This window comes from Sporolactobacillus pectinivorans (assembly GCF_002802965.1).
GTDB classification, from domain to species: Bacteria; Bacillota; Bacilli; order Bacillales; family Sporolactobacillaceae; genus Sporolactobacillus; species Sporolactobacillus pectinivorans.
Genome location: NZ_NXGA01000001.1, coordinates 57,672 through 115,342 on the forward strand (window position 1 = coordinate 57,672; position 57,671 = coordinate 115,342).

General features: G+C 46.0%; 55 protein-coding genes, 1 tRNA gene, 2 pseudogenes, 3 riboswitches and 1 other annotated feature (1 of these 62 only partly in view). Of the genes and pseudogenes, 13 read left to right on the plus strand and 45 right to left on the minus strand.

Going from position 1 to position 57,671, the window contains the following annotated elements; translation table 11 throughout:
• The 5 genes in view from COP04_RS00290 to argC are tightly spaced (at most 28 nt apart) and all read right to left on the minus strand, a layout consistent with a single transcriptional unit that may run on beyond the window.
• A protein-coding gene (locus COP04_RS00290; RefSeq protein ID WP_100489463.1) for a carbamoyl phosphate synthase small subunit crosses the window boundary here: on the minus strand, nucleotides 1–324 show its start. 765 nt of this gene lie to the left of the window's left edge; only the first 324 of its 1,089 coding nucleotides appear in the window; it begins with the start codon at nucleotides 322–324; its stop codon lies beyond the left edge, outside the window.
• A gap of 17 nt (nucleotides 325–341) precedes the next feature.
• Nucleotides 342–1,538: an aspartate aminotransferase family protein gene (locus tag COP04_RS00295; protein WP_100486094.1), complete on the minus strand. Its 1,197-nt coding sequence runs from the start codon at nucleotides 1,536–1,538 to the stop codon at nucleotides 342–344.
• A complete protein-coding gene (gene argB / locus COP04_RS00300; protein WP_100486095.1) occupies nucleotides 1,531–2,334 on the minus strand; it encodes an acetylglutamate kinase in 804 nt (267 codons plus the stop codon). The genes COP04_RS00295 and argB overlap by 8 nt, the downstream gene beginning before the upstream one ends.
• 28 nt (nucleotides 2,335–2,362) lie before the next feature.
• Complete coding sequence (gene argJ / locus COP04_RS00305) at nucleotides 2,363–3,589, minus strand: bifunctional ornithine acetyltransferase/N-acetylglutamate synthase (protein WP_100486097.1); 1,227 nt, start codon at nucleotides 3,587–3,589, stop codon at nucleotides 2,363–2,365.
• A 14-nt stretch (nucleotides 3,590–3,603) separates the two neighbouring features.
• Complete coding sequence (gene argC, locus COP04_RS00310; RefSeq protein WP_100489464.1) at nucleotides 3,604–4,641, minus strand: N-acetyl-gamma-glutamyl-phosphate reductase; 1,038 nt, start codon at nucleotides 4,639–4,641, stop codon at nucleotides 3,604–3,606.
• Between the two features lie 151 nt (nucleotides 4,642–4,792).
• Nucleotides 4,793–5,018, minus strand: a binding site (T-box leader).
• A 333-nt stretch (nucleotides 5,019–5,351) separates the two neighbouring features.
• Between argC and COP04_RS00320 the strand changes: the two genes are divergently transcribed.
• The 3 genes from COP04_RS00320 to COP04_RS00330 all read left to right on the plus strand — a co-directional run bounded on the left by COP04_RS00320 (nucleotide 5,352) and on the right by COP04_RS00330 (nucleotide 8,225).
• Nucleotides 5,352–6,167, plus strand: a complete 816-nt coding sequence (locus COP04_RS00320; RefSeq protein ID WP_100489465.1) for an undecaprenyl-diphosphate phosphatase — start codon at nucleotides 5,352–5,354, stop codon at nucleotides 6,165–6,167.
• A 356-nt stretch (nucleotides 6,168–6,523) separates the two neighbouring features.
• The gene (locus tag COP04_RS00325) at nucleotides 6,524–7,339 is read left to right on the plus strand and encodes an undecaprenyl-diphosphate phosphatase (RefSeq protein ID WP_100486101.1); all 816 of its coding nucleotides are present in this window, start codon (nucleotides 6,524–6,526) and stop codon (nucleotides 7,337–7,339) included.
• A 295-nt stretch (nucleotides 7,340–7,634) separates the two neighbouring features.
• Nucleotides 7,635–8,225 (plus strand): LOG family protein, encoded by a 591-nt coding sequence (locus COP04_RS00330; protein ID WP_193437438.1) that lies wholly within the window; start codon nucleotides 7,635–7,637, stop codon nucleotides 8,223–8,225.
• A gap of 77 nt (nucleotides 8,226–8,302) precedes the next feature.
• Here COP04_RS00330 and COP04_RS00335 read toward each other — a convergent pair whose 3' ends face one another.
• The 3 genes from COP04_RS00335 to COP04_RS00345 all read right to left on the minus strand — a co-directional run bounded on the left by COP04_RS00335 (nucleotide 8,303) and on the right by COP04_RS00345 (nucleotide 12,977).
• The gene (locus tag COP04_RS00335; protein WP_100486105.1) at nucleotides 8,303–10,228 is read right to left on the minus strand and encodes an SH3 domain-containing protein; all 1,926 of its coding nucleotides are present in this window, start codon (nucleotides 10,226–10,228) and stop codon (nucleotides 8,303–8,305) included.
• Nucleotides 10,229–10,574: 346 nt separating this feature from the next.
• A riboswitch (cyclic di-GMP riboswitch) is annotated at nucleotides 10,575–10,661 on the minus strand.
• A 179-nt stretch (nucleotides 10,662–10,840) separates the two neighbouring features.
• Entirely contained in the window at nucleotides 10,841–11,671 is an 831-nt protein-coding gene (locus COP04_RS00340) for a C39 family peptidase (RefSeq protein WP_100486107.1), read from the minus strand.
• Between the two features lie 364 nt (nucleotides 11,672–12,035).
• A complete protein-coding gene (locus tag COP04_RS00345; protein WP_100486109.1) occupies nucleotides 12,036–12,977 on the minus strand; it encodes a ketopantoate reductase family protein in 942 nt (313 codons plus the stop codon).
• 295 nt (nucleotides 12,978–13,272) lie between these two features.
• Between COP04_RS00345 and rnhA the strand changes: the two genes are divergently transcribed.
• Nucleotides 13,273–13,731 carry a ribonuclease HI gene (gene rnhA, locus COP04_RS00350; RefSeq protein WP_100486111.1) on the plus strand — a complete coding sequence of 153 codons (459 nt, stop codon included), beginning with the start codon at nucleotides 13,273–13,275 and terminating at the stop codon, nucleotides 13,729–13,731.
• Between the two features lie 47 nt (nucleotides 13,732–13,778).
• Here the strand turns inward: rnhA and nrdG are convergent, their stop codons facing one another.
• From nrdG to COP04_RS00370, 4 genes and pseudogenes are all read right to left on the minus strand, one after another.
• A complete protein-coding gene (gene nrdG / locus COP04_RS00355) occupies nucleotides 13,779–14,282 on the minus strand; it encodes an anaerobic ribonucleoside-triphosphate reductase activating protein (RefSeq protein WP_100486113.1) in 504 nt (167 codons plus the stop codon).
• Nucleotides 14,283–14,349: 67 nt separating this feature from the next.
• Nucleotides 14,350–16,194 (minus strand): annotated as a pseudogene (gene nrdD, locus COP04_RS00360) (anaerobic ribonucleoside-triphosphate reductase); the annotation flags it as partial.
• Nucleotides 16,195–17,002: 808 nt separating this feature from the next.
• Entirely contained in the window at nucleotides 17,003–17,851 is an 849-nt protein-coding gene (locus COP04_RS00365; RefSeq protein ID WP_100486117.1) for a Cof-type HAD-IIB family hydrolase, read from the minus strand.
• A 143-nt stretch (nucleotides 17,852–17,994) separates the two neighbouring features.
• Nucleotides 17,995–19,281, minus strand: a complete 1,287-nt coding sequence (locus tag COP04_RS00370; RefSeq protein ID WP_100489466.1) for an aspartate aminotransferase family protein — start codon at nucleotides 19,279–19,281, stop codon at nucleotides 17,995–17,997.
• 182 nt (nucleotides 19,282–19,463) lie between these two features.
• Here COP04_RS00370 and COP04_RS00375 point away from each other — a divergent pair, with 182 nt between their 5' ends.
• Nucleotides 19,464–20,387, plus strand: a complete 924-nt coding sequence (locus COP04_RS00375) for a LysR family transcriptional regulator (RefSeq protein ID WP_162297061.1) — start codon at nucleotides 19,464–19,466, stop codon at nucleotides 20,385–20,387.
• Here COP04_RS00375 and COP04_RS00380 read toward each other — a convergent pair.
• From COP04_RS00380 to COP04_RS00400, 5 genes are all read right to left on the minus strand, one after another.
• Nucleotides 20,382–21,107, minus strand: a complete 726-nt coding sequence (locus COP04_RS00380) for an amino acid ABC transporter ATP-binding protein (protein WP_100486120.1) — start codon at nucleotides 21,105–21,107, stop codon at nucleotides 20,382–20,384. The genes COP04_RS00375 and COP04_RS00380 overlap by 6 nt on opposite strands.
• Nucleotides 21,094–21,774 carry an amino acid ABC transporter permease gene (locus tag COP04_RS00385; protein WP_100486122.1) on the minus strand — a complete coding sequence of 227 codons (681 nt, stop codon included), beginning with the start codon at nucleotides 21,772–21,774 and terminating at the stop codon, nucleotides 21,094–21,096. The genes COP04_RS00380 and COP04_RS00385 overlap by 14 nt, the downstream gene beginning before the upstream one ends.
• Before the next feature lie 35 nt (nucleotides 21,775–21,809).
• Nucleotides 21,810–22,580: a transporter substrate-binding domain-containing protein gene (locus tag COP04_RS00390; protein ID WP_100486124.1), complete on the minus strand. Its 771-nt coding sequence runs from the start codon at nucleotides 22,578–22,580 to the stop codon at nucleotides 21,810–21,812.
• 76 nt (nucleotides 22,581–22,656) lie between these two features.
• Complete coding sequence (locus tag COP04_RS00395; RefSeq protein ID WP_100486126.1) at nucleotides 22,657–24,318, minus strand: M20/M25/M40 family metallo-hydrolase; 1,662 nt, start codon at nucleotides 24,316–24,318, stop codon at nucleotides 22,657–22,659.
• A 14-nt stretch (nucleotides 24,319–24,332) separates the two neighbouring features.
• Nucleotides 24,333–25,334, minus strand: a complete 1,002-nt coding sequence (locus COP04_RS00400; RefSeq protein WP_100486128.1) for a dimethylarginine dimethylaminohydrolase family protein — start codon at nucleotides 25,332–25,334, stop codon at nucleotides 24,333–24,335.
• Nucleotides 25,335–25,716: 382 nt separating this feature from the next.
• Nucleotides 25,717–25,817: riboswitch (purine riboswitch) on the plus strand.
• A 47-nt stretch (nucleotides 25,818–25,864) separates the two neighbouring features.
• Between COP04_RS00400 and COP04_RS00405 the strand changes: the two genes are divergently transcribed.
• Complete coding sequence (locus tag COP04_RS00405; RefSeq protein WP_100486130.1) at nucleotides 25,865–27,202, plus strand: 5'-deoxyadenosine deaminase; 1,338 nt, start codon at nucleotides 25,865–25,867, stop codon at nucleotides 27,200–27,202.
• Nucleotides 27,203–27,410: 208 nt separating this feature from the next.
• Nucleotides 27,411–28,040: a superoxide dismutase gene (locus COP04_RS00410; protein ID WP_100486132.1), complete on the plus strand. Its 630-nt coding sequence runs from the start codon at nucleotides 27,411–27,413 to the stop codon at nucleotides 28,038–28,040.
• 28 nt (nucleotides 28,041–28,068) lie between these two features.
• On the opposite strand, the gene COP04_RS00415 is transcribed toward COP04_RS00410, so the two are convergent.
• A complete protein-coding gene (locus COP04_RS00415) occupies nucleotides 28,069–28,707 on the minus strand; it encodes a helix-turn-helix transcriptional regulator (RefSeq protein ID WP_100486134.1) in 639 nt (212 codons plus the stop codon).
• Between the two features lie 103 nt (nucleotides 28,708–28,810).
• Here COP04_RS00415 and COP04_RS00420 point away from each other — a divergent pair, with 103 nt between their 5' ends.
• Entirely contained in the window at nucleotides 28,811–29,062 is a 252-nt protein-coding gene (locus COP04_RS00420; RefSeq protein WP_100486136.1) for a YuzB family protein, read from the plus strand.
• Nucleotides 29,063–29,208: 146 nt separating this feature from the next.
• Here the strand turns inward: COP04_RS00420 and COP04_RS00425 are convergent, their stop codons facing one another.
• The 14 genes and pseudogenes from COP04_RS00425 to COP04_RS00495 form a co-directional block, all read right to left on the minus strand.
• Complete coding sequence (locus COP04_RS00425; protein WP_100486138.1) at nucleotides 29,209–30,261, minus strand: lactonase family protein; 1,053 nt, start codon at nucleotides 30,259–30,261, stop codon at nucleotides 29,209–29,211.
• Nucleotides 30,262–30,288: 27 nt separating this feature from the next.
• Nucleotides 30,289–31,137 carry a hypothetical protein gene (locus COP04_RS00430; RefSeq protein ID WP_100486140.1) on the minus strand — a complete coding sequence of 283 codons (849 nt, stop codon included), beginning with the start codon at nucleotides 31,135–31,137 and terminating at the stop codon, nucleotides 30,289–30,291.
• A gap of 3 nt (nucleotides 31,138–31,140) precedes the next feature.
• The gene (nfsA, locus tag COP04_RS00435) at nucleotides 31,141–31,887 is read right to left on the minus strand and encodes an oxygen-insensitive NADPH nitroreductase (RefSeq protein WP_100486142.1); all 747 of its coding nucleotides are present in this window, start codon (nucleotides 31,885–31,887) and stop codon (nucleotides 31,141–31,143) included.
• 137 nt (nucleotides 31,888–32,024) lie between these two features.
• Complete coding sequence (locus COP04_RS00440) at nucleotides 32,025–32,954, minus strand: manganese-dependent inorganic pyrophosphatase (protein ID WP_100486144.1); 930 nt, start codon at nucleotides 32,952–32,954, stop codon at nucleotides 32,025–32,027.
• Between the two features lie 117 nt (nucleotides 32,955–33,071).
• Complete coding sequence (gene psiE, locus COP04_RS00445) at nucleotides 33,072–33,479, minus strand: phosphate-starvation-inducible protein PsiE (protein ID WP_100486146.1); 408 nt, start codon at nucleotides 33,477–33,479, stop codon at nucleotides 33,072–33,074.
• 127 nt (nucleotides 33,480–33,606) lie between these two features.
• A complete protein-coding gene (locus tag COP04_RS00450; RefSeq protein ID WP_100486148.1) occupies nucleotides 33,607–33,996 on the minus strand; it encodes a DUF2178 domain-containing protein in 390 nt (129 codons plus the stop codon).
• Nucleotides 33,989–34,207 carry a helix-turn-helix transcriptional regulator gene (locus COP04_RS00455; protein WP_239984714.1) on the minus strand — a complete coding sequence of 73 codons (219 nt, stop codon included), beginning with the start codon at nucleotides 34,205–34,207 and terminating at the stop codon, nucleotides 33,989–33,991. The genes COP04_RS00450 and COP04_RS00455 overlap by 8 nt, the downstream gene beginning before the upstream one ends.
• Before the next feature lie 181 nt (nucleotides 34,208–34,388).
• The gene (locus tag COP04_RS00460; RefSeq protein WP_100489468.1) at nucleotides 34,389–35,051 is read right to left on the minus strand and encodes a methionine ABC transporter permease; all 663 of its coding nucleotides are present in this window, start codon (nucleotides 35,049–35,051) and stop codon (nucleotides 34,389–34,391) included.
• 1 nt (nucleotide 35,052) lies between these two features.
• A complete protein-coding gene (locus COP04_RS00465; RefSeq protein ID WP_100486150.1) occupies nucleotides 35,053–36,066 on the minus strand; it encodes a methionine ABC transporter ATP-binding protein in 1,014 nt (337 codons plus the stop codon).
• Nucleotides 36,067–36,078: 12 nt separating this feature from the next.
• The gene (locus COP04_RS00470) at nucleotides 36,079–36,897 is read right to left on the minus strand and encodes a MetQ/NlpA family ABC transporter substrate-binding protein (protein WP_100486152.1); all 819 of its coding nucleotides are present in this window, start codon (nucleotides 36,895–36,897) and stop codon (nucleotides 36,079–36,081) included.
• Nucleotides 36,898–37,019: 122 nt separating this feature from the next.
• Nucleotides 37,020–37,134, minus strand: a riboswitch (SAM riboswitch).
• A 589-nt stretch (nucleotides 37,135–37,723) separates the two neighbouring features.
• Nucleotides 37,724–38,137: pseudogene (locus COP04_RS00480) on the minus strand (transposase zinc-binding domain-containing protein); the annotation flags it as partial.
• Nucleotides 38,138–38,228: 91 nt separating this feature from the next.
• Nucleotides 38,229–39,233, minus strand: a complete 1,005-nt coding sequence (gene galE, locus COP04_RS00485; RefSeq protein WP_100486158.1) for a UDP-glucose 4-epimerase GalE — start codon at nucleotides 39,231–39,233, stop codon at nucleotides 38,229–38,231.
• A 131-nt stretch (nucleotides 39,234–39,364) separates the two neighbouring features.
• The gene (locus COP04_RS00490) at nucleotides 39,365–40,891 is read right to left on the minus strand and encodes a Ppx/GppA family phosphatase (RefSeq protein WP_239984938.1); all 1,527 of its coding nucleotides are present in this window, start codon (nucleotides 40,889–40,891) and stop codon (nucleotides 39,365–39,367) included.
• Nucleotides 40,892–41,021: 130 nt separating this feature from the next.
• Complete coding sequence (locus COP04_RS00495) at nucleotides 41,022–41,849, minus strand: polyphosphate kinase 2 family protein (protein WP_100486162.1); 828 nt, start codon at nucleotides 41,847–41,849, stop codon at nucleotides 41,022–41,024.
• A 296-nt stretch (nucleotides 41,850–42,145) separates the two neighbouring features.
• Between COP04_RS00495 and COP04_RS00500 the strand changes: the two genes are divergently transcribed.
• Nucleotides 42,146–42,343, plus strand: coding sequence for a hypothetical protein (locus tag COP04_RS00500; protein ID WP_100486164.1), 198 nt, complete (start codon nucleotides 42,146–42,148; stop codon nucleotides 42,341–42,343).
• A 66-nt stretch (nucleotides 42,344–42,409) separates the two neighbouring features.
• Here COP04_RS00500 and COP04_RS00505 read toward each other — a convergent pair whose 3' ends face one another.
• Nucleotides 42,410–43,765, minus strand: coding sequence for a PFL family protein (locus tag COP04_RS00505; protein ID WP_100486166.1), 1,356 nt, complete (start codon nucleotides 43,763–43,765; stop codon nucleotides 42,410–42,412).
• Nucleotides 43,766–43,787: 22 nt separating this feature from the next.
• Nucleotides 43,788–44,057: an ACT domain-containing protein gene (locus COP04_RS00510; protein ID WP_100486168.1), complete on the minus strand. Its 270-nt coding sequence runs from the start codon at nucleotides 44,055–44,057 to the stop codon at nucleotides 43,788–43,790.
• A gap of 130 nt (nucleotides 44,058–44,187) precedes the next feature.
• Here COP04_RS00510 and COP04_RS00515 point away from each other — a divergent pair.
• A tRNA-Gly gene (locus COP04_RS00515) sits at nucleotides 44,188–44,258 on the plus strand.
• 60 nt (nucleotides 44,259–44,318) lie between these two features.
• Here the strand turns inward: COP04_RS00515 and COP04_RS00520 are convergent.
• From COP04_RS00520 to COP04_RS00540, 5 genes are all read right to left on the minus strand, one after another.
• Nucleotides 44,319–44,915, minus strand: a complete 597-nt coding sequence (locus COP04_RS00520; protein WP_100486170.1) for a histidine phosphatase family protein — start codon at nucleotides 44,913–44,915, stop codon at nucleotides 44,319–44,321.
• Nucleotides 44,916–45,118: 203 nt separating this feature from the next.
• Nucleotides 45,119–46,084 (minus strand): ABC transporter permease, encoded by a 966-nt coding sequence (locus COP04_RS00525; RefSeq protein ID WP_100486172.1) that lies wholly within the window; start codon nucleotides 46,082–46,084, stop codon nucleotides 45,119–45,121.
• On the minus strand, nucleotides 46,081–47,118 hold the full coding sequence (locus tag COP04_RS00530; RefSeq protein ID WP_193437439.1) for an ABC transporter permease: 1,038 nt from the start codon (nucleotides 47,116–47,118) through the stop codon (nucleotides 46,081–46,083). The genes COP04_RS00525 and COP04_RS00530 overlap by 4 nt, the downstream gene beginning before the upstream one ends.
• Nucleotides 47,119–47,144: 26 nt before the next feature.
• Nucleotides 47,145–48,668 (minus strand): ABC transporter ATP-binding protein, encoded by a 1,524-nt coding sequence (locus tag COP04_RS00535; RefSeq protein ID WP_100486176.1) that lies wholly within the window; start codon nucleotides 48,666–48,668, stop codon nucleotides 47,145–47,147.
• A gap of 206 nt (nucleotides 48,669–48,874) precedes the next feature.
• The gene (locus COP04_RS00540) at nucleotides 48,875–49,960 is read right to left on the minus strand and encodes a BMP family lipoprotein (RefSeq protein ID WP_100486178.1); all 1,086 of its coding nucleotides are present in this window, start codon (nucleotides 49,958–49,960) and stop codon (nucleotides 48,875–48,877) included.
• 399 nt (nucleotides 49,961–50,359) lie between these two features.
• Between COP04_RS00540 and COP04_RS00545 the strand changes: the two genes are divergently transcribed.
• Nucleotides 50,360–50,719, plus strand: coding sequence for a Lin0512 family protein (locus tag COP04_RS00545; RefSeq protein WP_100486180.1), 360 nt, complete (start codon nucleotides 50,360–50,362; stop codon nucleotides 50,717–50,719).
• A 175-nt stretch (nucleotides 50,720–50,894) separates the two neighbouring features.
• Nucleotides 50,895–51,035, plus strand: coding sequence for a hypothetical protein (locus COP04_RS19280; RefSeq protein WP_157800105.1), 141 nt, complete (start codon nucleotides 50,895–50,897; stop codon nucleotides 51,033–51,035).
• Between the two features lie 38 nt (nucleotides 51,036–51,073).
• On the opposite strand, the gene COP04_RS00550 is transcribed toward COP04_RS19280, so the two are convergent.
• The 3 genes from COP04_RS00550 to COP04_RS00560 are packed head-to-tail and all read right to left on the minus strand — an operon-like array spanning nucleotide 51,074 to nucleotide 52,776.
• Nucleotides 51,074–51,469 (minus strand): spore germination protein GerW family protein, encoded by a 396-nt coding sequence (locus COP04_RS00550; RefSeq protein ID WP_204988001.1) that lies wholly within the window; start codon nucleotides 51,467–51,469, stop codon nucleotides 51,074–51,076.
• Between the two features lie 30 nt (nucleotides 51,470–51,499).
• Nucleotides 51,500–52,438 (minus strand): nucleoside hydrolase, encoded by a 939-nt coding sequence (locus COP04_RS00555; RefSeq protein WP_100486182.1) that lies wholly within the window; start codon nucleotides 52,436–52,438, stop codon nucleotides 51,500–51,502.
• Entirely contained in the window at nucleotides 52,435–52,776 is a 342-nt protein-coding gene (locus COP04_RS00560; protein WP_100486184.1) for a MazG nucleotide pyrophosphohydrolase domain-containing protein, read from the minus strand. Before COP04_RS00560 ends, COP04_RS00555 begins: the two co-directional genes overlap by 4 nt.
• A gap of 235 nt (nucleotides 52,777–53,011) precedes the next feature.
• Here COP04_RS00560 and COP04_RS00565 point away from each other — a divergent pair, with 235 nt between their 5' ends.
• A complete protein-coding gene (locus COP04_RS00565; protein ID WP_100486186.1) occupies nucleotides 53,012–54,217 on the plus strand; it encodes an MFS transporter in 1,206 nt (401 codons plus the stop codon).
• A 43-nt stretch (nucleotides 54,218–54,260) separates the two neighbouring features.
• Here the strand turns inward: COP04_RS00565 and COP04_RS00570 are convergent, their stop codons facing one another.
• From COP04_RS00570 to COP04_RS00580, 3 genes are all read right to left on the minus strand, one after another.
• Nucleotides 54,261–54,848, minus strand: a complete 588-nt coding sequence (locus tag COP04_RS00570) for an NAD(P)H-dependent oxidoreductase (RefSeq protein WP_100486188.1) — start codon at nucleotides 54,846–54,848, stop codon at nucleotides 54,261–54,263.
• A gap of 57 nt (nucleotides 54,849–54,905) precedes the next feature.
• Nucleotides 54,906–55,619, minus strand: a complete 714-nt coding sequence (locus tag COP04_RS00575; RefSeq protein ID WP_100486190.1) for a YwaF family protein — start codon at nucleotides 55,617–55,619, stop codon at nucleotides 54,906–54,908.
• Between the two features lie 198 nt (nucleotides 55,620–55,817).
• Nucleotides 55,818–57,260, minus strand: coding sequence for an MDR family MFS transporter (locus tag COP04_RS00580; protein ID WP_100486192.1), 1,443 nt, complete (start codon nucleotides 57,258–57,260; stop codon nucleotides 55,818–55,820).
• Nucleotides 57,261–57,671 lie beyond the last annotated feature (411 nt).

Sequence of the window (57,671 nt, forward strand, 5' to 3'; positions counted from 1 at the left end):
TCCCGGGATACCTGATTCTTTCAGCCACTGATCCACCGTTTGAACCGACTTATAGTGGCTTGGTGTCTGGCAGAGGTTGCTGAAAATGGCGCCCTGCATCTGAATTTTCTCATGTTCACTGTCGGCGGTATTGATTCCATAGTTGCCAATCAGCGGGTAACAGAATGTCATGAGCTGTCCGGCGTAAGAGGGGTCGGTCATGATTTCCTGGTAGCCGGTCATGCTTGTATTAAAGACAACTTCGCCCATCACCGGCTCTTGCCTGCCCACATAAACTCCAGGAAAAAGTTCACCCGATTCCAGAATCAGATAGCCTTTTTTCATCATCATCGCCCCCCTTTTTAATGTTGGTTCAAAACCCCATTCATTGCTTTAATAAATTGGTCAATTTCAGATTCGTTTACGATAAGCGGCGGTAAAATGCGCAATACATTTTTGCCTGCTGTCAGGATAAGTACGCTATACTGCTCCCTCAGCTGATTCACAACTTCAATCGCCGGAAAAGCCGTCTCAACACCGATTAAAAGCCCCTTTCCGCGGACATCTTTGATCAAATCAGGATATTTTGCCTTCAGTTCAATCAGCTTACTGTTCAGATATTCGGCATTTTTCACACACTGATCCAGCACATGCTGTTTTTTAAAAGCTTCGAGCGTTGCTACTCCTGCCGTTGTCGCAAATGGATTACCACCAAAGGTCGATCCATGAGTGCCCGGTGTCAAAACCTGTGAAACCTGTTTTTTCGCCATAAATGCTCCGATCGGTATCCCGGACCCAAGCGCTTTGGCTGCAGTTACTACGTCTGGTTCAATGCCGTATTGCTGATAGGCAAACAGCGTGCCGGTGCGTCCGATGCCTGTCTGTACCTCATCCACCATCAGCAGCATCCCTTTTTCATGGCACACTTCTGCCAGTGCTGTGACCCAGTTCTGATCTGCCGGGATGACACCGCCTTCCCCCTGCACCATTTCAAGCATGACAGCGATGCAGTCATCATCTTCCTGTAAAGCCTGAATCGCTTCGTCACTGTTATAAGGAAGGTAGCGGAATCCCGGCATCAGCGGCCCAAACCCATCCTGAAGTTTTTCCTGAGCGGTAGCCGTCAGTGTAGCCATCGTCCGTCCGTGGAACGAATGATTAAAGGTTACAATATGTCCGTTCTCTTTGCCCTTGATCAGATGTGCATAGCGCCGGGCCAGCTTGATCGCTCCTTCATTCGCTTCCGCACCGCTGTTACAGAAGAAGACCTGATCACAGCATGTCAATTCTGTCAGCATCCCGGCCAACTTTTCCTGAGAAGCAATATGGAAAAGGTTTGAACAGTGCCAGAGTGTATCCAGCTGTTTCTTCAGCACCTCTTCGACAGCATCCGGGACATGGCCCAGAGCGCATACAGCAATTCCCGAGGTGAAATCCAAATATTTTTTACCGGTATCATCCCAAACGTAACAGCCTTTTCCTTTTACAATCGTCACTGGAAAGCGGCCGTATGCAGACATGATCGGAGCAATTTTTTCTGCAGATTCTGTATTAAGCATGGAGAGCCTCCTGTTCAAGAAATATTCGGGTACCGACCTGAGCACCCTTTGTATAATCAATCAGGCATTCCGGGTTCATTCCGTTAACAATGACGACTTCTGGGACACGCCGCCTGAGGCTGTCCACCGCCGCCAATACTTTAGGTATCATGCCGCCGCTGATTTTTTTATTTTCAATCAAGCTGGCAATCTCCTGGTCGGAAACTTGGGCCAGCGTCTGCATTTTACCATCTTGCTCGACTAGAATTCCCGGAACATCACTGATAAAGCATAGTCTTCCATTCAGCGCAGAAGCGATGGCAGCGGCCGCCTGATCCGCGTTGATATTGTAATGCTGTCCCTTCCGATCCATTGAGATCGGCGAAATGACAGGAATATAACCTTTATTACAGAGACTGGTGACAATTTTCGGATCAACGGATGCGATAGCGCCTACGAAGCCCAGATCCGGATCGGCAGAGGGCGCCGCCATAAACAGATGGCCGTCAACACCGCTCAGGCCAACCGCTTTCCCGCCTGCTCCGCAGATACTTGCGACCAGTTGCTTGTTCATTGTGCCGCTCAATACCGTCTCCACGACTTCCAGCACTTCCTTCGTCGTTACCCGAAGCCCGTTGTGGAAAGAGGTCTGTATTTGAAGTTTTTCAAGCATCTGCGATATGGCAGGCCCGCCGCCGTGTACAATAATCGGTTTCCAAGTGCCCTCAGCCTGGATTGTCTGAATACTTTTGTAAAATGCAGCAGTCAGTTTATCAAAAACAGATCCACCGCATTTTATAACCAGATAATGATTCATTTTTCCCCTCCTGCAAATTCAAAAAGTTTCATGAGCGATAAGAGGCATTAATCTTTACGTAATTATAAGTAAGGTCACAGCCCCAGGCCACTGCCTCGCCATTTCCTTCGCCGAGATCCGCGTGGATGACGATCGTGCCCTGATCCAAATAGGCTTTAGCTTCTTCCTCATCGAATGCAACCGGTACTCCGTCTGCGAAAAGTGTTATATCACCGAGTCCCATGGTCACTTTGTCGGGGTCAAATTTTTCGCCGCTGTACCCCATCGCACAGACGACGCGGCCCCAGTTGGCGTCACTGCCAAATATTGCCGTCTTGACAAGGCTGGAACCGATAATGGATTTGCTGATCATTTCTGCCGAATGTTCATCTTTCGCGCCGGTCACCTGAACTTCAATCAGTTTGGTTGCCCCTTCTCCATCGCCGGCAATAAACTTGGCCAGTCCCTGGCAAACTTCCTTCAGACCGGCAAGAAAAGTCGGCCAGCCCGGATGGTTTGCAGTGAGTGTTTTATTTTTCGCCATTCCGTTAGCCATTACCAGTACCATATCGTTGGTGCTGGTATCGCCATCTACAGTAATCCGGTTGAATGTGCGATCTGTTACCGTTTTAAGTGCGGCATGCAAATCTCCCGGTTCAATAGCGGCATCCGTTGTCACAAATGCAAGCATTGTCGCCATGTTTGGCCGGATCATGCCCGATCCCTTACATGCGCCGCCGATGGTTACCATTTCCCCATCAATTTCAAATTGAACAGCCAAGTGTTTTGTATGTGTGTCCGTTGTCAGAATAGCTTCTTCAAAAGGTGACTCAGCTTTCTGCAAAGAAATTTTATTGATTCCCTTTTCCATTTTGTCCATCGGCAGTTGAAGTCCAATCACACCTGTAGAAGCAACTCCAACATAATGTTCCGGAAGGCCAAGATGATCAGCCATCCATTTTCTTGTTGTGAAGGCATTTGCCATGCCCTTCTCTCCGGTGCATGAGTTTGCGCTTACCGTATTTACGAGTATCGCCTGAAGGCTGTTCTCCCCAGCCAGACTCGCCTTCGTTACCTTAAGCGGGGCCGCCTGAAAAACGTTCGTGGTGTAGACACCGGCCGCTGATGCCGGCTGCTGAGAATAAATCCAGCCCATATCCGGCTTGCTTTTTCTCATGCCGATGTTCTGGCCGCCGGTAATGAATCCCTTGGGTGACCCGACACTGCCATTTTGTACCTCAGTGATGGTTGTTTGCTGTTCCATGATTTTGTCCATTGTTTTTCTCCTTCTTACGGATAGATCGGGGTAAACTTGAGCCCGGTCTGTTCGTCCCATCCCTTAATGATGTTCAGATTTTGAATGGCCTGGCCGGCTGCACCTTTGACTACATTGTCAATGACTGAAACGATGGTCAAGCGCCTGGTCCGACCGTCAACAGCCAACCCGATATCACAGAAATTAGATCCGACAACTTCTTTAGTCGCCGGCCACGTCCCAATTGGCCTAATCCGAACAAAAGGCGACTTTTCATAATAGTTTTCATAGATTTCAAGAAACTCCCGGGTTGAATAGCCTTTTTTCAATGTCGCATAGACCGTACACATCAAACCCCGGGTCATCGGCATCAGATGCGTTGTGAAGGTAACCGGATAATCCTTGCCGCTCAATTCCGCAATCTCCTGCTCAATTTCAGGCAAATGCTTATGTGTGCCAAGTTTATAGGCTTTCACACTCTCATTAACTTCACTGTACAGATTCCCAAGTACCACCTGTTTTCCCGATCCTGATACACCTGATTTTCCGTCAATGATGATCGATCCCGGATCAATCGCTCCGTCTTCAAGAGCCGGCGCAAGGCCGAGCAGTGTAGCTGTCGGATAACACCCGGGATTGGCAATGAATTGTGCCCCTTCAATCCGCCTTCGGTTAACCTCCGTCAATCCGTAAACTGCATCACGCAAAAGCGAACCATCCGCCGGCGTGTGATGATACCAAATCTTATATGCCTCCGGATCTTTCAGGCGAAAATCGCCAGACAGATCGATGCAAATCAATCCGCGTTTCAGACACTCCGGCAACAGATCCTTGCTGACGCCTGCGGGTGTGGCAAAAAAAACCACATCTGTTCGCTCAGCCAGTTTATCTGCATCAAACTCTTCCAAGGGCCTATCCAGCAGGCCCGACAAATGAGGGTATACATCGGAAATTGCTGAGCCCTTTGTCATATGGGAAACGAGCATCTCTAATTCGACAAACGGGTGATTCATTAATAAACGAATCAACTCGATTCCGCTATAACCATTTGCCCCTACAATACCTGCTTTCACTTGAATTGCCTCCAGTTTAAGAACATTCGCTTTTTTCACTTTTCATTTACTTCGCTACAGCTTCAGAGAACTGAATCAATAGAGTAAATAAAATCCCTTAATTTTCCGCTATTCTTAAAATAAATTAAAAACGCCCGTCTCTTTTACTGATAAAAGAGACGAGCGTTGATCACATAGCCCGCGGTACCACTCCGGTTATTCCCTTGAATCGGGAATCTACTTAGGTTCTCTGTAACGGGAGCTCCCGGACGGCCCTACATCATATTTCAGACCGTCACCTCGGAAGTGCGCTTCACAATGATCGGCTGTACCGGCTCCCATCATCCCGGCTCGCTTCAGCAGCTTTCCATTGTTACTCTCTTCCTCATCGGCTTAATCCCCAAATTGGAGAAATTTGTTGTCATTTCTGACTTGGTGCTATCTATTATACAGTGGCTGGGCAGGAAGTCAACCCCGGAATATACATTTTTTATACTTTTCCCGCAAACAGTTTTCACTTCTGAATATTTGTCTAAGATCTTTGCCAGCCTACTCTTAGCTTTTCTCATCAAAATCTAATAATTTTTGTACAATTTATTTAATTCATATCGTTTATAATGAGTCTTTGGATAAGCATTTGTTAAGTTGAATTACACTTGCAAGTCTGCCGCTAAGAAACATGCGTTCACAAAAAAAAATGACACTAAATTCAGAAGGGAACACATTTGATTATGACCATTTTACAGACTTTGATTTTTGCGATTATTCAAGGGATCTCCGAGTTATTTCCTATAAGCAGTGTTGCTCACGGAGTTCTTGTCCCTTACGTTTTTCACTGGAATCTGAGTGCCGCTTTTTTGCAGACTCACTTTTTACCTTACGTGGTTATGCTCCATCTCGGAACGGCCATTGCATTGTTCATATTTTTCTGGAGAGAATGGTTTGAAATGATCCGATCAATCTTTACAGGCAGCAAAAAGATTTTATTATTGGTGATCGTTGCAACCATACCTGCCGCAGTGATTGGTGCTGTCCTTCAAAAACCGCTGACCAGTATTTTTAGTAACGTGACCAGTGCTTCGATCTTCTTAATCGTGAATGGATTTTTTCTATTTTTTGGCGAGAAGCTTCGTTTCAGGGGCGATAAGAACATTGAAGACTTGAAGTATAGACAGGCTTTTGTCATCGGGTTGTTTCAGTCACTTGCCCTTGTCCCGGGATTTTCCCGATCTGGATCAAGTATGACTGCCGGTTTTTGGATGGGATTGAAACATGAATCAGCGGCACGTTTCTCTATGCTCATGGCAACACCCGTTATCGCAGGTGCAGGCATACTGGAAGTTCCAAAATTATTAAAAAGCGGATCCCATGGTTTGTTCCAGATATCTCTTATAGGTGGTCTTGCGGCCGGTATATTTGCGTTTATCAGCGTATGGATTCTGATGAAATGGTTTAAAAGAAAGGAAATTCAAGCCATGCGCCCGTTCGCCTATTATTGCTGGGCGGTCGGCGCGCTGGTGTTGATTAGCCAATTTGTTTTTGCATAAAACCAAAACAGACGGAAGAAGAGGTAAGATCTTGCAGCAGATCACTATCTTCGGCATCTTCTAAGTCTCAATCTGAACATGAAACAGGAAGCATCTCGCACGGTTTTAGCGATGCTTCCTGTTTTTTCTAAATTAAAGTGCAGCATAAAAAATTCTTTACCCGGCAATGAAATTATTCAGAAAATCCGTGCTATTTCGATATTTAAAAGCGATTTTAATCTTAGTTTTCTGTGTAACAGTCAGATGTAACTACTATTGTATTTTCAAAAATTTTCTAAAGATATTATGCTATAATGAATGGGCTTGTATCAAAGCTTTTTTGCTATGAAAATTACCTTCAAGGTTGGTGAACCCATTTGTTCCTTTTTATCGCTATTATTTTGGGCGCAGTTGAAGGTCTGACCGAATTTGCGCCTGTATCATCCACAGGGCACCTCATTTTAGTGGGAAATCTGCTTCACTTTACCGGTAACACAGCAAGTGCGTTTGAAGTGATCATTCAGCTTGGATCGATCATGGCTGTAGTCGTGCTCTATTGGAAAAGGTTGTGGAGCTTGTTCGGGTTTTACCGCAACGTGCCGAAAAGCGGACCCAGTCATTTGAATTTATTGCACATCATTGTAGCCGGTATACCGGCAGGTATTCTTGGCATTCTCTTGAAGGATTTTATTACATCTAAACTCTTTTCGCCAGTGAGCGTTCTGGTGGCGCTTGTCATCGGGGGCATTGTAATGATATTTGCTGAATGGGTAGCCGGGCGCAGGCCAGGTAAGGGGACAACACAGGTAAGTTATCTTCAGGCTTTTGTCATCGGCTTGTTTCAGGTGCTCTCCCTATGGTCCGGTTTTTCACGTTCCGGATCAACGATGTCCGGTGGCCTTATCGCAGGTGTCGAACGAAAAACAGCGGCAGAGTTTTCTTTCATCCTTGCCGTTCCAATGATGTTTGGCGCCAGCGGTGTTGAAGTAGTAAAAGATCTCAGCATTATTAGGGCTAATTTACCCTTCTTTATTATCGGCTTCATTGTAGCCTTCATCGTAGCTTTGTTCGCCATTGTTTTCTTTATGAGACTACTGAGACGTTATACACTTGTACCATTTGCCGTATATCGTTTTATTCTTGCAGCCGTATTCGCTCTAGCTATGTTCCTGCTTCCGGGACTGTTCAGTTAAAGAAAACTTGGCAAACGGTCTAGTTGTGACGGCCATGGACGGCCCAATGCTGAACATACCACAGGATGCAGCGTTCTGTTCCACCATTATAATCAATAATATTTTTATATTTTCCTGCCTTCTTACAGTAATAGAAAAGGTTTCGTGTAATATCCCACCAGGGTGGTTTTGCTGATCTGAGCAAGCTTATCCGTCCCGGCGGGATTTTTATTTTTTATAGCCTGCAATCATTCTCTTTTGTGCGATACAATGATAGAAGAGCTTCAGGTTTTGCAAAGGGAGGATGAAAAAGTTGATCAAATCAATTTGCATTTATGCAGGATCCAACTTGGGAAACAATCCTGAATATGCGAAAAAAGCTCGGCTACTAGGGGAAGCGATTGCGTCCAGAGGCTGGCGCCTGGTATATGGCGGCTCATCAATCGGCCTGATGGGGGAAATCGCTGAAAAAGTCCTCTCGCTTGGCGGTGAAGTAGTCGGTATCATGCCAAAAGGAATGGTTTTGGGCGAGATGGCTCATCCCCACCTGACCCGGCTGATTGAAGTCGACGGGATGCACGCACGGAAGGAAAAAATGAATGAGCTTTCTGACGGATTTATTGCTCTTCCCGGTGGAATCGGCACATTCGATGAATTGTTTGAGATTCTGTGCTGGGCACAGGTCGGGATTCATCATAAACCGATTGGCCTGTTTAACTCCGCCGGCTACTTTGACCCGCTTCTCGGGCTTATCCAGCACTCCATTGATCATGAATTCACTAACCAGTCCAACCTTGATTTGCTGTGCGTCTCAGATTCCCCTGAGACGTTACTTGACAAGATGACGGTATACACGCCTCCGGATCTCGGCAATAAATGGCGGCAGCTGGGAAAACAAGTACAGTGACAAGATGATAAATATATTAAAAGAGGCTGCTTCGCAAGTTGTGTTTGAGATTTGCGAAGCAGCCTTTTAATACATTGTCAGTTGTATTGCGGCACGTCATAAAGAATGTTCTTGAGCTTGATCTGTGCATACAGATACTGGATGTCTCCCGTCTGGTTTACGGCCCATCCCGGATCTGTAGCATACTGATGTGCTGCACTTCCTGAAATCAAAGCATCCGGATTCCAGCGCATTTTGTACAGAGTGTCTTGCTGGTAAGTTGTGTTATAAACATAGTTTTCAGCAATCCATTTTGCTCCGCCCCAAATTGCTTCAGACGGAGTGAACCACCCATCTTCAAGGGCAAGCGCCGCTCCACCGTTCGTCGGATCCAGATCAAAGGCGCCGATGCCAAACATGTTATAAACGGTCTTTCCTTTATATGAGACACCGTTTGCAAGTGTAGATGACCCATTGCCCGTTTCAAGAAGCGCGTGGGAAACCAGATAAATTTCATTCACACCATAAGTCTTGGCGGCGTTGACAAAATCCGTTCCATGATTTTGCAGTATTCCGTCTCCTTTTAACATTGCATTCACTTGTGAAGCTGTAACACCTGAAAGCGAAGATAGCTTCAAAAACTGAAAATAATCGGGCGTGCCTTGCTGGAAATTGTTCGGATTCATATAATAAGCTAAGTCCGACGATGAGTTTACTTTCTGTTCAAGAGCAAGTGCCTGTCCAAAAGAAATCGGATATTGTGTTGTTTGATAGACAGCATTCCCTGTCTGAGTTGTCGTAATTTTTTCCTGCTTAACATAACTTCCGTACACATAACCGTCCTGTCCGTTATAGCTGATCTTGACCCAACCATCCGGGGCATCCGCGAGTTTGGTGATTTTACTCTGGCTATTGATCACTCCCATGCTTTTGTAGTTCGTTCCCGGGCCTGTTCTGAAATTGACATTTACTGAGACAATCGTTATAGAATCTGTGCTAGTCACCGGAGACGTCCCTGAGCTTGAACTAGTGATCCCAGATTTTTGTACATAATCTCCAGAAACATATGCCGTACCGTTATTGTACTTAATCTTTAACCAGCTGCCGCTTGTCCCGACAACGTCTACACTGCTTCCCTTCTTCAGGGTGGTCAGGATTTTACTCGTTGTTGATGCCCCGGACCGCACATTTAAATCATCCGTTGTGTTTCCTGTATACAAGACGGTAACAGATGTGCCGGTGGACGACGTACTGCTTCCCGACTTTGCCACATATGCCCCGGATACATAAGCGATGCTGTTCTGATAATTAATTTCCAGCCAGCTGCCACTTGTCCCGACAACGTCTACACTGCTTCCCTTCTTCAGGGTGGCCAGAATCTTGTTTGATGTCGATGCTCCGGACCGCACATTTAAATTGTCTGTCGTTTTAGCAGTATATAAGGTTTTGGGAGGCGCTACCTTTTCCTGTTGAATGTCTGATCCACTGGTATTAACGTACGCTGAAGAAACGTACGCTGAACCGCTCTTATAACTGATCTGCAGCCAGCCGTCAGAAGTTTTTCCGGTTACGGTCACTGTCGACCCCTTCTTCAGAGTAGTTAGAACAGTCCCCTTCACATTGGGCAAGAAGCGTACATTCAGATTGTCTGTCGTCACCCCTGTGTACGCTGAAACCTTCTGCACGGACTGCGCAGGCGCAGCTTTCGTTTTTGCGACTACCATAGTTACATAATAACCATCTACATAAGCCGTTTTATTATTATATTCGATTTTCAGCCAGTTACCCTTGTCACTCTTCCCCTCTATTCCAGTGACTTGAAAAGTAGCACCCTGCTTAAAATAGCCGATTCTGGGCCGATCGGTGCCAGGTGTACTCCGGACATTCAAAGTTGTCGTCGCCTGCCCAGTGTAAGGCTGAAAAGATGCCGCTAAAGCGTTGGAAGGCACTGCAGATGCCACCGCCGCTATCGCTGCAGCTGCTGCAAAGGTTCCTATGGCCGCCAGACCGTGATTTGGATTCAAAGCACCGCACCCCCACGCAATAAAATCAAAATGATGAAAAAATTTTCTAAACGAAGGTAAACTGAAGAACTGTACTCAGTTCAGAGCTTTCCGAGAAAATATTCATCTCTTGACAAATAAAGGGGTAAGCAAAGAATAGCCGTTCCGATTGATACACCTGAGGTATTGAACATGCATTACGCTAGAGGAGAAAATCAAAGAGATTAATGAAAATTTATGATTATTATAATATGTCCTTATGTCCATGCCATAAGTAACATAATAGTGGCGAATCTTGAATAGATCCATAAATAACCATAAAAATCTCCGTTCATTTACGCCTGATGTTCAACAATAAACAGTCAAGTACGGTGGTCCAGCCATCATTAGCACTAATGCTTTTAGACCTGAGACTTTGCGTCGCTGCTTTTCAACAGCTTTGCCCTTTAGATATCAGAGATTTACGTATTCTATAATGTTAAATATAGCGCACACGGAAAAATTTTACAAGACATTTCAGTGATTCATGACCGCGACTTATGTACGCCGGCTGTTTTTTCAAAGTTCCTCTATGCTGAGAAAGCACCTATGCAAAAAATACCATTGCCAAATAATTTCGAAACATAGAGAATTTTATTTCGCAGGTCCATAGGTTATCGCCTGACTGCCGAACTGTTCCCACGCAGCAATGAAGTCAGATTTGTCCACCTGGCTGCCCCCCTCACTGGAAAGGGGGTTATTAATGGTGACAAATTTTTCTCCGTATCCTGTGACTAAAACCGAATGTTCCATGTATGAGATGCGGATGTTCCCCTCCCTTGTATGCCAGTTTACCCATTGAGAAGCGGGAACCGGCATGAAATTAATGCTCGTGATGACCCAGACAGGTCTGCCCTGAGCAATCTGCTCCTCAACTTTTGACCAGGGGCATCCAGTCAGATCTTCAACGCGGTTGCCCAGATATTTACTGGCAAGTCCGGCCACCGGCCCATGGTAAACCGCCAGACCAGGATCATCACTTGGTCCATGGTACATATTGCCGACAAACCCGTCATTGGGATTCCCCATATAACCTCCCGAAGAAAACGGTACCTTAGGTATCTGGTTGGCCAGGATCATCTTATTTGCGGGGATTCCCGCCGAACGAAGCAGCATCGTCAGGCTTGCAATCTCGCAGCCATTAGGCAGTTCTGGCTCCTGACTGACAAAAGGTTCCGAGAGATGTGCTTCATCAGGTAAAGACTTCGCCTGCTTTTTCACTAACGGTTTTTTTCTTGGTATCTGCTGTTTTTGCTTTTGCTTAGGCCTTTCGGATGAAACAGCCACCCGCTTCAAATTCCCTGTCCGTGTATTTTCCGCTTTCGCTACCGCATCATATTCTTTCACTAACAAATGGGTCAAAAGTAATGAGCTGCAGAGTAGAATCAGAAACATCAAGACGGCACTTTTCAATTTCGAATTCACCTGGAAGTCTCTCCTTCTCTGCACGCAACCATAGTCAGTTGCTTATTTAAAAAAATTGCATTTCAACAAATATGGTTTATAGAGGGCGTTCAAAAAGCCACCGAATGATCAGCAGCGAATCTCAACGCCCGTCTCAGTTAAAAGGATCTTCTGCTAAAGGCGTGCGCGTCCTGCATACAACGCAGAAGTCAGCACGTCCTGTGCTCGTTCACGTAACGCCAATCTACGCTCCGGTCCTCGAAACTTCGCCGCCTCGACCTTCCGATGGTCATGGATGGACCTAGTGCAGGTTGCAACACGATGTTGCGTTTTTAGCCTGCAACCGTCTCCTTCGTCACCTTTTTGAACAGGCTCTTACAAAATATTATTCTGTGAATCTCCGTTTTTTCTCTTGTTTTCTTTCCACAAATCTGAGCAAATGATAGATTGTCTCAATCGTTTTTACCGGAATCCTGTATTCACCAGCTGTTTTAATGACAAATCCAAGAATAGCTTCCAATTCCATCTTTCTTCCGTTTTCCAAGTCCTGAAGCATAGACGTCTTGTGGTTCTGGACCTCCGGATTCGGAAGCAGCACATTGTCCACAGACTCAGAACCGATTTTAACCCCCGCCGCATCGGCTGTGCTCAGGAATTCAGCTTTCACCTGCGAAAGAAGAAAAGCCAGGTCGGCATCGTCCAGCACTTCTCCGACCCGTGTCCGTGTCAGTGCGGTGAGCGGATTATAAATAATATTCCAGAGCAGTTTTTCCCATTTCACCTGACGAATATTGGTTGATATTTCCGTTTTTATTCCGGAATCTCGGAATACTTCAGCGAGGTTGTCCAGCGATTTACTGTCCCTTCCTTTTTTCCATTCACCAATCGCAAGCGTCCCTTCACCTACATGATTCACGATTCCCGGCTCTTCCCGGATAATCGATATGAACGCAGAGCCTCCGACAACATGATCATCGCCGAAAACTGCGGCCAGTTTTTCCTCATTGCCGATGCCGTTGAGCAGGCAGACAATTTCTGTTCTCGGCCCTGACAGCATCTGCAGTTCAGGGATCACATTGTCCAGAGCAGTGGATTTCACGGAAAGCAGAATAAAATCATAATTATCTTCTTTCTGAAGGTGTTCCGCATCAACAACTTTTACCGGCAGTGAAAAATCTCCACGGATGCTTTTGACGATCAAGTCATGCTTTTGGAGGCGTTCCAGTGTCCGCCCTTTTCCTACGAATGTGACATCCATATTTTTTCTTGCTAGAAGCCCACCGAAAAAACATCCGATCGCTCCGGCACCAACTACAGCAATTCTCAAAATCTTACACGCTCCTCTTTCTGGCACGGATCTCGTCTCAATCCATCCCTATGGTTTATTAACTGCTTTTTTCCTTAATTTTTTCTTAACTTTTATTCTAACTTTTTTTAATCACATTTTCTCTAAGGCTGCTTGGTCTGTCATTTTCACTGGTTTGTGCGTTCATTGTTTGAAATCTTCTTCCAACCCCCGGCTGCTGATCATCAGTGAAACTCAACGCCTTGTTCCCAAATATGTACCTCCCGGCTTATAATAATAGTTATTCACGACTTTCAGCGAAAATGGGTGATCCGGTTTGGATAACATCATCATTTACTGCGACGGCGGATGCCGCGGCAATCAGGAAGATCATAATGTCGGCGGCTGGGGCGCCGTGCTGCAGTTTCGCGGACGCACCAAAGAACTGCACGGCAGCGCAAAAAACACAACGAATAACATTATGGAACTGACAGCAACGATCCGGGCTCTTGAGACATTGAAAACAGATCAGATTCCCATCGCTTTTTATATTGACAGTGCTTATGTTGTCAATGGGATGAACAGCTGGGTGCCCGGTTGGGTCAAGAAAGGCTGGAAAACTGCGAGCGGCCAGCCTGTCAAGAACAAGGAGCTGTGGATGCGCCTCAGTACACTGGCGGGCGGTCAGAAATCAATCACTTTTAATAAAGTTAAGGGGCACCATGGTGTCGCGCTCAATGAGCGGGCGGATGCACTGGCAAATCAGGGTATGGACGAAATTGCAAATAAAAAATGACACAAAAGCCTGGCCGGAATTTAATTCCCGACCAGGCTTTTGATATCTTATTGGAACCTCAAAACGGCGTGATTCTTTTGTAATGATTCCTGGACGTTCAGGACGCGCTGATTGGACGAGCCGCGGAATTTGAGCTTCAGATTCCGTTTGCCAATCTCAAATGGTCCGTCAACCAGCACATCAATCTGGTTCAGCATTTCTCTTCGCTCCGGATCATGAATCAAGTCTTCAAAGTGAAATCCTGTCCAGCACCAGATATCCTTGCCTTGGCACTCCGACTTAACCCGCTTAACTAGACGTGTCAGCGTGTCCGGATGGTCAAAAGGTTCTCCGCCCAACAATGACAGTCCCTGCACAAGCACACCCGGCTGATTCAGATCAGCAATAACTTTATTTTCAACGTCCTCGGTATACGGCTTTCCAAATTTCGGATTCCAGGCAACCGCATTCCAGCACCCTTTGCAGTGAAAATGGCAACCACTCACAAAGAGGGAATGGCGAATTCCCGTTCCGTTCAGAAAGTCAAAACGTTTATAATCTGCGTAATTCATTGCTCTCGGGCGCGATCGCGGATACTATTCCGCCCTTCGCGCCTGCCCCCTCTCGTCTGTCTCGTCATCAGCACTGCTGTTTTTCACGGCTGTTGATTTCTTTCAGGCGGCCCTTGATTGGCTTGCGCTGAATGACCGAGCCGAGATAGCCGCACAGCCGGCGGATACACGATGTCGTTTCCGGATTGTGATTGCCGCAGCTTGGGCATTTGAACCCCTCAGCTGTCGACTCAAATTCACCCTCATAGCCGCATTCATAACATTTGTCGATGGGCGTATTCGTGCCAAAATAGCCGATCCGATCATACGTATAATTCCATACAGCTTCAAGGCCTTCAGGATTATTGATCAATGACGGGAATTCACAATAATGAATAAAACCTCCTGCAGTATAAGGCTCATAATCTTTTTCAAAATCTATTTTTTCAAATGGATTAATTTTCTTCCGGACGTCATAGTGAAAGCTATTCGTATAATAATCTTTGTCAGTAATATCTTTGATATTGCCAAAATGCTGTTTGTCCAGCTGGCAAAAGCGGTCTGTCAGGCTTTCTGAAGGTGTCGCATAAACACTGAATGCATACCCTGTTTTCGTGCGCCACTGCTGCGAAACTTCCTTAAATCGTTTGACAATATCCAAGGTAAACGACTTGGCCTCCGGATTGTGCTCCCATTCCGGCCCATAAAAAACAGTTGCTGCTTCGTACAGCCCGATATACCCCATGGAAACAGTGGCCCGGCCATTTTTGAAAATATCACTCACGCTATCCGTTCCGTGCAGCCGTTTGCCGGTCGCTCCATATTGGTAGAGAATCGGCGCATTATTCGCGCTGACTTTATCCAGCGTGTGGATACGGAATTCGAGCGCGCGGCAGACAAGATCCAGCCGTTCTTCAAACAGGTCCCAGAACGCAGCCTTATCCCCATTGGACTCGAGGGCAATTCTCGGAATGTTCAGGGTCACAACGCCCATATTGTTCCGGCCGTCTGTAATGTATTCACCATTCTCCTGATAGGAAGGAAGGAAGGAACGGCAGCCCATCGGCGCTTTGAAATCGCCGGTGACTTCTACAATTCGGTCGTAATTCAGAATATCCGGATACATCCGCTTGGTCGAGCATTCCAAAGCCATCTTTTTGATGTCATAGTTCGGGTCACCGGCATTAAGATTCAAACCGCGCTTGACGGTGAATACGAGCTTTGGGAAAACAGCTGTTTTGTGATCACGGCCAAGGCCAAGAATCCGCACCTTCAGGATTGATTTCTGGATCTCGCGCGCAAACCATGAACGTCCGAGACCGAAATTTAATGTGAAGAAAGGTGTCTGTCCATTGGAGCTGAACAGTGTATTGATTTCATATTCCAGCGACTGCATCGAATCATAGATTTCTTTTTCCGTCATCGCGTATGCGTATTTTTTCTGTCCTTCCGGATCGGAAATCCATGCTTTTGCCGTTTTCAAATACTTATTAAAGCTGATTTTCGCATAGGGCTCCAGCACTTCATCCGCACGGTTGAACGAAGTCCCGCCATAGATATTGGATGAAACGTTGGCCACAATCTGCGCAACCAAAGCCGTCGCGGTTTTGATTGATCTCGGCTGCTCCACATCGGCGTTCCCGATTGAAAAACCTTTTTCCAGCATTCCTTTGAAATCAATCAACATACAGTTGTACATGCTGAAGAACGGAGAATAGTCCAGATCATGGAAATGAATAATACCCGCATTATGTGCGTCAGCAAATTCTTTCGGAAGAATATGGCGCAATGCGTAATCCCTGGCGGCAACCCCGGCAAGCAAATCACGCTGTGTATTAAAAACTTTTTCATCCTTATTGGCATTTTCATTCGCCACATATTCATCCATATTTATTAAATCACGTATTTTGTCATCTAATGTTTTAGTTTTCTGTACAGGCTCCTTGATCAACTCTACCATCTCCCGATCAACTTTATAAAAGTATTATAGAACAATATATAGTGTTATCAAGAGTATATATATTACAAGATGTTGATCTGTTGAGGAGTATAAAACATTTTTTGGGATAACAGAGCGGAAAAGAAGAGGTTTTTCGATTTGTGACAAATTTGTAAACAGCGGGTAAAGTGTTCCACCGTCAGGAAAGCGGCAAGCCGTATTGTTGAGAGCCATATACCAAATATATATCGGCTGGAACTTCAAAATTTCAAGTGCAGTTCAAATTGTCGCGCAATAATTACAGACCACGTATTTAGGTTAAAATAAGGTTGGTTATCCAACATAGGTTCATATCCCAATTAGAGTAAGAAATATCTAATTGAACGCGCTGTGTCTTATCAATGAAAGTTCTCCATCTTCTGTAGAGATGGCGTAATGATTTCCCAGAATTTTGGTGATATCTTTCATTTTTTCAAATCCTGTTCTTCCATTGATGGTTACGACCGTTTGATTTGTTTTACCGAAAACATAGGTGACGGCCCCTCAAAACAATTACTGTGGACTCGTTATCCTTCCCCGTCCATCCAGGTCCATGCGACAGCATGTTAGCATCACGAGTACAAAAAAACATATAGATCGACTGAGAGGAAAACTTGGATGCCGAACATCTCTCGTTCCGGCATATCAATTGATCCGGAATGTGATCTGGAGAATGTGGTCTGGAATGGCAACCTTTTCTCGCAATGATAGTATCGGCAATGTGCATCATTTCAGTGGGCGAAATGCCCTCCCTCAAACTGCCTCAACCAAATGTCTTTTTCAGAAAATGGTAAAGCCCGTTCCCAGTGTATGAAAAATCAGTCACTTCGTCGGCCTGTTTCTGTACATGATCGGGCGCATTTTTCATGGCAACAGCATGACCGGCAATTTGGAACATCGGCAGATCATTTTCCCCGTCGCCGAAAACGATGGCTTTTTCAGGAGACAAATGGAAGTAGTCCAGTAAAATTCGAATGCCGCTGGCTTTAGAAATATTTTTTTGATTGACCTCAACATTACTGTGAGAAGAAGAGTAGCAATCAAAAGGTATCGCTTCGCTGAGTTTTGTCAGGTCAGCTTTCCATTTCTTCATTCTTTCCACACTCTCACTGAAAAAATAGATTTTGCTTATTTCCGAGAGTTCCTTCTCACTCAGCCCATCTTTCCAAATCAGTTCCCCGGAAACAGCCTGTCTGCGCGACAGCCACTCATTTTCCGACACAGATTCCGGCCGATCCTTGTTGATCTGCTCTAAAAAATAAGTTTTGTCACGTGTTAAAGCAATGCTGCCGTTGTCCTTATCCAATTGATAATAGATTTTCTCGGATTCCGCACGGTACAATAATTTCTGGACGAGTTGTTTTGGCAATGCACCCTGAAAAATTTGTTTTGTTCCGGCATAAACCGACATGCCGTTTGCCGTCACAATACCCTCGATCGGAAAGTCATCCGGCAAGACCTTAAGCGCCCTGTCGAGCGACCTGCCCGTTACCGCAAAGATGTGTACACCGCGACTGCGCAGCGCTTTCAGGTAATCATTCAATTCATTCGTCACCGTATTGGCCAGCGTAAGCACCGTTCCATCCAGATCTGTCATAATCGTCTGATACATTTTTTGTCCCACCTTCATCAATATTGTCCCACGTCCCTGCTTTATTTTAGCACACTATGACAGCGCTTTAAAAATATAGATTAAATAAAAAGAGCACAGGATTTTTTAATCGCCCCGCACCCTCATGGAAAACACGCTGATTATTAGTGCACAGTCTGCAGCGATTCCTCAAGGCTTTCAGTAATGATCTTCATTGCCTCATCTATCTGTTCCTCAGTAATAATCAGCGGCGGAATAAAGCGGATGACATTATGATCCACACCGCAGGAAAGCAGGATCAGTCCCTTTTCCACTGCCCTTTCCCGGATCGATGCGACCAGCGCAGCGTCCGGTTTTCCGTCACGGTCAACAAATTCTGCACCGATCATCAGGCCGAGCCCTCTGATCTCTAAAATTTCATCGTGCTTTTCTTTTAATGCCTGAAGCTTCTTCTTAAAATAGCTTCCAACTTCAGCAGCATGATCCGCCAGGCCGCCTTCCAGCAGTTCAAAAACTGCCACACCGGCAGCGCAGGCCACCGGATTGCCGCCAAATGTGCCTCCGTGCGTCCCGGCCGGCCATTGATCCATCAGATTGCGTCTGGCCACAATAGCGCTCAAAGGGAATCCATTGGCAATTGCCTTGGCAAGTGACATAATGTCAGGTTTGACGCCAAAATTTTCATAAGCAAAAATCTTTCCGGTCCGTCCGAATCCGGTCTGCACTTCGTCAAATGCCAGCAAGATGCCGTGTTCATCACAAATTTTTCTCAAAGCCTGTAAAAATGATTGGGGCGGTACGATATAGCCGCCCTCCCCCTGAACAGGTTCAAGAATCATGCAAGCCACTTGCTCCGGCTCAATCAGATCATGGAAAATCTCATTCAGCTGGTTCAGGCAACGAGCCACTTCCTCTTCATCCGTCAGTCCGGTACGGGTTGCATAAGGACATTCAGCGTAGTAGACGCTTGGGAGCAGCCCTTCATAGTTCCGTCTGTATTTTGCGTTCGAGGCCGTTAGTGTAGCGGTCGCAAGTGTCCGGCCATGAAAACTGCGTTTGAAAGTGATGATCCCCGGGCGATGAGTCACCTGTTTCGCCAGCTTAATGGCTGCCTCATTAGCTTCGGCTCCGCTATTTGAAAAATAGATTTTGTAATCATGTCCGACATGGCCCAGTATTTTTTCAGCCAGGTCAATATATGACTGGTAATAGACAACATTGTGTCCGCCGTGAATCAGTTTATCCATCTGTTCTTTAGCTTTTTTAACAACCGCAGGATTATTGTGTCCGCAGTTGACCACGGCAACACCGCTGGCGAAGTCAAGAAATTTCTTGCCCGTTTCATCCCAGACATAGGCACCTTCTCCCTTAACAATGCCCAGATGTGTCGCACGACTGGCAACGGGAGGAAAAAGATCAAGCGATTTTTCATACATACTTTTTTCAGGCATAATTTTCATAACCTTTCTTTGAATAAAATGGCGGTCTTCCGCTACAAGGACCGGCGGCAAGAGATTTCCGTACGAAAGATCAAGTTATTATTATATAATTAAGCTAAATGTTTTTTCTTCAGTGTCTTGTGTGCGAGAAAAATCAAATTCTAACGAAAATAGACAGCAAGGAGGTTATCTTTGTGGAACTCCGGAACCTGCGAACGTTTCAGATAGCAGCTAAATATCTAAATTTTACAAAAACAGCAAAAATCCTCAACTTCTCGCAGCCGACGGTAACCTCACAAATCCGCGCGCTGGAGGAAGAGATAAACAACCCTTTATTTTTTCGTATCGGCAAACAGACATTTCTGACTCCGCATGGAGAAGTCATGAAGCAGTATGCCGACAAAATCTTTGCCACGCTTGACGACATGAATCAGGCTCTGTTAAAAAAAAGCCGGATGACCAGCCGCAGATTGGTCATTGCTGCTTCGGAAACTTTCTGCACGCACTATTTTCCGTCGATTATCCGCAAATTTCTGGTAGAATGCCCGGCAATCAGCATCAAGCTGGTTTCATGCCACAGCAACGAAGTCATCGCCGGAATAGACAGCAATGCTTTCGACATTGGGATCATCTCGGGGTCGTACAGAAAACTCGGGATTACGAACATCGTTATTTCTGAACATGAAGACCTTATCCTGATCGTCTCAAAAGCGCTTCATGATCACTATTCACTTCGGGACATTCTGATCAAATATCCGTTTATTAAATATGAAATCGATGGCCCTTTTGAACAGCAGATGCAGCATTATATTCAGGAAGCTGGCATTAAGTCTACCAGAATCATTGAATCCAGCAGTCTTGAAGCTGTGAAAAGCGCTGTGATGAGCGGCATTGGAATCGGCCTGATCAGCCGTAATCTGGTCAAAAAAGAATTGATCTCAAAGGAACTGCATGAAATCAGTTTGAATAAACAGCCTGTCAAAATAAAAACTTCGCTGATCATCGCCACGAACAAGCTAAGCGACAACAGTACGATGAGCCTGATACGGATTATCGAAAGGGATTGGAACACGATTCATGGAACCGGAGACCAAGCGGATTCCGCTGAAAAATCATAATATTTTTTCAAGAAAGTCCTTGGCACGCTCCGTTTTCGGCGCATCGAAAAATTTATCAGGGGAGCCGCTTTCCAGAATCCGGCCGTCATCCATGAAAACGACTTTATCGGCAACCCTTCTGGCAAACCCCATCTCATGCGTCACAATGATCATCGTCATACCCGAAACAGCCAGCGACTGAATCACGTCAAGTACTTCTTTAACCATTTCCGGATCAAGCGCGGACGTCGGTTCATCAAAAAGCATATAATCCGGCTCCATTGCAAGTGCCCTGGCTATTGCGACACGCTGCTTCTGACCGCCTGATAATTTGCTCGGATACTGATCGGCTTTTTCAAGCAGTCCAACTTCACTCAGAAGACTCTTTGCTTTTTCTTCGGCCGCTTCTCTGGAAAGACCTCTAACCGTCATTGGCGCATAAATGAGATTTTCCAAAACCTTCTTGTGTGGAAACAGATAAAAATGTTGAAAAACCATCCCTACTTTCTCCCGGACTTTCACGACTTGCTTTGGACGCATGGCTGTTATTTCTTCGTCATCAATAATAACCTTTCCCTGATCCGGTCTGCCGAGTAAATTAATACATCTCAGAAAAGTTGATTTGCCCGAACCGGACGGGCCAATAACCGCGACCACTTCACCTTTATTAACTTCCAGAGAGACGTCCTTCAGAACGTTTAAATCACCAAAATTTTTATAAAGATGCTCAGCTCTGATCACTTCGGTTCAGTCTCCTTTCCAGCCATCCTCCCAAGAAGGTCAGGATCATGACCACAATGTAGTAAAGTATAAACGCTACAAACATCGGAGGAAAATAGAGAAAATAGTTTGCAGAGACAATCTGCGACCGCCGCATAAGATCCGTGACGGAAATTGTCGAAACAATCGCTGAGTCTTTGGTCAGCGTAATAAATTCATTCATCATCGCAGGCAGAATATTCTTGATCGCCTGCGGCAGAATAATATCTTTCATCATCGGCCAGTATCTCACGCCAAGTGCGCTTGCCGCCTCAAACTGCCCCTTGTCGACGGCATTGATTCCGGATCGAATAATCTCCGACATGTAAGCGCCTGAATTGAGTCCGAAAGTCAGAACAGCACAGAGGAAAGCATTAACATTGCTGAGTCCAAGAAGCTGCGGAATCGCGAAGTACGCCAGCGCAAGCTGCATGATCAGCGGTGTCCCCCGAAAAAGTGACGTATATCCCCTTGCGAACCCGTTCAACACTTTTATATGGCCGATTTTGCATAAGGAGAGCAGAGTACCAAGAACAAAACCGATAATCGCAGCAACAAGCGCGATGCCCAGTGTCACCCAAATTCCGTTGATAATGTACGGAATGGAAGGCGCAATCGTTTTGAATCCGTTAAGTAAGCTTGTAAGCATTGCGCAACCTCCTTCTTGCCTGCTGTTGATTCAAATCATTGATTTTTAATCCACTTGTTCACCAATTGCGCTTCTTTTCCATTTGTTTTCATTTTCTGCAGCACTTTATCAAACTGTGCCTTAAGCTTGCTGTTCTTCGGGAAAGCAACGCTGATTGGATCAGCCTGTGTTTTTCCATTAAGTACAATCTTGAGCTGCTCCAGGCTTTTATCCTTGTTCGTGTACCCGTATGCAACCGTATCAACCGTAATAATCGCGTCTAATCGCTTCGCCTGTAAAGCAGCGACCATTTCATTGACCTTGTCCCAAGTTTGAACATGCATCGGAATCGTTTTATTCAGTTTTTGTGCCAATGCTGCCTGAGTCGAACCTAGCTGAACGCCGACATTCTTTCCTTTCAGGTCGGCAACAGATTTGATATTCGAATCCTTTCTTGTCAGCACAACCTGATAGGATTCATAGTAAGTTTTTGAAAAATCGACCTGTTTCTCTCTGGCAGGCGTATCAACCATTCCTGCCATGACAAAATCAACCTGCTTACTGTTCAGCGCAGCAATGAGCCCGCTGAAATCCTGATTCTTAATTTGCAAATTGTAACCCAGCTGATTAGCAATATATTTAGCCATGTCAAGATCAAATCCAACAATCTGATTGCCGTGCGCCGTATCAACCGATTCAAATGGCGGATAATCTGCACTTGTCCCCATTACAATTGTTTTTTTACTGCTACTTCCTGAGCTGCTGCTACAAGCGGTCAAGATAACAAGAAGGAAAGCAATCATCACTAATCCGGTTTTTTTCAACATCTGTCAGTCGCCTCTTTAATTTTTTTATTTATTTTATCCCTTAATAGGAGAAAAAATATAAATTGAAAATCATGCTTTACAGGTTGCTGGTAAGGACACCCTCCGTCATCTCGCGGATCAGTCCGGGAAGCACTCCATAAGAATAAGGTTTATAGATACGCTCCATCCACGTATGCGCGCGTTTGCCATATACGCCCATATCAAGCACCGGAATGTTCAGCCCCCTTATGTTTTTAAGCGGAATACTGTACGTGCGGCCCCATCCGGGAAAATTACTGACGATTTCTGCAGTCTCGTCCGCCGATTCACTCATCGCCAGATAGCTGCTGTCTGCGAGATATGGGAAAAATCTTTTCTTGGCGAAGGTCTCTCCGGTCGCTTTTTCTGCTTTTTTCAGAATTTGGTCGACCAGCTCGTCACAGCGCTTTTCCCCCGCAATCTCTTTGCGCAGATAATTGTGCGGGCAATATGGCGGAGCGAAGAATACGATCACTTTCGGCCGTTTGTCTCCGATTTCCGATTCAAGCGCCTCAATGATTTTATAACTGATCTGCCGAAAATCTTCGTTTGGATTGACGCGAACCACCTTTCTGGCTACTTCTTCGACATCGACACCTTTGGCCTTAGCTTTCTCCGCAAATTCACTGTAAGTCACGACTTCCGTCGACCAGTCGGGAAAATTGCCCTTCAGACCGCAGTTTTCAGAGAAGATAGCATATTGCTTTTCTAGAAAACTCTCCAAGCCGGAGCAGGCCTGTTCTGCAGTCTTTTTCAACTGGCCGAGTGCTTCTCCGGGAGATCGCTCATACAGAAAGTAATTAAAATAGAGATAAGTCGAACCGGCCGTCTGGACATTGTAAAAAGCTTTGCGGTCGCGTAGATACAGGCAGGACGGCGGCAGTACAACCTCGCCCGGAATATGCTCCGCGCAATCCATCTGGTTATTGAGTGCCTCGTTGATCCTGCTTGCGATCAGGGTAGGATCGATGCCAACCAGCGTTTCGCCTACATGGGTTTCACGGCCTCTGATGTAAAAGCAGCCAAGCAATTTGCCGGCAGAGCCCGTATAAACGTATCGGTGCGAATCCCCCTTATAAAGCGGACTGACAAAATCCGCATTGATTGCCAGCTGATAGTTCAAGTGCTTTTCCTGTTTCAGCCGAATCAACTCATCTGTTGCTTCCATGATGCCTTCATGATCATTCTCTTCCACAGGATTAAACATGACGAGCAGGTTGCCTTTAAGCAAACCGGGATGCTGTGAATAATAGAGCAGGTTGCTGAGGTGGACGGCATCCCCGCTTTTCATATCGAGTGCACCGCGGCCGAACAGCCAGTCTCCCGTCGCCGCATCCTTCTGGACATCGCTGTCTTTATCATAATTTTTAAAATACTCCTGCAGGAAATCAGGATCCAGTGCATGAGCTTCGATTGCACCGAAATCATCGATGCCAACGGTGTCCATGTGTCCGTGATAAATGACTGTCCGGTCCGTTGGTTCTTCGCTTTCAAGCCACGCGAATACATTTTTTCTTCCCAACGAATCTTCTTTCAATGGCTGCGTCCAGACCCGTTCCGGATGTTTTTCAAAATATGGAAACGAACGGATAATCGACTCCAGTTTCCCGGCGATGTCCACTTCTCCAGATGTTCCGTTGACACTCTTTACACCGACCAGTGCCCGAGCAATTTGTTCTATCTGTCCATCCTGCGGCAGGTCATTAATCTCCTGATACATAAAAGAACGCCTCTTTATCTTTTGTCATCCAGTTTATCGCGCTGAAGCACAAGGGACGAGCAGTGGATGCCTCCGCCCATCTTGTTCAGTTCATCCACCGGTATAGCAATCACTTCGACACCCGCTTTTTCGAGTGCTTCAATCGTCCGCTTGCCAAGTGAAGTGAACAGTACTTTCCCCGGAGCGAGGCACAGGCAATTCGTGGTCATCGGCGGATCAAGCGGATCTGTGTAGATCAGCTGAATGCCCCGTTTCTGCAGATCCTGAAGGAACCAGTGCGGCAGGTTTGTCGGATCGACTAGTGCCTTGTCGACATCAACCATGTTAAACACTTCATCCAAGTGAATCATGCTCGACGGCAGGTCAACAACAATCAGCTCCATCCCTTGCCAGGAGAGAATCGCCCTCATCTGGTCAATGCCGGCCTGATTGACGCGGATCGAGCGTCCGGTGATCGCTGTCTTCCGGTCCAGCACCATGAAACTCCCGCCTTCGACAAAACCTTCTCCTTGGATGGATGCCAGCACCGGCATGCCGATTTTCGCCGCCGTTTTCAGCGTCCGGCGTGTTTCCCCGGTCCTAAACTTCAGAGCGAACCTGGCCAGAATCAATCCACCGGGAATAACCATGCCGACATCTCGGGCGAACAGATTATTGGTCAGCAACTCCCCATCATCAATCATCGGGATAACGTCCACACCCTCTTTTTTAAGAATGAAAGTCATCCGGTCGTGCTGTTCCTGCATCTTAGCCAGATCGAGCGGTTCTTTGCTGAGACAATAGCTGACAATGCTCCCCTGGCTGTCACGCAGAATCCGTGCATGTGCTTCCGGTTCGTACTTTGCCTTATTCAACTCAAGGATTTCATCACCGGGACGATGAACGAACACTTTGCGGACTTTGCCGACTGCATTGCTGTTCCCCCAGTCACTGCCCCAGTACTTTTCAAGCAGAGACCGGTCTTCAAAAGGCTGACGAATCATGTTCTCATCCAGAAATTTATGTAAAACCGACAAACTGATCACTCCTTAAGCTAAATAGCGTTGCTTGTGAAAATGACAAATCATGGAATAAAAGTTAACATTGATTTGTATATTCTCATCATAATATAAAAGAGAAAATTATGAAAATTAAATTACGTAATGCTATGTATCAGATTTTCTGATTGTTCAGGCCATAAATCATCCGATTTTTTAATTATTTTCTAACATTGCGGCAATTCTATCACAAAAAGTTACCTTCCCGGATTAAAATCTCATACGGTAATTAAGTACATACTTATTTTTTCGTGCTCACAGGTCTTCTGTGTCATATATTATGCCTGTAAAAATCAACAGTGTCATAATTTCTGACATATTCATTGACTATTATCCATCTACGACGTATTATTAAAAACGTAAACTTCATCCTTTCTGTTTTCGTATATCCTTAATAATACGGTTTGAGGGTCTCTACCGAGGAACCGTAAATTTCCGGCTACGGAAAATGTGCATGCATATTTTTCGTAGCTCTTTTTTTGTCCACTTAAATCCGGAGGTGAATGGGATTGGCAAAGTTATTGATAAAGAACGCCGAGATCGTCACAATGAATGCAAATGAGGATGTACTACAAGGAGATCTTCTGATCGACGGCAGTAAAATTTCGTCAATTGCACCGTCTATTGATGACAAGCATGCCGATCAGGTGATTGATGCTTCCGGCAGGACGGTTATTCCCGGTTTTATTCAGACACATATCCATCTCTGCCAGACGCTCTTTCGTGGAAAAGCTGACGATCTTGAGCTTATGGACTGGCTGAGAACACGGATCTGGCCGCTTGAAGCCGCCCACGACGAAGATTCCATTTATGTGTCTGCTATGCTTGGCATCGGTGAGCTGATCGCCGGAGGATCGACAACGATTGTCGATATGGAAACGGTGCATCACACGAATGAAGCTTTCGAAGCGATCGCAGAAAGCGGTATCCGTGCTCTGTCAGGTAAAGTGATGATGGATAAAGGTAAAGATGTACCCGCCGGACTGCAGGAAAAAACCGAAGACTCCGTTCAGGAAAGTGTCAATCTGCTGGAAAAGTGGAACGGACACGATGATGGACGTATTCGATATGCCTTCGCTCCGCGTTTTGTTGTTTCCTGCACGGAACAGCTGCTCGTCCAGGTCCGTGATCTGGCGAACAAATATGGGGTATTCGTACACACTCACGCTTCGGAAAACCGCGGTGAAATCGCGATTGTCGAACAGGACACCGGGATGCGGAATATTGTCTACCTCGACCACATCGGCCTCGCCGGGAAAAGGTTGATCCTGGCGCACTGCATCTGGCTTACTGACGAAGAAAAGGAAATCATTCGCAGGCGCGGCGTTCATGTCAGCCACTGCCCGGGCTCCAACCTGAAGCTCGCTTCAGGCATTGCATCAGTGCCGCAGATGACCGGAATGGGCATAAATATCGGACTGGGTGCAGACGGGGCCCCGTGCAACAATAACCTTGACATGTTTCATGAGATGCGGCTGGCCGCATTGATTCATAAACCGGCGAACGGACCAACCACGATGGACGCCCATCATATTTTCCGCATGGCAACGATCGACGGTGCTCATGCTGTCGGAATGGGGAAAGAAATCGGTAGCCTCGAACCCGGTAAAAAAGCAGATCTGGCCATTCTCAATCTGAATCATTTCCACTGCAGCCCGTCATTCGGATCAGATCCAATTTCACGGATCGTCTATTCAGCCATTAGCACGGATGTGGAGACAACGATTATCAATGGAAAAATTGTTATGGAAAACCGGCAGATGAAAACTATTGATAAAAATAGTGTTCTAAAAGAATCAGAACGTGCGATCAGCAGATTGATGAAACGGACAGGAATCCGGGTATAAGACATTAAAGAACATTTAATATCTAATATGACTTTTCTGGCCGGACAATACATGCTCGGTCTTTTCGTTTGTCAGAATCAGGATCGAATCTTCTTCAGTGCGGATAATATGTCTTATTCTGAGCAGAATAATTGAAAGGCTTTCAATTTGTTGATTTAATATAAGAGTAGTTAATAAACCAAATCGTTTATAAATAGGAGGGATTTAGATGAGCCAGTTTGATCTGCCCGAACTCGAATTCGCACCGAATGCCCTGGAGCCTTACATTGATAAAGAAACAATGATTATTCATCACGACAAGCATCATCAAACATACGTCAATAACCTGAATGCAGCCCTCGACAAACACCCTGAACTAAAAGACCAGTCGCTGACCGATCTGGTGTCCGATCTGGAAAAGGTTCCTGAAGATATTCGGACAGCCGTACGAAATAACGGCGGCGGGCATTATAATCACAGCCTGTTCTGGAAAATCCTGATTCCCGGCGGTGCGCATGAGCCCTCTGGTGGTCTGAAGGAAGCGATTGACAGCCAGCTCGGCGGTATTGATCAATTTAAAGAGGCCTTTTCTGCCGCTGCTGCCGGACAATTCGGATCCGGTTGGGCCTGGTTGACCCTGGATCATCAAAACCGGCTGCGCGTTACAAGCACACCGAATCAGGACAGTCCAATGATGAACGGAGAAACGCCGCTGCTCGGTGTTGATGTCTGGGAACATGCCTACTATCTTAAATACCAGAATAAGCGGCCGGAGTACATCAAAAATTTCTACAATGTTATAAACTGGGATTTCGTATCCGATGTCTATGAAAAAGTACTCAATAAAGCTGTTCAATAAATTTAAGGAGACGCGGGCAGCGTCTCTTTTACATATTTTTAAATTGGATCAAAAATCTGCAGTGCATTGCGCCATCCGCCCGGCACATGGTCCGCTCTACTGTATCCGCCCCAAGCACATCTTTAATCAGCTCTGTCTCCCGCATGCAGGCCATTTTAAACTGGCCGGCCACTTCAAAAATCGGACAGTTGTATTCAATGAGCACATAAGTTGCGTCATTGATTTTATGCAGCTGGCTCATGTAACCCCGCGTTTTCTGCAATTCATTCAGTTTCGATGCCTTTGCTCCACGGGCAGTCTCACCACCCATTTCCTGCTCATACTCCAGAAAAAGCCGGGTTTTCCGCCTTTCAAATAGTTTTATAACCGCTTGCTCTCCATAAAGCTCTTCAATATCTTTTAAAAACTGAACGGCTATTGGGCCGTAGTTTTTAGGAAATAAATTTTCAGCTCTTTTGCCAAGAGAAAAGATCTGAACCGGCCGTCCCACCGATCCCTTTTTATTCTCAACATGAACCAGCCCGTCTTTGATCAATACCGTCAGATGCTTCCGTACACCCATTTTAGTCATTTGCAATACATTTGCCAGATCACAGACGGATAGTTCTTGCTTTTGCTTCAACAAGTGCATGATTTTACTTTTTGTCCCTGCCATCTTCACCGCCATGATTTAAGCCCCCACATTGGCATCGCTTGATTTTAAAAACCATTCGGTATATAAATTATAAAGTAATCATTTTATATTTTACTGTCAAGTCCGGGGTGAGCGTATGAGCGATGGAATAGGTTTGATTTTGATTGAGCTGTGCGATTATAATCTGCTGACACCGCAGCATCTGAAAAATATTACCGCCCATCCTGAGGTGGCGGTTATGAGCTATGATTGTCTGAATGTCTGTGGCATGTGCACCCTGCGCCCTTTTGCCATTGTCAACGGACAGAGAATTTTTGCACCAACCGTGGATGAATGCCTCAAGAAAATCGAATTGAAAGTTGAAGAAGAACTGAGTCATCTTGAATGATGCTGGTGGGAACTGCGCAACTCTTCCAAATGGTTCTTTCTTTGTACTGTACTGACCAGTGAGTTGCCCCTAACCAAGCCGAGGCTGCTCCTGACACGGGCAAAAGCACTCCGAGTACATCTAAAAAGCACCTTTAACCCAGTATTTCAGTCGTTCACATACAAAAATTTAATGCACACCGGATCAGGCACAGAAAGAGACGAATTGAGTTTCTCCAGCCGGCCTGTCGCAGCATCACGCTCAAACAGTACAAGATTTCCTGAATTTTGATTGGCGGTAACAAGAAACTGGCCCGATGGATCCAGTTCAAAATCACGGGGCCAGTTTCCACAAGTGGAAACCTGCTCGACTAAAGACAGCCGGCCAGCACCCGATTCTGTTCGGAATACAGCGATACTGTCAGCGCCGCGGTTTGCGGCATAGACAAACCTGCCATCCGAAGAAATTTTGACTGCGCTGCCCTGACTGTGTCCATGAAAATCATCAGGCAGAGCGCTGATCGTCTGAACGATCGAAAAACGGCCTGTTGAAGTATCAAAATAAAGGACGATGACTTCGGAACTGAGCTCCGACATCACATAAGCATATGGCGCGGTCGGATGGAAAATGATATGGCGCGGCCCTGTGCCTGGTGCAAAGGACAGCACATCCTCTTTAATCAGTTTTCCTCCGCCTTCCTTATAAGTGGTCAGCTGATCGGTGCCAAGATCGATTGCTATGATCAACTTCCCGTCCGGCGAGAAATCGGCAAAATGAACGTGCGGCCCTTCCTGTCTGCCCGGATCGCCGCCCGACCCCTCATGACGGTCAGTATCAGAAACATGAGTAAGGCCTGAAGCACCGCTGACGGGATAAAGATCCACCGTCCCCCTGTGGTAATTAGCAGACAGCACCAACCGGTTATTCTGATCCGTGCTGACATAACAGGGCGGCGCCCCCTCGGAAACCTGATCGCCAAGCTCATTCAATTGCCCGCCGGAATCAATGGAAAAGGCTGCGATCCCGCCCATGCTGCCTCTTTTCATAACTGAGTAGAGATGATGGTTATCTCCACTCACGGCAAGATAAGTCGGATTGCCAAGTTTGGCCGCCAGCCCTTCCAGTGAAAGTGCTTTCTTCTCGGTATCGAGCGTAAAAGAGTAGATGCCCTCACTCTCGCCCTTGGTATATGTACCAATATAACCCCTATGCAGACCCATGGTTTTCCCCTCCGAGCTTTTAATTTTTTACATCCTTTTCAATCCATGAAAACCCCAATTAAAAAGCCCGCTGATCAACAATTTCATTGCCGAAAACAGGACGGCCAGACTAAGCAGAAGCAGCAGACAAAAATTGAATCTGCCAATTACCGCCGTCATCTGGCTGTTCAGCGGTGGATCCAAAACGGTGCTCAACGCGTTTGCCACTGCAATCAGCAGAAAAAGTGCTCCCGCACCGCTCGCCGCACCGCGTATATCCGCCGGACTTAGCGACATATGGGAAGCAATGCAAAGCGCCAGTATGAAAAACAGCCAATATTTAAGATCAGCGAGATGGCTGATGAAAAACAAACTGGCGAAAACGGATTGAACGGTATTCACAAAAGCGTCCCAAGTCGTTGGTTCAAAAAGAGAAAAATTTTGCTTTTCTCCCAAGTAATGAAAAATCAGAGTGTAACTCCCCGGCACAAAAAGATAAGTGCTCAGAAAAATCGCCAGACTCCCGCTGATCAGGGGAGCCAGTCCGATAAAGAAATTGCCTATCTTCTGATACAGGCTGTTTGGATTGAAAGTATGCGTCACGTATCCGATAGTGCCATCCGCGCCGCTTGCCTGAATCAGCTTAATTCCGGTCACCCTGTGCCCAAAAATAAGGCACATCGCAGCGTGTCCCAGTTCGTGAACAGGCGTGCCTAGCCAAGCTGTGAAGTAAATGCCTTTTATGCCGAAAGACCGAACCATATTCCGGTTCGACAATCTCTCCAGATAGCCAAGAATAAAGCCGCAGAGCACAAGTCCACCGGTCAGGGAGATAAATTCAATCAGGCTTGACCACGCAACGCCCAGAATGATTGAAAAAAGAGGGATGGCAGGCATCGGTCAGCGAAGGCCCAGATGCTGTTTTTCAAGAAAAGGTTTCAGAGCTTTTCGGTATGGCGCCTCAAGGCCCCCGGCAATCTGGCCGGTCCAAGTCTCTTCACGCGTTCCGCGCGATCTTGTCTGATAGTAACGTTCAATCTCCTGATCATAGGTCTTGAGAGAATCCTCTGGGAGTTTCGGATTATAATGGTTTTTGTGATAAACGACATCAAGCGGCAGACGCGGTTTCTTCTCCGGTGCCTGATCGGGATAGCCGACGACCAGCCCGAAAATGGGATACACATCATCCGGCAATTTCAGGATTTCAGCCGTCTTATTGATATCATTCTGGATACTCCCGATATAGCAGATGCCAAGACCCATGGATTCCGCAGCGACAGCCATATTCTGCGCCGCAAAGGAAGCGTCGCCGAGCGCAACGATCAGCCGCTGCGTTGTATCCAGCACAGAAGTATCTTCATTGTATTTTTCACCTATTTTTTTGTTCCGGTACTGATCCGCCACAAAAATGAAAAAAAAACCGTTATGCTCGACATACGGTGAATCGTAGGCAATCGTCCGCAATTGTTTTTTGATTTCGGGATCATCCACGCCAATAATCGAATAGGATTGGGTAAAGCTTGAAGTCGAAGCCGCCTGCGCGCTTTCGATCAACAATTTAACCTGTTCTTCGGATAATGCCTGATCTTTAAATTTTCGAATTGATCGATGGTTCAACAATGTATCAATGACTGAATTGGTTTTCATATAGTGTAAATCTCCTTTACTTCATAGCATTTCCTTCATTATACTTTTTCTGTCCTTACTTCGCACAAATCACGGTTTAAAACGAAAAAAGCAGCGGGGACGTCACCATCCTCACTGCTCTTTCATCCGCAACCGGATTATTTTACTAGTTCCTCAGTCAGAACCGGAACGATCTGTTTTTTTCTCGAAACAACACCCTTAAGAACCGCCGTGTTGTTCTTCAGTGTGACGTGGAAGGCGTGCTCTGCAGCTGCAGCCGCTTTGCCAAGGATCAGTGCTTCAGAATCGCTTGTCAGAATGTTCGTCACAGCAAAAACAAACAAGTCAAGATTCTTTGCCGCGATCTCCTTGTTGATTACTTCCTCAAGCTCAGCCTGACGCGACAGCGCATCATCAAAGTCTACAACATTGACCTGACCGATCTCAACATGATGCTTGCCCATTTCAAAGGGTTTCATATCAAGCGTAATCAGTTCTTCAGCAGTTTTGTCACCGATATTTGTCCCTGCTTTGAGCATCGCCAGACCATACGTCTGAGTATCAATGCCTGAAATCTTTTCAAGCTCTTCGGCGGCTTTAACATCATCTTCCGTACAAGTCGGCGACTTGAAAAGCAAAGTATCAGAAATGATTGACGACAGCATCAGGCCGGCTATGGTCTTCGGAACAGCTACACCGTTTTCCTTATAAATCTTGTACAGGATCGTTGCCGTACAGCCGACCGGTTCCGCGCGATAATAAAGCGGCGCCTTTGTTTCAAAATTAGCGATCCGGTGATGATCAACGACCGATAACACTTCCACCTTTTCAATATCGTCCACACTCTGCTGGCGCTCATTGTGGTCAACGAGGTAGACAGCCGGCACTTCGTTGGCAACCGTTTTAACCAGACGCGGCGCTGCCACATTAAAATAGTTCAGAACATATTCTGTCTCGCCGTTCAGATCACCGAGACGCACAGGTTCGGCTTCCTCTCCCAGTTTGTTCTTCAGTTCAGCAAAAGCGATCGCTGAACAAATTGCATCTGTATCAGGGCTCTTATGCCCGAAAACAAGCACTTTTCCCATCTCTTCTACCCCTTAGTCACGTATATTGGCTATTCACAGATCATCCGTTCATAGTCCCTCAACAAAACCATACCTTATGTATCGGAGAATTTCAATAGTGTACGCTTACATCTTCCATTATTCCCTTTTCAGCAGCTTAGTATTGGCAATATAAAGTGCGCCGACGAGAACGAAAATGGCAATCGCGTAGAACATGACCGATAAAGGATCGTTATGGCTAACCACAATCAGGCGCACAATTGCTGTTACGCCGACATAGACAAAATAGCGAAGCGGGAAATGATAATGGGCCTGAAAATATTTAATGATCAGCGCAATGAATTCGAAATAAAGAAAGTAAACAAGAATACCTTCCAGAAGATGGCTGTATGACGCATTTTCACTTAGGAAGAGATAGGTAAAAAACTGATAGGTTTCTTTGATCAAAGCGACACTCAGAATAATGGCCAGTGCAATCAGCACTACATTAAGAATCCATTGCAGTCCCTTCATGATCAGCACATCAAACATCTTATTATTGTCCATCAAACCAGCCTCCTGTTGAATCGTGCATTACAGCAGCCATCTTGCCACATTTTTATCATACCTATCTTGCACCACGCTGAAAAGGACGAGCCCAATGTCTGCTCCGTTTTATAGAAGTGTACGCCTTTCAAGAGTGATATATTTTCCTTACCGTAACAAAATAAACAGTCATTTGTGCAGCCGGAATCAGCAGCACAATCACAATTGGAAAAGCCGGAAAAATCTCTGCAAACAGCGGATAGAAACACATCAGGCCCGTACAAACCGGTGCCATGATCCATATGGCCGTAAATGCTTTCCGGCAAGCATCGGCACTGATCGTCTTTTCGCGCTCATCTGCAGACGGAAGAAGAAGGGGATACAGCCAGAATGACAATTTTTCTTTTTTCCTTCTTTTAATCATCACAAAAGTCAAAACAAGACCATAAATCAGTGCAGGAAGCGCTGGCAGCAAATTGATGGACATTTCCCATTCTGCAACATTGCTATGAATAATGCAGGCAAACGTTTCATTCATCATCATCTCCTTTTTCCAGTTGAAAGACTTCTTCCATCGGCAGCCCAAACGTATCGCAAAGAAGCAGACCCAGCAGCAGCGACGGCACATAGTCCCCTTTTTCAATCGAAGCGATCGTCTGCCGGGTCGCACCGACTTTTTCACCAAGTTCGGATTGTGTCCAGTCGTGGCGCGCCCTCAATTCTTTAACGTGATTTCTCAAATATTGCAACGAATCATCCCTCTGAATGTTAAACAAACTGTTCATTATGTTAAACCAATTTAACATTAATTTATAAAAATTCAACCTAAATGTCAACAAATGATTTCCCGCAACTTAACAGCAAAAAAGCAGCCTGCTCATACCATAAAGGTACGGACAGGCTGCTTTTTTCGATCAATGGGCTCATCTTTCAATTCTTCTTCAGCTTTCTCGCAAATGCATTGCCAAGGGACTGGATGCATTGTACAATCACGATTAATATGATAATGACAGCATACATGACATCCGGCTGGAAACGCGTATACCCAAATTGATAGGCAAGATCACCAAGGCCGCCTGCACCGACAAGGCCGGCCATCGCCGTTTCGCCGATCAGCCCGATCGCCGCGATCGTCAGCCCCAGAACAATGGAAGAACGTGCTTCGCGGATAATCACAAAACAGACAATTTTCGGTGTTGAGATACCCATCGATTGATAGGCCTCAATGACACCTCGGTCGACTTCAAGCATCGCCGATTCCATCAAACGGGCTATATAGGGGGCGCACGAAACAACTAGCGGAAAAATAACGCCCTGAACACCAATAGTTGTTCCTGCGATCAGCCTAGTTACCGGAAGAATCAGGAACAGCAGAATGATGAACGGAATGGAACGAATCACGTTAATGATCGTGTTTAAAACCGCATAGACTGCCGAATTCTCAGCCTGGCCGTTTTTGCGTGTCAGGATCAGGAAAACGCCCAGCGGGATGCCAATAAGAATTGACAGGATCAAAGCGATGGCAGTCATTTCCAGAGTCTGAATAAATGCCACCCAAATGGCACTGCCCCACAAATTGAAAAATTCAGCCATATCAGACATTCACTTCTTCCACAATAATATGTTCCGCCCGCAAAAAAGCTATCGCATCCTTGATCGTGTCTGTATTCCCCTTCAGGTGCACCAGCAGATTGCCGATTGACTGATCCTTTAGCTGATCGATGCCGCCGGCAATGATGCTCGGCAGAACATCAAACGTCTTGGCAAGCGTCGCAAGCGCCGGGTCTTTTGCAGACTCACCGAGAAAAGTCAGATTCACAAGTTCCCCGGTCGACAGCAGCTGTTTATAAATAGGTTCAGGTATCTTGAATCTGGACTCATTCCGGACAAACTGTTTGGTCAGCGGTTCCTTAGGCTTGGTAAAAATATCGACGACAGAGCCTTGTTCAACGATTCGTCCCTTTTCCATAACCGCCACACGGTCGCAGACTCTTTGAATGACGTTTAATTCATGAGTAATCAGGAAGATCGTAATCCCAAGCTCTTTGTTTACCTTGAGCAGAAGTTCCAAAATCGAATCCGTCGTGTTTGGATCCAGTGCACTCGTCGCTTCATCGCTAAGCAGCACTTCCGGTTCATGAGCAAGTGCGCGGGCAATGGCCACACGCTGCTTCTGACCACCCGACAGCTGGCTTGGAAAAGCTTTGCTGCGATCCTTCAAACCGACGATCTCAAGATACTTTTCGGTTCTCGCTTTGATTACTTTTTTAGGCACACCCTCCAATTTTAAAGGAATGGCGACATTATCGTAAACATTGGCGGTTTCAAGAAGGTTATACCCCTGAAAGATCATACCGATCTTCCGGCGAAGCTTCCGAAGGTTCTTACGGCGAAGTTTATTAATATCCGTTCCGTCTACAAAAACGTCACCGCTCGTCGGGCGTTCCAGTAGATTGACGCAGCGGATCAGCGTGCTCTTCCCCGCCCCGCTGTAACCAATAACGCCGAAAATCTCTCCCTTTTGAATTTCCAGCGAGACATCTTTCAGCGCTTCAATTTTATTTTTTCCCGCGACAAATGTTTTGGATACATGATGTAATTCAATCATTGCAATAACTCCTTACCATTCCGGAACTACTGAACCGCCGAATTGTTTTTCGATGAAGGTTTTTACTTCTGGTGAATGATAATATTTCTCGATTGTTTTAACTACTTTGTCATTTTTATCAGACGTACGAACAACGAAATAGTTCGGATATGGATTGTTGATGAGCGGTTCATGGAAAATGGAATCCTTCAGCACCGTCAGACCGGCTCCCATTGCGAAGTTCGTATTGATCGCTGCGGCTGCAACTTCGTTAAGCTGCTGCGGAAGCTGAGCTGCATCCAGTTCAATGATTTGCAGATGTTTCGGATTGCTGATCACATCCCGCTTAGTCGCGGTAACATTTGCTCCCGTTCTCAATTTGATCACACCGGCTTTTTCAAACAGCTGAAGTGCGCGGAGCTCATTGGCAGGATCGTTCGGGACAGCGATTTTGTCACCGTTTTTCAGGTCTTTCAGATTTTTAATGCTCTTAGAATAGATGCCCATCGGAAAAGCGACCGTTTTGAATGCGGCAGCAATCTTATACCCCTTATTTTGAATCTGGTCCTTCAGGAAGGGCATGGTCTGGTAGCTGTTCGCATCCAGTTCGTTATCATTAAGGGCAATGTTAGGCTGGTTATAATCATTAAAAACTTTCAGATGGATCGTCAAGCCGTCTTTTTTGGCCAGTTTTGCCACTTCTTCCATGACCTGCTGATGCGGTCCGCCTGTTACACCCACAGTGATATCTTTCGTACTTAAACCGGCTGAGGAGCTGTTACCACATGCTGAAAGTGCAAATGCTAAGGCAAGGATCAATAATAACGACAACGCTTTGACATACTTTTTCAATGTGCTTCCCCCAAATCTTTATGTTATTACTCGTGTTTCCAGCAATCTCCATACTCTGCTCCAGAAAAGAACGGCATGAAAAAAGCTCCTCCGTTAAGAGAAGCTGATCATTTTCAATTCTTCTCTTATCTCTCAGAATCCGGATATACGGATTCTGCAGGAATTGGCACCCTAATCAAAAATCAATTGGGTTGCCGGGTTTCATCGGGCCAGTCCCTCCGCCACTCTGGATAAGGAGTATTTAATTGGCTAGTGACTTGATTGTACATTGAAATTGATTCTGTGTCAAAAGTTTGTCGAATTTTTTTTATAAATTTTTTATCCAGAACCATCATCATAGTACAAATAAGTACGGGGTTAGAACTGACATACTCAACTCCCCCACACAATAAAGTAAGAAGGACAAAAGCTGCATAAGATCAGGATTCATGGATTTTACTTCGTATAAGATACATTTTACATAGTAATATTGATCCTTTATTCAAGCAATATAGGAGTAAATATGTTCAATAAATCCAATAAAATATTGGAATACTAAATCTAAAGGTATTAAAATTAAGACTGTACTCAATTGCTACTTAAAGGCGGTTTTTTATGAAAGAGCCAAAAAATATTGGATTCATTATCCTGATCACTGTGCTTGTTGTAGTGTTACTAATGAATATATATTTTTATTTCCGCACAAAAAGTATGGCAGATTTTGCTTATGCAATAGGGATCTTTATTGTATTAATTGTTAATTTGATTGTCATTAAATATAGAAGGTCGCATTAAAAACCCCCTCATAAAAATGTTTACGAACGAGTTTAAGCACGACCGTCTGCTACTGTTTGCGAAGCATGGAAAAAGGGATAAAATCATAGGACTTCCACTCACCTTTTTTCGTGATACCCCCTATATTCATCAGCATACGGATTGAAGTTCACCTGCGATCCAAAGGTATGCAAGCCCGCGATGATTGACCTTCAGGACATCTTCCTTCAACAGCCGGCTCCATTCCACTCACTCCGACTGAATAGGTGGTACAAAAACAACCTTTGCAGTGAAACAGAAGTTTTCGAACATCATGGCACCCCTCACAGACCAAAAGCTTGAACCCTTTTCTAAAGTTACCGCAGTTTCTGAATTTCTCGACTTCTTTAAGGAGAATTGAGCGAAGTCGGGTTCTATGCTTGGACTTAAAATACTCCCGGTATTGGTGACGATTGAAAAAGATATGTCTCAAAATATTTTTGTCCATAAAGGAAAGGCTATTAAGCTCTGTGATAATCTCAAATTTTATGCTTTCTTATCTTAAAAAAAACTCCCCGGTTACGGGAAGTCCACAACGTTTATTTATTTTCCACCAAAGCTGCGTAGCCTTTCGGATGGCTGCTGTGCCAGGCCCAGGCATCCGCCAGAATTTCCGGAATATTTGTATGCTCCGGCTTCCAGCCAAGTATCTTCTTCGCTTTGTCCGATGATGCGATTAATGTGCTCGGATCTCCTGCACGGCGCGGCGCGATTTCAGCCGGAATCGTTTCCCCGGTCACTTTGCGCGCGGCTTCAATAATCTCTTTCACCGAGAAGCCTTCGTTCGAACCAAGATTGAAGACGTCACTCTTCCCGCCCTTCAGCAGATAGCTGAGTGCCAGGCGGTGGGCGGCAATCAGATCTTCGATATGCACATAATCGCGGATGCAAGTGCCATCTTTAGTCGGATAATCATCCCCGAAAATTAGAATCTTGTCCCGCTCGCCGGCCGCCACCTGCAGCACGATCGGAATCAGGTGTGTTTCCGGATGGTGATCCTCACCGATAGCTCCCGCCTTGCTCGCTCCGGCAACGTTGAAATAGCGCAGTGCAACAAACTTCATCCCATAAGCGCGGTCGCACCATTTCATCATCTTCTCCATCGTCAGTTTCGTCTCGCCATACGGATTGGTCGGCTGTGTCGGCATATCTTCGGTAATCGGAAGCTGTTCCGGTTCACCATATGTCGCAGCAGTCGAGGAAAAGACGATATGCTTCACATTATTGTCTTTCATGACTTCAAGCAGAATTTGCATGCCGTAAACATTGTTATTAAAATACTTCAGCGGTTTTTCAACGGATTCCCCGACAAGCGAATTAGCCGCAAAGTGGATGACTCCGTCAATCTTTTCCTTTTTAAAAACCGAATCGAGAAACTCCTTATCACGGATATCCCCCTGGTAGAATTTTGCCTGCGGATGCAGTGCTTCTTTGTGCCCGGTCAGTAAATTATCGACAACAACTACATCTTCTCCGGCATTAATCAGCTGATAAACGGCGTGTGAACCAACATAGCCGGCACCGCCTAATACTAAAATTGACATAACCTGACTCCTCCCAATAAGAAAAACAGATACAGATTATTTATTATCCTGATTCTCTCATTTTCCGCCAAATTGCCTGTTTTGACAAGGACTCATGTTGTAAAATAAAATCACTTGCTTTTTCCCACTGTTCAGTGTTTGATGAAATGAATCGTGACCGGCAGCTGAATGGCACGTTCAAGATGTTTTCTATGCTTCTGGGCAGCCTGTTCTTCAAAAAAGGCATCGGCATGGTAATAAGCTGTCAATTGTAACTGCTTCTTCTTTGAAACTTTAACCTTAACCTCGTCTACAACGTGCTGCCTTGTCCGGTCAAAGTCGTGGGCCAGACGAAGAACGGCTCCCAGTGTTTCATACATTTTCAGCTCCTCTTTAGTCACCATTTTTTCAAAGGGCACAGCGAAATCAAGCATCTTATCACGATTCTTGAATGATGCGACCAGGGCAATGCCAAGACGGTCTCTATGGCTGACCCCATTAATGCTGATGTTAGTTAATAAATAAAAAGTGTGCGCACTGCTTGATTCATTGTTCACGTATTCGCCAATGTAGGCCAGATCGGCACTATGCGACAGTACCCATGCCGTCCTTTTTTCCGGGAATTTACTGATAATCACCGGAATGACTCCGTTAAGTATTTGAAACGCCAGCGCCTTTACGTAACTGGTATGGCTGGAATCCAGATTAAAATTGCGCCTTAAATGGCGGATGCTTTCATTCAGGACATAAGGAATTTTTTCCACACCCCTCTGGTGCAGCATCCATTCAAAAAAGACACCCTCCCGTAACCCTTCACTGCTGAGCATGAACGTTTCGCCGCGGTTCATTTGCACGAGCGTATTAATGACGGCGGAAGCCGGTACGATGATATCCGAACGGTCTCTGGACAACCCGTCCATTGTTTCACGGGCTTCCTGGCCCATGGCAGCAAGTCCGTGCGTCAGATCGCTTAAACGCTCACGCGGGATCGTGTATTGATGCAAACCGACCATTGGATAATGCTGCTGCACTTGATCGATTTTCGCCAGATTGCGTGCCGTTCCACCGATACCGATAACCGGTAGCCCCCGCCCGACCAGCCAGTCAAACTGTGAGAATTCATTTTTCAGGAAAGATTCAAGTTTAGTTTCAGCCTGTGGATCACCGCCCGAAAAATAAGTCTGGTATAATGTCACTGCGCCGAATGGGAAGGAATGGGCATGAACCAGTTCACGGTTGAGGAACATCGTTACTTCCGTGCTTCCGCCGCCAATATCGATTGAGATGCCGTTTTCGATGAATGTCGAGTTAATAACTGCATAATAACCATAATATGCTTCTTTTAACCCGGAAAGCAGACGGACACTCAGACCCGTCCGTTCTTTGACCCGCGCCATCACCTGATCCCGGTTTTTTGCCTTGCGCATGGCCGCTGTCGCTACCGTATCAATGGCTGTCACATTCTTCTCACGTGAGAGAATGGATTGGAAACGATCCAGAATTGTCAGGAGTATGGCAATTCCCTTTTCACTTAGATTTTCATTTTCATCTATGTAGTTGCTCAATCGGGCCACAGCTTTAAAATTAAGCAGTTCCTCGAAGAAATAGTTCCTGTCAATTCCAATGACTACCAGCCTTATTGAGTTGGAACCAATATCAATCATGGCGTGCTTTGACACAATCTCCAAAGTCCCGATCTCCCTTCAATAAAAAACGAACATTAAAAATTTAAAATCAGCCGGCCGTTTTCTTTAACAGCAAGTATGTCCAAATTAAAGTATAGCTTAATTAAAAAGTTTTTGCCGTCCATTATGCTTTCCCATGATAAGCGGGATCTTGCGAAAACTCCCTCTGATGGTCTTGTTTCCCCGCCTCTTCTGTCCGCTGCAGATCCGGATACTGTGGCAGTTCGACACCGCGTTTCTTCAAATCATTTTCTATCGACCGAACCATGTGTCTGATCACTGCCACACGGGCATACCATTTACTGTTGGCTGAAATAATGTGCCATGGCGCATACGGCTGATCCGTTTTCTCAAACATCTCTTCGGCAGCAGTCAGATACTTGTCCCATTTTGCCCGGTTCCGCCAGTCCTCATCTGTGATTTTCCAGCGTTTCATCGGATTATTTTCACGTTCTTTAAAGCGTTTGTACTGCTCATCCTTGCTGATATGCAGCCAGAATTTTTCGATAATGTAGTGGTCATTGGTCAGCAGTTTCTCAAAACTGTTGATCTCCGAATAGGCCCGTTTCCATTCTTTTTTTTCAGCAAAACCCTCAACCCGTTCAACGAGCACGCGCCCATACCAGGAGCGATCAAAAATCGCGATTTGCCCGAACTGCGGAATTTTCCGCCAGAACCGCTGCAAATAATGATATCGTTTCTCATGAGGGGCAGGTGCGGCAATAGCTGTCACCCGCACTCCTCTCGGATCAAGATTGGCAACGGCACGCCTGATCGCACCGCCTTTCCCGGCAGCATCCCAGCCCTCAAAGACAAAGATCACAGCGGTATTCTCTTCAATCAGCAGATGCTGCAGTGAGAGAAGTCTTAATTGATATTTTTTCAGCTCTTTTTCATACTCTTTTCTGGATTTGATCGTTTTTGTCAGGTCTACCCGATTCAAGAAATCCATTTGATTCCCTCCCTTTAATTTTCGGCATTTCCGCCTTGTATGCCCTGTTCAGTCGGATGCGGCCCACCCGTTCACTTACCTGCCCGTCATTATTACCTATAATATCCCTCTAATTTCCAAAACACGGCAAGCCATATTTATTTTTTCTATTTAAATTATGAATGCGCGGGTTAACAGTTGCAAATGCCTGATCTGCATTTCCTGCTATTATCATCAGCGGGCATAATTACCGTAAAACAACCCAAACTAATGAATGGCGGTATCACGCCAAAATCCCAAGGAAAGCTGTGAATGACATGTCAAAGTATCAACCTGAAGCAGAGGATTTTAACAAGCAGCAGAAGAAGTCTGAAAACCTGGCCGATGAAGAATTTGCTGCTGATGAAGAATTCGCACAGCCGCTCGACGAGCATTCTGTTGAAGAAAAAGAACGTGCTCAGAGAACCGGAGACGAATGCGAACACGATTCCAAGCATGATCAGAATAAAAAATAACTGAGAAAAAGGGATCCGCATCAATCCGGGCGGATCCCTTTTTCTCATATTGCATCACTGTACCGTTTAATTCTTAAATGAATGAATCGGAGCCGGAATGCGGCCGCCTCGGGCGATAAACGCGGCAGCTGAATGGCTGCTCACTTCCATTACCGGAGCATGACCCAGCAAGCCGCCGAATGCCACATTGTCTCCAACTTTTTTACCTGGGGCAGGAATGACGCGCACTGCTGTTGTTTTGTTGTTGATCACTCCGATAGCCGCTTCATCGGCAATCATAGCTGAAATCGTTTCTGCCGGCGTATCGCCCGGAATCGCAATCATGTCGAGACCGACCGAGCACACGGCAGTCATTGCCTCAAGTTTTTGTATATTCAGCGCTCCGGCCTCCACAGCTTCGATCATTCCCGCATCCTCAGAGACCGGAATGAATGCTCCGCTCAAACCGCCGACATGGCTGCAGGCCATAACCCCGCCTTTTTTAACCGCATCGTTAAGCAGCGCAAGTGCCGCAGTCGTGCCATGAGCCCCTGCCGATTCCAATCCCATTTCTTCGAGGATGCGGGCTACCGAGTCACCGACCGCCGGCGTAGGCGCCAGAGAAAGGTCAACGATGCCAAAGGGCACGCCCAGACGAGTCGAAGCCTCATGCCCAACCAGCTGCCCCATACGGGTAATTTTGAAAGCAATTTTCTTAATCGTTTCAGAGACAACGTCAAATGTCTCCCCTTTTACCTTTTCCAGGGCACGTTTGACAACACCGGGGCCGCTGACGCCCACGTTAATGATGCAGTCGGCTTCACCGATTCCGTGAAAAGCTCCGGCCATGAACGGATTATCTTCGACCGCATTCGCGAAAATCACCAGTTTGGCACAGCCCAGTCCCTGTTCATCGGCTGTCCGCTCCGCCGTCTTCTTCACAATCCGGCCCATTTCACCAACCGCATCCATATTGATTCCTGAGCGGGTCGATCCAACATTGACAGAAGAGCAGACAAGCTCCGTTTCAGCCAGAGCTTCAGGAATCGATTGGATCAATCCGTAATCCCCGCTTGTATATCCCTTCTGTACCAGTGCACTGTAACCGCCGATAAAATTGACGCCGGTTGATTTTGCCGCTTTATCCAATGTCCGGGCATACGCGACATAATCGCCGTCCGTTGACGCGCCGGCAACAAGTGAAATCGGCGTTACTGAAATTCTCTTGTGGATGATCGGGATTCCGAATTCATTCTCGATATCTTCTCCTGTTTTGACCAGATTCTGTGCAAGCCGAGTCACTTTGTCATAAATTTTCTGCCGGGCTTTTTCTCCATCGCCGTCGATACAGTCAAGCAGGGATATACCCATTGTAATCGTGCGAATATCCAGCTTTTCTTCCTCAATCATCCTAATTGTTTCCAGGATCTGATTTGTCTCCATCGTTTTTTCGAAAACCTCCATGTTATAAGCTGTGCATCGATGTGAAAATTTCTTCGCGTTGGATCTTGATCTGTACATTCAGCTCGTCGCCCTTGTCCGCCAGCGCTTTCTTGATACCACCGAAAGTTTCTTTGGCGGCCGACAAATCAAGGATCATCATCATCGTAAAATAACCATTCATAATCGTCTGGGTTACATCCAGAATATTTACCTGCAGATCGGCAAGCTGACGGCTGACGCCGGCAACAATACCGACATTATCCTTGCCAATCACTGTCAAAATGGCTTTCATGAACAACACCTCTGATTTTTGAAATTTTAGTTGTGCCAAGCAACGCGCATGCATATCCTCACAGGACATTGACAAAAGTGCATCTTTCTTATAAGATAATGTTTGTCTTTGTAAGGCGTTGCCAAAGCATGCGGGTGTAGTTTAATGGTAAAATTAGAGCTTCCCAAGCTCTCGTCGTGGGTTCGATTCCCATCACCCGCTTATTTTAAAGGTATTTAGAGCGATCCGTCGCTCTTTTTTTTGCGCTTTTTACTGGGATTTTTAGATACTGGTCACCTTACCGAACGACTTTAAATGATCGATTTTATTATAATCGACAATTTTCCATGAGTCTCCGTCTGACACGATATGACTGATGCATGTATTGAAGAGCTTCGTTTTGCCGGTGCCAATCTCGCCCTGTGACAGGATCGCCAGAATGACATTAATCAGCCCGCCGTGCGCGACAAGCAGCACTTTTTCATCCGGAAAATCTCTTCTGATATTTTTAATCCCCGCAAGGGCACGCTTGCTGATGTGATCAAATGACTCCATGTCCGGAATAGCTCCGCCCGGGAAATGTCTGTCTCGTTCGGCAACAGTCATTCCAGAAGCTTCCCCGTAATCTTTTTCAGTAAAATTATCGCTGACAAACAGAGGAAGATGTCCGACAAAATGATTGCAAATCATCGCCGTTTCCTTTGCGCGCAGGAGCGGGCTGGTAAAGATTGCCGCAAAATCTGATTTCCCCAGATATCGCCCAACTCTAATTGCCTGATCTTCGCCCCTGTCGTTCAGCGGAACATCTTCCCGTCCCTGAAGTTTTCCTTCTGCATTCCAATCCGTCTCACCATGCCTGACAAGGCATATTGCTGTCATGACTCATCCTCCATCTGCTGATTCTCGGGAGCCTCCGCTCATTTTAAAATGCTCCATCTGTGTAAATTCATTATAACGAAAAACGAGCCGCAATGCCTCGACAAAATCGGTATTTTTTTGATTAAGTCGATAAAGCGCCGAATTTTTTTTACAAAAAAACTGCCCGCTTCCTATATACGGGCAGTGGTGTCCAGTTTTCGATCCTATCTTTGTCCTTTGAAGTAAGGTATACCGTCGGCTTTCGGCGCTTCAGCTCTTCCAACAAATCCAGTCAGGACAATCAGGGTCAGCACATAAGGTGCGATCAGCAGAATGACTGAAGGAAGCCGGTCAAGATAAGGAATCTGCTGGCTGGTAATGCTGAGTGACTGGGCAAAACCGAAGAAAAGCGACCCAAGCATAGCCCCGATCGGGTGCCATTTGCCGAAGATCATGGCAGCCAGGGCAAGAAAACCTTGCCCGGCGATGGTTGATATGTTGAAATTAGATGTAATCGTCACGAGATAGACCGCACCGCCGATACCACCCATTACACCGCTAAGCATAACGCCGATATAGCGCATTTTGGTGACACTGATTCCGAGCGTATCCGCGGCTTCCGGGTGCTCGCCCACTGAACGGAGTCTAAGCCCGAACGGTGTCTTAAATAATACATACCAGACAACAAATGACGCCAGAATCGCAAGATAGGAAGTATAGGTTACCTGCTGGAAGAAAATAGGTCCGATAATGGGTATATTATGCAGTACAGGGATGCTGATTTTGTCGATATTGTTCGCAATATAAGGCGTCTGTCCCTGTCCGTTATAAATCATTTTTACGAGATAAATCGTCAGTCCCTGGGCTAGGAAGTTTAGGGCTACACCACTGACTGTTTGATCTGCATGAAATGAGATCGAAACCACAGCATGAATCAATGAAAACAGGCCGCCGGCAATAGCAGCAATCAGAATTGCAATCCATGGTGACGCTTGACCCAGCCCGGCTTGCTGAAGAAACAGTGTTGCAATGGCTCCAGTAAAAGCTCCGACCCACATTAACCCTTCCAAGCCAATGTTTACAACACCCGACCGTTCGGAGAAAACACCGCCGAGAGAGGTAAAAATCAGCGGGGCCGCGGTCAGCAATGTTGAAGGTATAATGATGGTAAGTACTTCATAAAAGCTCATGACTGATGCCCCCTTCGTGACAAGCGGAGCCAGGCCCACTTAATCACATAACTGGACCCGACAAAGAAAATGATCAGTGCGATGACAACTTGAATCAAATCCGTAGGAACACCGGCTACCGCCTGCATAGTCAGGCCTCCTGTCTGCAGGCCGGCGAATAGAGCGCCAGCCAGTACAACGCCGATTGGCGTATTCATTCCCAGCAGGGCAACAGCAATACCGTTGAAGCCAATTCCGGTAAAAGAGGAATTGATCATCATGTACTGATAGGTTCCCAGCCCCTCCATCGCTCCCGCCAGGCCGGCAAAAATTCCGGAAATAACCATTGACAAAACAATGTTGCGGCCGACATTCATACCGGCATATCTGGATGCATCCGGGCTGAAACCTACTGACCTCAGTTCGAAACCCAAAGTTGTCCGCCACAGGATAAACCACATCACAACCACGGCAATAATGGCAACAATAAATCCCCAGTGCAGCCGGGACCCCTGAGTCAGATTGGCCAGAAAATTCGAAGCAAGTGAAGCAGATGAAGGTATTGTCGGTGTGCGTTCACCTTGAGTATATAGAAAGTTTCTGATAAGAGACGCTGTCAAATACAAAGCTATGTAATTCATCATGATCGTGGAAATAACTTCATGAACTTTGAACTTCGCCTTCAACAGACCTGGAAGGTAACCCCATAATCCCCCAGCAACACCTCCGGCAATAATGGAAAGCGGGAGCAAAATGAATTTCGGTGGTCCGTCCAGTTCAATGGCGCAGGCAACAGATGCCAGCCAGCCAACCATTAACTGCCCTTCAACGCCGATATTGAACAGCCCGGTTCTGAATGCAAAAGCAACCGCCAGTCCGGATAGCACGAGAGGAATCATCGCGCGTATCGTCTCGCCCGCATAATAAGGCTGCAGAAAAATAGATTGAATAATTGAACCATACGCCAGCAGCGGATTATATCCACCGGCAATCATAATCACTGCCCCGCAGAGCAGTCCCAGCAATACAGAAACAAGTGGTATTAGAAGAGTCATCCAGTTAATTTTTTTCAGAAATCCGGTCACGCCTGACTCTCCCCCTTCTTATGGCCGGCCATAAGCAGACCCAGTTCGTTTTCATTTGTTTTCTTAGAATCGACAATGTCAATAATACGTCCCTCATAAATCACAGCAATCCGGTCACTCAGGTGAAGGATTTCATCCAGTTCAAAAGAAACCAGCAGCACCGCTTTACCCTTTTTTTTCTCTTCCAACAGTTTGCCATGGATAAATTCAATCGCTCCGATATCGAGACCACGGGTCGGCTGTGCAGCAACAAGCAGCTGCGGGCTGCGATCCACTTCACGGGCAACAATCACTTTCTGCTGATTGCCTCCCGACAGCGAACGGGCCAGCGTTCTTTCTCCCGGAGTCCGCACGTCAAACTCCTTGATTAACGCTCTGGCCTTTTGACTGATCGTTTTAGGGCGCAATATGCCTGCCTTCGCATAAGGATTTTTATAATACGTTTGCAGTATCAGGTTTTCACCGACGGTAAAATCCAGAACGAGTCCGTCTTTCTGCCGGTCTTCCGGAATATAGCCGAGGCCGGACTCAGTGATCTTCCTTGCCCGACTGTGAGTCATGTCCCGCCCGTTAATTTCAATCGATCCAGACTTCACTTTACGCAGCCCGGCAATCGCTTCAATCAGTTCCCCCTGACCGTTGCCATCCACCCCCGCTATGCCCAGGATCTCGCCGCCGTGAACGGTTAGGCTGAGATTATTGACAACCTGGACTTTTCTTGAATCCAGCACTGTCAGGTTCCTGATATCAAGCACTTTACCCTGTGGCTCATAAGGATCTTCGTTAATTTGGGTATTCACTTCGCGTCCGACCATCATATTCGCCAAATCATTTGGATTGGTTTCATCAATGCCCAGCGAATCGATCACTTTGCCTCGCCGGATCACCGTCACCCGGTCACATGCTTCAAAAATTTCCTTCAGCTTATGCGTGATCAAAATAATCGATTTTCCTTCGCTGACCAGCCTTTGCATGATTTCGATCAATTCCTTGATTTCAATCGGTGTCAGTACCGCAGTTGGTTCATCAAAAATCAGTATATCGGAACCCCGATACAATGTCTTCAGAATTTCAACGCGCTGTTGCATGCCAACGGTGATATCTTCCACCTTTTTCAAGGGATCGATATCAAGTCCGTATTTTTCTGACAGTTCCCTGGCAATTTTAACTGCCTTGCCCAAATCCAGCCGTCCATGTTTCCTCGGCTCCTTGCCGAGAATAATATTTTCAGCTACGGTAAACTTATCGATCAGCATGAAGTGCTGATGCACCATGCCGATCCCCAGACGGTTGGCATCATTCGGATCTGTGATTTTCACTTTTTTTCCATGAACATAGATTTCACCTTCATCCGGCTGATAGAGGCCGAAGAGAATATTCATTAGCGTGGATTTGCCGGCACCATTCTCTCCGAAAAGAGCATGTATCTCGCCCTCATTAACCTGGAGAGTAATATCGTCATTTGCGACAATACCCGGAAAAGCTTTCCGGATATGTTTCATTTCAATCGCGTAGGCCATGGCTTTTGCCTCCTCTCGGGTGATGTAAACGTTTATTATAATACGGTTTGAATAGAGTTACGGTTAGTCCGCAACGCTTTACCCGTGACAAGTCAACTGAATAAGTGCGAATCTTTCTGAATCCGTGGTTTCCGCCATCAATAAAATTTTATATTAATAATAATGGATGGGGCACACATCCCGCCTCATCCATCAGAAAATCAATATTATTTCTTCAGTTTGGAAAGATAAGCCTGATATTCTTTGTCTGTCGTCGGCACAACGATACTGCCGTCAATAATCTTCTTTTTGTAACTGTTTACTGCATCAAGAGCTTTCTTGGATACATTCTTTGTAGTCGGCGCGATACCGACACCATTTTGTTCAAGGCCATACTGAAGTACCTGGCCGCCCGGGAATTTGCCTTCCTTTGTCTTCGTGGCAACATCGTAAATAGCTCTATCCACACGTTTTACCATCGAGGTCAAAGTGACGTTTTCTGGGAGACCCTGCGCATACTGATCTTTATCAACGCCGATAACCCAGACCTTCTTGCCGTTCTTTGCCCGGTTCTTTGCTTCAGTGAAGACACCGTTGCCGGTATCACCCGCTGATGCATAAATAATGTCGGCACCTTCTGTATACATCGTCGAAGCGATGCTCTGTCCCTTGTCAGGGGCATTGAAAGCCCCGGCATACTGAACATAAATCTGGGCCTTCGGATTAACTGTCTTAACCCCGGCTTTAAAACCACTTTCAAATTTCTTGATTAATGCCCCGTTGACACCGCCAATGAAACCAACTTTATTCGTTTTTGTTGTCAGTCCGGCTACCACACCGACGAGGAACGACCCCTGCTGCTCTTTAAAGGTCATGCTGGCTACATTTTTCAGCGGTTTATTGTTTTTGTCTACTGCAACCGCATCAATAATACCAAGCTTCGCATTCGGATTCTGTTCAGCAATGTTCTGAACATCACTCTGCATCAGATAGCCAATACCGAATACGATATTGTAATTCTGATGAACAAGCTGGTTCAGGTTTGGAGAATAATCGGAAGCTGTAGTCGACTGCAGGTATTTCACACCTGTCCCGATTTTCAGGTTATTGTCCTTGCCAAACTTCTGAAGACCTTCCCAAGAAGACTGGTTGAAAGACTTGTCATCGACACCGCCTGTGTCCGTTACCATGCCGGCTTTAAACGCAGTCGAACTGCCTGAAGAACTGGAAGTACTGCTACTGCCGCAGCCGGTAAGCACTGTTGCAAGAACCACGACGCATGCAACGAGAACCGCTATTCTCTTTTTGAGCACAAAAAAACCCCCTGTTATTCTTAATGTTACATCTCACAGATTTAACTATAGCTTATCCCTAAAAAAAAATAAATATAAAATTGTGCAAAAAAGCGTAAATTTAGGAGATCCTGTCTAAAAACGTTCGCCTTTTGCTCACAAAACATCTGAAAACTCTTTCATTCTTTCACAAAACCGATAATACCTGTAAATTCGGATATAAGGGAAATGAATGATCCTCTGTCTCCGGCAAGGCATTTTTCCAAATTATTCTTCTCCCTATAAATTTTATATCTTTTGGTACTTTGTTGAGGAAAAATATCGGATTATCTGACAGATTGTTTTAAATCCCTTTCCCGGACTCCGCTGGAGGGTTCTGCTATACTAGAGTTAAATAGAAAACGAAAGCGGGGAATCTTCATGGATCATCTGCTTTTTATCGAAACAGGTGTCGGCGTTGATGTGCACGGTCAGGATGTGACGACTGCGGCCGTCCGTGCAGTCATTGACGCGATTCATAAAAACTCAATGCCGGGCATTACTGATATTCTGCCCGATCACGATCTGAACAACATGAAGGTCAATATCAGACTCGCTGTTCCACTCGATAAGGCTGCGCTTGATCTTGATCGGGTAAAGGCTGAAATTCCTTATGGAACAGTAACCGTAGATGTAATGGACGGAGGGATGGCTGCGCCGAGCGGGATCTTTCTCAGGGATAAAAATGACAAAAATGATCTGATGTACATTGTTAATGTATCCGTTGAGGTCGGATACTGAGTTGAAGCGCATATTCGTAAAATCTAAGCTATCGACATCTTGTTCAAAAAATGCGATCACACGTATCTTATGCAGTTGACGGGTGCAAGAGGCATAAACACTGAATTGAGACAAAAAAAGACCCGGACATTAACGGTTTGGATTGGACAGTAATGCAAATGCAGCGGAATGAGACATGATCTTAACCAAATCGGACAATCAGCAACAAATGGGACAAAAACTCAATTTAATTCAGACAAATAAGCCGCGCGTTGGTCAAAAGCAATGGGAAATAGAACAAAAAGTCTTGAACGGGGCAAATGCAGAATGGCTCTAAATCAAAAAGGACCAGGTTTTTCTGCCCGGTCCCTCTTATTATTTTAACGATTTTCTTATGAGTACTGCTAATCCGAAAGTGAAAATTGAGAGTACCAAAACAAGAAATGTGACATTGTACGCCGGCTTGAATCGGGTTTTATCCTTGGTAATCTCAAAAACTCCGAGAGGTCTGACTGAAAGGTAGCCACCGCCTCCGCTGCCACTTCCCGGATCAGTCGATGGTTTTTCGGTTTCAGCGGAAACCCCTCCGCCTCCGCCACCTGCCATGCGCAAACTCGCTACCGGAACAACCCGTTTATCAGCTAAAACAATCGGTTCACCATAAACCGTAGTGACATCCTTCTTTCTCAGCGTGCCAAGGATATTTCCAAAGAAGGATGAGTGCCCCTCATCTCTTTCACGATCTGCGCCCATGCCGGAATGTTTTTCCATACTGTTTTCCTCCTTTTCATCCACAGCTTCCTATGCTTTCTTCGCCAGATCAATAATCTTCGAGAAAAATTGATTTGCGTCGACATCATAAACAAAATCAATCGGCCTGCCGTTTTCAGCTTTTTCAATTCTGCCCTGGCAAGGCTCCTCCGTGTTCACGATGGTGCGAACGGTTTTCGTCCGAACCAATTCTGGAAAGCCGACAGACATTGTGGTCAGCACATCCCAAAGAAAATAAGTTGAGTTCGTTTCAAAATGAATCAGTGGAGGAACTGCCGCATAACACTGACCGATAAAGTCCAAACCCGTATATCTTCTCAGCGACGCCCATTCGTTGCGCACTGGCACAGTCAACGGCACTTGGTGCGTGCTTTCAAGCGCCACCATCCGTATAGAAATTCCACTCTGCCAGACACGTGCTACAGCTTCGGGATCCCAGAATGCATTCCACTCCGCTGAGCCATCGTGCTCCGGCTCTTGCACATTGCCGGCAGGATTCAAAGTACCGCCCATCCAGACCAGACGATCAATTTTCTTCTCAATATCTGGTGCCTCATCCAGAGCTCGCGCTACATCAGTCAATGGTCCGGTACATAATAAAGTTGTTTTCCCGGACTCGTTTCTTACCTTTTGGATTAAATGCTTATGAGCAGGTAATTCAGCAAGAGATGCCTCCACTGCTCCTGACTCATTCAACAGAGGCAGTGCATCCACAAAGAACGGGTGCATCCGCCATTCTTTTGGAAAAGGGTTCTGACCGCGTGAATTTGAACGGGCGACCTCTATTTTTTTCCTGCCAAAGCGGTCAATAATTTTTCGGCTCGCCTGAACGCCCGGTGTCAGATAGCCGTCTGCCGGTATGACTGATACGCCGCTCAGCGTCACATTGCCCATCTGCAGGAGCAGGAAAAGTGAGACCAAGTCATCAATTCCAGCATCGTGATTGAAATAAACGGTCTGCCCGTTCATTTCAGCACCTCCTCTTCTGTGCAATTAAAACGTTTATATAGCTTATCCCGATGTGCATTGACAAGATCCTCCAGTTTCAGATGATAAAGGTTTGCCAGAATGGCCAGGTTGGACAGCACGTCGCCCATCTCTTCAGCGAGATTTTCCCTGATTTCTTCCTTGGTCAGTCTCCCCTCTTCCGGATGGTGATCCCGTCCAATTTCATAAGTTCTTACCGCCCGGGACACTTCGCCGACTTCCTCTAACAAAAAACCAATCCGTATGTATGGAGGAAGGTCCTCCCATCCCCTTTTCCCATAAAATTTTTTCTCCCATTCCTGCACTTCGTCCAGATTCAAATTCTGACCCTCCCGATGACTTGGCAATTAAATTTTATTTTAGTTTAGCACGTATCCTATCATAGTGAGTCGAATCGAACTTTTTTCATTTCGCAATCTACAACTAGATAAGGGGCCTTTCATGTGTATTTACACCTGTCACATATGTCTCTATAATAAGAGCGTACTCTATAACACATTCTAACAAAGTGTCGTATGTTTCAGATACTGCAATTATTCAATTCAGGGGGATATTATGTCTAGTACAACAAATCATGAAGAGAGAAAACTGCTCGGCGTTGCCGGACTGGCATGGCTGTTTGACGCGATGGACGTCGGCATGCTGTCATTCATCATCGTTGCACTTAAAGCGGAGTGGAATTTGGATGAAGCTCAGATGGGCTGGATCGGCAGCATCAGTTCCATCGGCATGGCAGTCGGTGCGCTTATCTTCGGTCTGATGGCCGACCGGATCGGACGGAGAAATGTACTGATTCTGACCTTGCTGCTCTTTTCTGTAGGCGGCGGCCTGTCGGCTGTGGCTGCGGGGCTCGGCATTTTCCTCTTGCTGCGTTTCTTCGTCGGCATGGGGCTAGGGGGTGAACTGCCTGTCGCATCAACGCTCGTTTCCGAAAGTGTAGCAACTGAGAAACGCGGACGGACCGTCGTCCTGCTCGAAAGTTTCTGGGCAGGCGGCTGGATTGTGGCAGCACTGATCTCTTATTTTGTGATCCCGCGGTATGGATGGCGCATTGCCCTAATTATCGGAGCGCTTCCCGCCTTTTATGCCATATATCTGAGATGGAGCATTCACGATTCTGCCAAATTTAAAGCGCAGAAAAAGCTTGAAAAACAGAACTTTTTGAAGAACATCGCTGAAGTCTGGTCGGGCAAATATGTCAGGCGCACAGTCATGCTCTGGGTCCTCTGGTTCTGCGTCGTATTTTCATATTATGGCATGTTCCTCTGGCTGCCGGGAGTTGTTGAGCTAAAGGGCTTCAGCATGGTCAGAAGCTTTCAGTATGTACTAATTATGACGTTCGCACAACTTCCCGGTTATTTCACTGCCGCCTGGCTGATCGAGAAATGGGGTAGAAAATGGGTGCTGATCATCTATCTGCTTGGCACGGCCATCTTTGCTTTTTTCTTCGGTATCGCGACGACTTTGCCCCTGTTGCTGACATCGGGCATCCTGCTTTCTTTCTTTAATCTCGGCGCATGGGGCGCACTCTATGCCTACTCTCCGGAACAATACCCCACAGTCATCCGCGGAACCGGAACAGGTATGGCCGCGGCGTTCGGACGTGTCGGAGGCATATTCGGCCCGTTGCTTGTCGGCTATCTGATCGAAAGCCACATGTCGATTGCGGCCATTTTTACAATTTTCTGCGTATCAATCATCATCGCCGTTCTGGCTGTTCTTTTACTGGGTAAAGAAACAAAGAATCAGGAACTTAACTAATGCCGATGATTAAAATGGCCCCCCGGTTGACGGGAGGCCATTTTCATTTCATTCTCAGAGTTAGCAGATAAATTTTTCTCAACCACTTTTTTCTTGTCTTTTCGCTGCTGGTCCTCACTCCGGGGAACATCAGCCTTTTTACCGGCCTGATCCCGCAAAAATAGAAAATCGGCCTTTTGACTGATCGCCATTCGATGCTTTGCCGGAACAGCCGGGTATAAAAAGCCGGAGAATCCATTGTGTAAATCAAAGTTGCCGACTTTCCCCGCAGCAACCCTTTGGGAATATTGTGAACGTACTTATAGGCATATCCCGATATGAACACCCGGTCAATAAATCCCTTTAATATTGCCGGCATCCCATACCACCAGATCGGATAGATAAAAATCAGGTGATCCGCGCTGTCGATCATCTGCCGGTAACGTGCCATTTTCGGATCACTATCTTCACTATCTAATGTGGCTTTCTTTTTTGCCTGACTGAATTGAAGCACCGGATTGAATGCTTCTTCATATAAGTCAATCGTGTCAAATAACTGCCCGCCGTCTTTGAGCCCTTTTACAACTTCCTGATAAATAGCCTGATTGAAACTCTGACGATCAGGATGAGCATAAATTACAAGTACATGCATAGCATACCATCTCCCTGTCATCGTTTATTCCGTTTTACAGCAAGAGTTTGATGCCGGTTAACACTTTGGTCGTATTTTTAAAAGAAGGTAGAGGAAATGAAATATCAGCAGTGTAACGACTTCGAGCGACAGTAGATACCATGGCCAAGGTCCAAGGAAATTCAGCAGAGATGCCGAAGGTTTTCGCATCAAATACAGGTAGTTGGCATCCGTCAGCCAGTCAAAGAAGAAGATGCCGGCTCCGTATACATTGAGAATCAGAAATGTAAACCATAGTGACTGGTAACGCGGACGGTAGCCCTCAACTACAATCATGTAAAGACAGGAAAGAATCATACAGCCATGTGCTGAAAAAAATTCAATATAGCGAAAATGTGGAAATGCGTAACTTCCGAGGTCAGGTGTCAGCAATGCCTGGATAGAGCTCCCGATTCCTGCAAAATAGAGCAGACTGAACAAACGGTAACTCTTGGTAATCAGCATAATCGCTGCCAACAGGACGGCAAGATCGCTGACTTGAATCGGCAGAGACGACCGAAGTGCCCATTTTCCGAAGCTGATTGTCCAAATCTGATAACTGATTTCTGAAATGACAAGAATAGCCGCCAATGTATAACGAATACTCGACTTCCAGCCCGGCGTTCTCAACCCGCGGCGGTATATGACAAGCAAAAGCGCTAACAATCCGATAACACACAGCGTCAGCACATGCTGCACTGAAAAAAGTTCGAAAGACTTTTTGTATGTCTCCGGCCTAATCAGGTTTTCCATAGAGCACACCCCGATAAAAAGTTAAGCTGAGATTAGTGTGCCACTGACGAGATTATTTCATCTAATTTTTGATGGTGCTAAATTGTAAAAATTCCGTCTGAGAACGAATGATATCTTTTGAGGATTTATTGTAATGATGAACGATTCTGTCAACCATTTATTACAAGATAGCTTGCTGGTTTCCACGCAACTGATTCATTACTCCCCCGCCTGCTCTTCTTCCGGCGCTGTTGTCCGTTTTAAAAACAAAGAAAGAAGCAATGAAGCCACCGCAATCAGCATGGATATCAGAAATGCCCGATTCATTCCCGACACCAGTGCGTTAAGCATTTGATCGGATGCTGTTGGATTGGCCGACCGGCTCAGATAGGCCTGCGATCCGGAAGCCATAATGCCGACAAAAAGTGCCGTTCCGATCCCTCCGGCTACCTGCTGCAGCGTATTCATGATTGCTGTCCCGTGCGGATACATTTTTTTCGGTAATTGATTCAATCCAGTTGTGGAAACAGGCATCATGACCATTGCCATTCCGATGAGCAGCGCCGCATACAGGATAATAATGTAAAGAGAATTTTCCGAAGATGTAAGCCTGCTGAGCAGCCATATCACAATGCTCATAACTATCATACCGGGTATGACCAGCCATCTTGGCCCAAACTTGTCGAAAAGTTTGCCCATCAACGGTGAGAGAACCCCGTTGATTAATCCCCCAGGCAACAGTACCAGTCCCGCGCCAAATGAGGTGAGAAGCATCACCTTCTGCATATAGAGTGGCAAAAGAATCATCGTTGAGAATAAAGTCATCATCACAAGAATTAGGATAATCGTTGCAAGAGCAAACATCGGATATTTAAAAGCCCGTAAATCAAGAATCGGATTTTGAATGGTCAGCTGACGCCAGACAAACAGAACCAGTGAGACAGTTCCGGCAATCATGAAAGCCGGGCCCAGCCAGCCGCCTTCGGAACCGGATCCCATACCGTACACAAGTCCGCCAAAACCGATCGTCGATAGAACAATCGATGGAATTTCAACCTTAGGCCGGGTTACTTCTGATACATTTTTCAAAAAATAAGCGGCAAACAGAATTGAAAAAACAGCCAGAGGCATGACAAGATAAAACAACCAGCGCCAAGAAAGGGCAGAGATGATCAAGCCAGACAGAGTCGGCCCGAGTGCAGGGGCAAACATGATCACAAGCCCGATCAGCCCCATCGCTGCCCCGCGCTTTTCAGGAGGATAAATGTATAGAATCGTATTCATCATGACCGGCATCAGCAGCCCGGATCCCGCGGCCTGAACCACTCGGCCAACCAGCAGGAAACCGAAGCTGGGTGCGACGCCGCAAATAATCGTCCCCAATAAAAAGAGACCCATAGCACCAAGAAACATCTGCCGGGTCGTAAACCATCCGGTCAGAAGCGCGGTCACAGGCATCAGGATGCCGATGACCAGCATATACGATGTCGCAAGCCATTGAACGGTTGTTGCCGATATGTTAAAGGTATGCATTAAATCGGCCAAAGCGATATTAAGAAAAGTTTCATTTAATATTGCGACGAATGCACCAATGATCAGGGCCACGGTTATTGGCCCTCTTCTGATATTCTGTGTTTCCGTGCCGACGGTCTGATTGCTCATGGAATCAAAACTCCTTAATTAGATGCTTTTTTAACAAAAAAATGAGCCTGGCGAAACGGATGCAGGTCCCCGCTAAGTTTTTTCAAAATCATCCTCTATTGATCCGTTTTCAGAAATTAAAGTTGTCCGGGTCCGCACTGTTCCTTTTGTTTTGGTTAAGCACGTCAATACTGTCCATGTCTTCCGGAGACAGCTCAAAATCAAAAAAGTCTGCATTGCTGAAAACATGGGCCTTTGAGTCTGTTATTCAACGTTAACGTATCGTCCAGTGCCTGAATCGTTCACGCCCCCTTTATTTAATATCTTCTCATAGTTTCGTTTTTGAAAAAAGAAATTTACTTAATTATTACAATTAGTTGAAAAATGATTTTAATTCGCTATTTTAGTTCGGAATAATTTTCAACATACGTC

Coding starts and splice junctions, on each gene's coding strand:
- COP04_RS00295 (WP_100486094.1), bottom strand. CDS start 1,538: ATGCTTAATACAGAATCTGCAGAAAAAATTGCTCCGATCATGTCTGCA.
- argB (WP_100486095.1), bottom strand. CDS start 2,334: ATGAATCATTATCTGGTTATAAAATGCGGTGGATCTGTTTTTGATAAA.
- argJ (WP_100486097.1), bottom strand. CDS start 3,589: ATGGACAAAATCATGGAACAGCAAACAACCATCACTGAGGTACAAAAT.
- COP04_RS00320 (WP_100489465.1), top strand. CDS start 5,352: ATGACCATTTTACAGACTTTGATTTTTGCGATTATTCAAGGGATCTCC.
- nrdG (WP_100486113.1), bottom strand. CDS start 14,282: ATGAATTACGCAGATTATAAACGTTTTGACTTTCTGAACGGAACGGGA.
- COP04_RS00365 (WP_100486117.1), bottom strand. CDS start 17,851: ATGTATCAGACGATTATGACAGATCTGGATGGAACGGTGCTTACGCTG.
- COP04_RS00370 (WP_100489466.1), bottom strand. CDS start 19,281: ATGCCTGAAAAAAGTATGTATGAAAAATCGCTTGATCTTTTTCCTCCC.
- COP04_RS00385 (WP_100486122.1), bottom strand. CDS start 21,774: ATGCTTACAAGCTTACTTAACGGATTCAAAACGATTGCGCCTTCCATT.
- COP04_RS00390 (WP_100486124.1), bottom strand. CDS start 22,580: ATGTTGAAAAAAACCGGATTAGTGATGATTGCTTTCCTTCTTGTTATC.
- COP04_RS00395 (WP_100486126.1), bottom strand. CDS start 24,318: ATGTATCAGGAGATTAATGACCTGCCGCAGGATGGACAGATAGAACAA.
- COP04_RS00410 (WP_100486132.1), top strand. CDS start 27,411: ATGAGCCAGTTTGATCTGCCCGAACTCGAATTCGCACCGAATGCCCTG.
- COP04_RS00415 (WP_100486134.1), bottom strand. CDS start 28,707: ATGGCGGTGAAGATGGCAGGGACAAAAAGTAAAATCATGCACTTGTTG.
- COP04_RS00420 (WP_100486136.1), top strand. CDS start 28,811: ATGAGCGATGGAATAGGTTTGATTTTGATTGAGCTGTGCGATTATAAT.
- COP04_RS00425 (WP_100486138.1), bottom strand. CDS start 30,261: ATGGGTCTGCATAGGGGTTATATTGGTACATATACCAAGGGCGAGAGT.
- COP04_RS00430 (WP_100486140.1), bottom strand. CDS start 31,137: ATGCCTGCCATCCCTCTTTTTTCAATCATTCTGGGCGTTGCGTGGTCA.
- nfsA (WP_100486142.1), bottom strand. CDS start 31,887: ATGAAAACCAATTCAGTCATTGATACATTGTTGAACCATCGATCAATT.
- COP04_RS00440 (WP_100486144.1), bottom strand. CDS start 32,954: ATGGGAAAAGTGCTTGTTTTCGGGCATAAGAGCCCTGATACAGATGCA.
- psiE (WP_100486146.1), bottom strand. CDS start 33,479: ATGGACAATAATAAGATGTTTGATGTGCTGATCATGAAGGGACTGCAA.
- COP04_RS00450 (WP_100486148.1), bottom strand. CDS start 33,996: ATGAATGAAACGTTTGCCTGCATTATTCATAGCAATGTTGCAGAATGG.
- COP04_RS00460 (WP_100489468.1), bottom strand. CDS start 35,051: ATGGCTGAATTTTTCAATTTGTGGGGCAGTGCCATTTGGGTGGCATTT.
- COP04_RS00465 (WP_100486150.1), bottom strand. CDS start 36,066: ATGATTGAATTACATCATGTATCCAAAACATTTGTCGCGGGAAAAAAT.
- galE (WP_100486158.1), bottom strand. CDS start 39,233: ATGTCAATTTTAGTATTAGGCGGTGCCGGCTATGTTGGTTCACACGCC.
- COP04_RS00495 (WP_100486162.1), bottom strand. CDS start 41,849: ATGGATTTCTTGAATCGGGTAGACCTGACAAAAACGATCAAATCCAGA.
- COP04_RS00500 (WP_100486164.1), top strand. CDS start 42,146: ATGTCAAAGTATCAACCTGAAGCAGAGGATTTTAACAAGCAGCAGAAG.
- COP04_RS00505 (WP_100486166.1), bottom strand. CDS start 43,765: ATGGAGACAAATCAGATCCTGGAAACAATTAGGATGATTGAGGAAGAA.
- COP04_RS00510 (WP_100486168.1), bottom strand. CDS start 44,057: ATGAAAGCCATTTTGACAGTGATTGGCAAGGATAATGTCGGTATTGTT.
- COP04_RS00520 (WP_100486170.1), bottom strand. CDS start 44,915: ATGACAGCAATATGCCTTGTCAGGCATGGTGAGACGGATTGGAATGCA.
- COP04_RS00525 (WP_100486172.1), bottom strand. CDS start 46,084: ATGAGCTTTTATGAAGTACTTACCATCATTATACCTTCAACATTGCTG.
- COP04_RS00530 (WP_193437439.1), bottom strand. CDS start 47,118: ATGACTCTTCTAATACCACTTGTTTCTGTATTGCTGGGACTGCTCTGC.
- COP04_RS00535 (WP_100486176.1), bottom strand. CDS start 48,668: ATGGCCTACGCGATTGAAATGAAACATATCCGGAAAGCTTTTCCGGGT.
- COP04_RS00545 (WP_100486180.1), top strand. CDS start 50,360: ATGGATCATCTGCTTTTTATCGAAACAGGTGTCGGCGTTGATGTGCAC.
- COP04_RS19280 (WP_157800105.1), top strand. CDS start 50,895: ATGATCTTAACCAAATCGGACAATCAGCAACAAATGGGACAAAAACTC.
- COP04_RS00550 (WP_204988001.1), bottom strand. CDS start 51,469: ATGGAAAAACATTCCGGCATGGGCGCAGATCGTGAAAGAGATGAGGGG.
- COP04_RS00555 (WP_100486182.1), bottom strand. CDS start 52,438: ATGAACGGGCAGACCGTTTATTTCAATCACGATGCTGGAATTGATGAC.
- COP04_RS00565 (WP_100486186.1), top strand. CDS start 53,012: ATGTCTAGTACAACAAATCATGAAGAGAGAAAACTGCTCGGCGTTGCC.
- COP04_RS00570 (WP_100486188.1), bottom strand. CDS start 54,848: ATGCATGTACTTGTAATTTATGCTCATCCTGATCGTCAGAGTTTCAAT.
- COP04_RS00575 (WP_100486190.1), bottom strand. CDS start 55,619: ATGGAAAACCTGATTAGGCCGGAGACATACAAAAAGTCTTTCGAACTT.
- COP04_RS00580 (WP_100486192.1), bottom strand. CDS start 57,260: ATGAGCAATCAGACCGTCGGCACGGAAACACAGAATATCAGAAGAGGG.